Annotated in this window: 48 protein-coding genes and 2 pseudogenes (2 of these 50 running past the window's edge); 13 read left to right on the top strand and 37 right to left on the bottom strand. The window is 72.6% G+C overall.

Annotated features, from left to right (window positions below; all coding sequences use genetic code 11):
* The 4 genes from VT52_RS24000 to VT52_RS23985 form a co-directional block, all read right to left on the bottom strand.
* Positions 1 to 1,462: the 5' portion of a nitroreductase family protein gene (locus VT52_RS24000; RefSeq protein ID WP_046422922.1), read on the bottom strand. Its footprint begins 140 nt before the window's first position; 1,462 of the gene's 1,602 nt are visible here — the first part of the coding sequence; the start codon lies at positions 1,460 to 1,462; the stop codon falls past the left edge of the window.
* A gap of 129 nt (positions 1,463 to 1,591) precedes the next feature.
* Positions 1,592 to 3,517, bottom strand: coding sequence for a TOMM precursor leader peptide-binding protein (locus VT52_RS23995; RefSeq protein ID WP_053055556.1), 1,926 nt, complete (start codon positions 3,515 to 3,517; stop codon positions 1,592 to 1,594).
* Entirely contained in the window at positions 3,507 to 5,804 is a 2,298-nt protein-coding gene (locus tag VT52_RS23990; RefSeq protein ID WP_046422921.1) for a TOMM precursor leader peptide-binding protein, read from the bottom strand. The genes VT52_RS23995 and VT52_RS23990 overlap by 11 nt, the downstream gene beginning before the upstream one ends.
* A gap of 22 nt (positions 5,805 to 5,826) precedes the next feature.
* Complete coding sequence (locus VT52_RS23985; protein WP_053055555.1) at positions 5,827 to 6,882, bottom strand: AfsR/SARP family transcriptional regulator; 1,056 nt, start codon at positions 6,880 to 6,882, stop codon at positions 5,827 to 5,829.
* 372 nt (positions 6,883 to 7,254) lie between these two features.
* On the opposite strand from VT52_RS23985, the gene VT52_RS23980 reads away from it, so the two are divergent.
* A complete protein-coding gene (locus VT52_RS23980; protein ID WP_046422919.1) occupies positions 7,255 to 7,449 on the top strand; it encodes a hypothetical protein in 195 nt (64 codons plus the stop codon).
* A gap of 206 nt (positions 7,450 to 7,655) precedes the next feature.
* Here VT52_RS23980 and VT52_RS23975 read toward each other — a convergent pair whose 3' ends face one another.
* Both VT52_RS23975 and VT52_RS38935 read right to left on the bottom strand, forming a co-directional pair.
* Positions 7,656 to 8,441 carry an SGNH/GDSL hydrolase family protein gene (locus VT52_RS23975; RefSeq protein ID WP_046422917.1) on the bottom strand — a complete coding sequence of 262 codons (786 nt, stop codon included), beginning with the start codon at positions 8,439 to 8,441 and terminating at the stop codon, positions 7,656 to 7,658.
* A 365-nt stretch (positions 8,442 to 8,806) separates the two neighbouring features.
* Positions 8,807 to 9,088 (bottom strand): annotated as a pseudogene (locus tag VT52_RS38935) (hypothetical protein); the annotation flags it as partial.
* Between the two features lie 127 nt (positions 9,089 to 9,215).
* Between VT52_RS38935 and VT52_RS23970 the strand changes: the two are divergent.
* Positions 9,216 to 10,013: a tyrosine-protein phosphatase gene (locus VT52_RS23970; protein ID WP_046422915.1), complete on the top strand. Its 798-nt coding sequence runs from the start codon at positions 9,216 to 9,218 to the stop codon at positions 10,011 to 10,013.
* 48 nt (positions 10,014 to 10,061) lie between these two features.
* Here the strand turns inward: VT52_RS23970 and VT52_RS23965 are convergent, their stop codons facing one another.
* Together VT52_RS23965 and VT52_RS23960 are read right to left on the bottom strand one after the other, a co-directional pair.
* On the bottom strand, positions 10,062 to 10,184 hold the full coding sequence (locus VT52_RS23965) for a DUF6126 family protein (protein WP_046422914.1): 123 nt from the start codon (positions 10,182 to 10,184) through the stop codon (positions 10,062 to 10,064).
* The gene (locus tag VT52_RS23960) at positions 10,181 to 10,807 is read right to left on the bottom strand and encodes a helix-turn-helix domain-containing protein (protein WP_046422912.1); all 627 of its coding nucleotides are present in this window, start codon (positions 10,805 to 10,807) and stop codon (positions 10,181 to 10,183) included. The genes VT52_RS23965 and VT52_RS23960 overlap by 4 nt, the downstream gene beginning before the upstream one ends.
* A gap of 103 nt (positions 10,808 to 10,910) precedes the next feature.
* Here VT52_RS23960 and VT52_RS23955 point away from each other — a divergent pair, with 103 nt between their 5' ends.
* On the top strand, positions 10,911 to 11,201 hold the full coding sequence (locus VT52_RS23955) for a hypothetical protein (protein ID WP_046422910.1): 291 nt from the start codon (positions 10,911 to 10,913) through the stop codon (positions 11,199 to 11,201).
* A gap of 4 nt (positions 11,202 to 11,205) precedes the next feature.
* On the opposite strand, the gene VT52_RS23950 is transcribed toward VT52_RS23955, so the two are convergent.
* The 18 genes and pseudogenes from VT52_RS23950 to VT52_RS23870 all read right to left on the bottom strand — a co-directional run bounded on the left by VT52_RS23950 (position 11,206) and on the right by VT52_RS23870 (position 30,752).
* Positions 11,206 to 12,591 (bottom strand): aspartate aminotransferase family protein, encoded by a 1,386-nt coding sequence (locus VT52_RS23950; RefSeq protein WP_046422908.1) that lies wholly within the window; start codon positions 12,589 to 12,591, stop codon positions 11,206 to 11,208.
* Positions 12,588 to 14,486: a 1-deoxy-D-xylulose-5-phosphate synthase gene (dxs, locus tag VT52_RS23945; protein WP_046422906.1), complete on the bottom strand. Its 1,899-nt coding sequence runs from the start codon at positions 14,484 to 14,486 to the stop codon at positions 12,588 to 12,590. The genes VT52_RS23950 and dxs overlap by 4 nt, the downstream gene beginning before the upstream one ends.
* A 38-nt stretch (positions 14,487 to 14,524) precedes the next feature.
* Positions 14,525 to 14,815: pseudogene (locus VT52_RS23940) on the bottom strand (flavodoxin-dependent (E)-4-hydroxy-3-methylbut-2-enyl-diphosphate synthase); the annotation flags it as partial.
* Positions 14,816 to 14,978: 163 nt separating this feature from the next.
* The gene (hpnH, locus tag VT52_RS23935; RefSeq protein ID WP_046422902.1) at positions 14,979 to 16,001 is read right to left on the bottom strand and encodes an adenosyl-hopene transferase HpnH; all 1,023 of its coding nucleotides are present in this window, start codon (positions 15,999 to 16,001) and stop codon (positions 14,979 to 14,981) included.
* 6 nt (positions 16,002 to 16,007) lie between these two features.
* Positions 16,008 to 16,649, bottom strand: a complete 642-nt coding sequence (locus tag VT52_RS23930) for a phosphorylase family protein (protein ID WP_046422900.1) — start codon at positions 16,647 to 16,649, stop codon at positions 16,008 to 16,010.
* A gap of 1 nt (position 16,650) precedes the next feature.
* Positions 16,651 to 18,714, bottom strand: a complete 2,064-nt coding sequence (gene shc, locus VT52_RS23925) for a squalene--hopene cyclase (protein ID WP_046422899.1) — start codon at positions 18,712 to 18,714, stop codon at positions 16,651 to 16,653.
* 116 nt (positions 18,715 to 18,830) lie between these two features.
* A complete protein-coding gene (locus tag VT52_RS23920) occupies positions 18,831 to 19,958 on the bottom strand; it encodes a polyprenyl synthetase family protein (RefSeq protein ID WP_107481420.1) in 1,128 nt (375 codons plus the stop codon).
* Entirely contained in the window at positions 19,958 to 21,382 is a 1,425-nt protein-coding gene (gene hpnE / locus VT52_RS23915; protein WP_046422896.1) for a hydroxysqualene dehydroxylase HpnE, read from the bottom strand. Before hpnE ends, VT52_RS23920 begins: the two co-directional genes overlap by 1 nt.
* On the bottom strand, positions 21,379 to 21,507 hold the full coding sequence (locus VT52_RS39755) for a DUF6380 family protein (RefSeq protein WP_420856299.1): 129 nt from the start codon (positions 21,505 to 21,507) through the stop codon (positions 21,379 to 21,381). Before VT52_RS39755 ends, hpnE begins: the two co-directional genes overlap by 4 nt.
* Entirely contained in the window at positions 21,507 to 22,469 is a 963-nt protein-coding gene (hpnD, locus tag VT52_RS23910; protein ID WP_046422894.1) for a presqualene diphosphate synthase HpnD, read from the bottom strand. The genes VT52_RS39755 and hpnD overlap by 1 nt, the downstream gene beginning before the upstream one ends.
* Positions 22,466 to 23,362 (bottom strand): squalene synthase HpnC, encoded by an 897-nt coding sequence (gene hpnC, locus VT52_RS23905; RefSeq protein ID WP_046422893.1) that lies wholly within the window; start codon positions 23,360 to 23,362, stop codon positions 22,466 to 22,468. The genes hpnD and hpnC overlap by 4 nt, the downstream gene beginning before the upstream one ends.
* A 361-nt stretch (positions 23,363 to 23,723) precedes the next feature.
* Positions 23,724 to 24,536, bottom strand: coding sequence for an ABC transporter ATP-binding protein (locus VT52_RS23900; RefSeq protein WP_079175222.1), 813 nt, complete (start codon positions 24,534 to 24,536; stop codon positions 23,724 to 23,726).
* Positions 24,529 to 25,458, bottom strand: coding sequence for an ABC transporter permease (locus tag VT52_RS23895; protein WP_046422892.1), 930 nt, complete (start codon positions 25,456 to 25,458; stop codon positions 24,529 to 24,531). Before VT52_RS23895 ends, VT52_RS23900 begins: the two co-directional genes overlap by 8 nt.
* Before the next feature lie 55 nt (positions 25,459 to 25,513).
* On the bottom strand, positions 25,514 to 26,386 hold the full coding sequence (locus VT52_RS23890; protein WP_420856300.1) for a glycosyltransferase family 2 protein: 873 nt from the start codon (positions 26,384 to 26,386) through the stop codon (positions 25,514 to 25,516).
* Between the two features lie 8 nt (positions 26,387 to 26,394).
* Positions 26,395 to 27,174, bottom strand: coding sequence for a CDP-alcohol phosphatidyltransferase family protein (locus VT52_RS23885; RefSeq protein ID WP_079175232.1), 780 nt, complete (start codon positions 27,172 to 27,174; stop codon positions 26,395 to 26,397).
* The gene (locus tag VT52_RS23880; RefSeq protein WP_046422889.1) at positions 27,152 to 28,213 is read right to left on the bottom strand and encodes an iron-containing alcohol dehydrogenase family protein; all 1,062 of its coding nucleotides are present in this window, start codon (positions 28,211 to 28,213) and stop codon (positions 27,152 to 27,154) included. The genes VT52_RS23885 and VT52_RS23880 overlap by 23 nt, the downstream gene beginning before the upstream one ends.
* Entirely contained in the window at positions 28,201 to 28,953 is a 753-nt protein-coding gene (locus VT52_RS23875) for a phosphocholine cytidylyltransferase family protein (protein WP_046422888.1), read from the bottom strand. The genes VT52_RS23880 and VT52_RS23875 overlap by 13 nt, the downstream gene beginning before the upstream one ends.
* Entirely contained in the window at positions 28,950 to 30,752 is a 1,803-nt protein-coding gene (locus VT52_RS23870; protein ID WP_046422887.1) for a DUF5941 domain-containing protein, read from the bottom strand. The genes VT52_RS23875 and VT52_RS23870 overlap by 4 nt, the downstream gene beginning before the upstream one ends.
* 375 nt (positions 30,753 to 31,127) lie before the next feature.
* On the opposite strand from VT52_RS23870, the gene galE reads away from it, so the two are divergent.
* From galE to idi, 3 genes are all read left to right on the top strand, one after another.
* Positions 31,128 to 32,099 (top strand): UDP-glucose 4-epimerase GalE, encoded by a 972-nt coding sequence (galE, locus tag VT52_RS23865; protein WP_046422886.1) that lies wholly within the window; start codon positions 31,128 to 31,130, stop codon positions 32,097 to 32,099.
* Positions 32,100 to 32,233: 134 nt separating this feature from the next.
* Entirely contained in the window at positions 32,234 to 33,175 is a 942-nt protein-coding gene (locus VT52_RS23860) for a cation diffusion facilitator family transporter (protein WP_046422885.1), read from the top strand.
* 240 nt (positions 33,176 to 33,415) lie between these two features.
* Positions 33,416 to 34,009, top strand: coding sequence for an isopentenyl-diphosphate Delta-isomerase (gene idi, locus VT52_RS23855; protein ID WP_046422884.1), 594 nt, complete (start codon positions 33,416 to 33,418; stop codon positions 34,007 to 34,009).
* 30 nt (positions 34,010 to 34,039) lie between these two features.
* On the opposite strand, the gene VT52_RS23850 is transcribed toward idi, so the two are convergent.
* Positions 34,040 to 34,534, bottom strand: coding sequence for an ATP-binding protein (locus tag VT52_RS23850; protein WP_046422882.1), 495 nt, complete (start codon positions 34,532 to 34,534; stop codon positions 34,040 to 34,042).
* A gap of 154 nt (positions 34,535 to 34,688) precedes the next feature.
* On the bottom strand, positions 34,689 to 35,264 hold the full coding sequence (locus VT52_RS23845; protein ID WP_046422880.1) for an HdeD family acid-resistance protein: 576 nt from the start codon (positions 35,262 to 35,264) through the stop codon (positions 34,689 to 34,691).
* A 191-nt stretch (positions 35,265 to 35,455) separates the two neighbouring features.
* Between VT52_RS23845 and VT52_RS23840 the strand changes: the two genes are divergently transcribed.
* The 3 genes from VT52_RS23840 (at position 35,456) to VT52_RS23830 (ending at position 37,322) form a co-directional block, all read left to right on the top strand.
* Entirely contained in the window at positions 35,456 to 36,205 is a 750-nt protein-coding gene (locus tag VT52_RS23840; protein WP_046422879.1) for an enoyl-CoA hydratase/isomerase family protein, read from the top strand.
* A 25-nt stretch (positions 36,206 to 36,230) separates the two neighbouring features.
* A complete protein-coding gene (locus tag VT52_RS23835) occupies positions 36,231 to 36,767 on the top strand; it encodes an AAA family ATPase (RefSeq protein ID WP_046422877.1) in 537 nt (178 codons plus the stop codon).
* A gap of 270 nt (positions 36,768 to 37,037) precedes the next feature.
* The gene (locus VT52_RS23830) at positions 37,038 to 37,322 is read left to right on the top strand and encodes a hypothetical protein (RefSeq protein ID WP_167377733.1); all 285 of its coding nucleotides are present in this window, start codon (positions 37,038 to 37,040) and stop codon (positions 37,320 to 37,322) included.
* A 218-nt stretch (positions 37,323 to 37,540) separates the two neighbouring features.
* On the opposite strand, the gene VT52_RS23825 is transcribed toward VT52_RS23830, so the two are convergent.
* Positions 37,541 to 38,488, bottom strand: a complete 948-nt coding sequence (locus tag VT52_RS23825; RefSeq protein ID WP_079175221.1) for a nucleoside hydrolase — start codon at positions 38,486 to 38,488, stop codon at positions 37,541 to 37,543.
* 487 nt (positions 38,489 to 38,975) lie between these two features.
* Positions 38,976 to 39,848 (bottom strand): alpha/beta fold hydrolase, encoded by an 873-nt coding sequence (locus VT52_RS23820; RefSeq protein WP_167377732.1) that lies wholly within the window; start codon positions 39,846 to 39,848, stop codon positions 38,976 to 38,978.
* Between the two features lie 318 nt (positions 39,849 to 40,166).
* Between VT52_RS23820 and VT52_RS23815 the strand changes: the two genes are divergently transcribed.
* Together VT52_RS23815 and VT52_RS23810 are read left to right on the top strand one after the other, a co-directional pair.
* Entirely contained in the window at positions 40,167 to 42,569 is a 2,403-nt protein-coding gene (locus VT52_RS23815) for a Tex family protein (protein WP_046422871.1), read from the top strand.
* Positions 42,570 to 42,778: 209 nt separating this feature from the next.
* Positions 42,779 to 43,450 carry a hypothetical protein gene (locus tag VT52_RS23810; protein WP_240509858.1) on the top strand — a complete coding sequence of 224 codons (672 nt, stop codon included), beginning with the start codon at positions 42,779 to 42,781 and terminating at the stop codon, positions 43,448 to 43,450.
* A gap of 57 nt (positions 43,451 to 43,507) precedes the next feature.
* Here VT52_RS23810 and VT52_RS23805 read toward each other — a convergent pair whose 3' ends face one another.
* Entirely contained in the window at positions 43,508 to 45,148 is a 1,641-nt protein-coding gene (locus tag VT52_RS23805; protein ID WP_046422869.1) for an ABC-F family ATP-binding cassette domain-containing protein, read from the bottom strand.
* Positions 45,149 to 45,333: 185 nt separating this feature from the next.
* Between VT52_RS23805 and VT52_RS23800 the strand changes: the two genes are divergently transcribed.
* Entirely contained in the window at positions 45,334 to 46,251 is a 918-nt protein-coding gene (locus tag VT52_RS23800; protein WP_046422972.1) for an FAD-dependent oxidoreductase, read from the top strand.
* An 11-nt stretch (positions 46,252 to 46,262) separates the two neighbouring features.
* Here VT52_RS23800 and VT52_RS23795 read toward each other — a convergent pair whose 3' ends face one another.
* On the bottom strand, positions 46,263 to 48,239 hold the full coding sequence (locus VT52_RS23795; RefSeq protein ID WP_046422866.1) for a Xaa-Pro dipeptidyl-peptidase: 1,977 nt from the start codon (positions 48,237 to 48,239) through the stop codon (positions 46,263 to 46,265).
* A gap of 241 nt (positions 48,240 to 48,480) precedes the next feature.
* Here VT52_RS23795 and VT52_RS23790 point away from each other — a divergent pair, with 241 nt between their 5' ends.
* The gene (locus VT52_RS23790) at positions 48,481 to 49,968 is read left to right on the top strand and encodes a M1 family metallopeptidase (protein ID WP_046422864.1); all 1,488 of its coding nucleotides are present in this window, start codon (positions 48,481 to 48,483) and stop codon (positions 49,966 to 49,968) included.
* 49 nt (positions 49,969 to 50,017) lie between these two features.
* On the opposite strand, the gene VT52_RS23785 is transcribed toward VT52_RS23790, so the two are convergent.
* The 5 genes in view from VT52_RS23785 to VT52_RS23765 are tightly spaced (at most 50 nt apart) and all read right to left on the bottom strand, a layout consistent with a single transcriptional unit that may run on beyond the window.
* Complete coding sequence (locus VT52_RS23785; RefSeq protein WP_079175219.1) at positions 50,018 to 51,571, bottom strand: MFS transporter; 1,554 nt, start codon at positions 51,569 to 51,571, stop codon at positions 50,018 to 50,020.
* Positions 51,572 to 51,621: 50 nt separating this feature from the next.
* Entirely contained in the window at positions 51,622 to 51,984 is a 363-nt protein-coding gene (gene nirD / locus VT52_RS23780) for a nitrite reductase small subunit NirD (protein ID WP_046422862.1), read from the bottom strand.
* Positions 51,984 to 54,512, bottom strand: coding sequence for a nitrite reductase large subunit NirB (gene nirB, locus VT52_RS23775; protein ID WP_046422859.1), 2,529 nt, complete (start codon positions 54,510 to 54,512; stop codon positions 51,984 to 51,986). Before nirB ends, nirD begins: the two co-directional genes overlap by 1 nt.
* On the bottom strand, positions 54,512 to 55,729 hold the full coding sequence (locus VT52_RS23770) for an NAD(P)/FAD-dependent oxidoreductase (RefSeq protein WP_079175218.1): 1,218 nt from the start codon (positions 55,727 to 55,729) through the stop codon (positions 54,512 to 54,514). Before VT52_RS23770 ends, nirB begins: the two co-directional genes overlap by 1 nt.
* Positions 55,726 to 57,671: the 3' portion of a molybdopterin oxidoreductase family protein gene (locus VT52_RS23765; RefSeq protein WP_071387635.1), read on the bottom strand. It continues 157 nt past the right edge of the window; only the last 1,946 of its 2,103 coding nucleotides appear in the window; the start codon falls outside the window, past its right edge — the gene reads right to left on this strand; the stop codon is at positions 55,726 to 55,728. Before VT52_RS23765 ends, VT52_RS23770 begins: the two co-directional genes overlap by 4 nt.

Raw genomic sequence — 57,671 nt, 5'->3', positions numbered from 1 at the left:
CACCGCAGCCCGTGCCCGCCGCCGCGGAGGCGGTGTACACGGCCTGCGCGGTGGCGCCGATGACGGCGTTGACCAGCCTGAGGCCCCGGTCGCCGACCGCGTCCAGCACGGCGTGGGTACGGGCCGCGGGCACCAGGACGGCGGCGGCCTGCTCCAGGTTGTAGTTGGCGAGGAAGTAGTTCTCCTGGAGGAAGCCACCGAAGTCGCCGGGCTTCATCAGCACCAGTTCGCCGCTGACGTGGTCGTGTTCGTAGAGGCCGGGCGCGATGTCCCGGACGTGGTTGACGAAGACGTACTGCCGGGTGAGGGGCGCCGCGCCGGGCGTCTCGGCGTCGGTGTCCAGGGTGCCGGCGGCGACGGCCGCGGCCAGCGCGGCGGCCAGCCGGGCCGGATCGAGCGGGGCCGCGGCGCTGAACCGGCCGAAGCTGCTGCGGCGTTCGCGCAGCGCCCGGCGTACGGTCGCGTCGAGCGCGAGTGGGGCGGGCAGCGCGACGCGCTCGCCGGGACCGGACGGTGTGACCAGCGCGCCGTCCAACGCGCCGGGCGCCGGACGGTCGGCGGCACCTTCCAGGGTGGCCGCGTGGATCGCGTGCACGGTCGGGAAGGTCAGCACGCTGCGGGAGCGTTCGTCGGGGACGCGGCGGACCCGGGCGGCGGGCGTGGCCGGGGCGTCCTCCTCCCCCGTGCCCGCCTCGTCCGGCTTCTCCCATCGAAGCGGCACCACCGCGAACACGCCGTCCTCCTCGGGGTCCAGCCCGAGCAGCCGGCCGAGGCGGGGCTCGTCGAACCACAGCGCGGCGCCGATGTGGAGCCCGTGCGCGCGGGCCCACATGCGCCAGGTCTGCAGGAGTGCGCCGATGTCCATCGTGACGACGTGGTAGGAGAAGCTGTTGTACTTGAAGGCGTTCTGCCAGAACGTGACGCCCAGCACCAGGAACTGGTCGGTCCCCGCGGCCTCTTCGGGATCGCCCAGGGCGGCCCGCACCTCGCCGGTGACATCGCCGGCGAGGGTCCTGGCGAACGCGTTTCGCGGGGTGTCGTAGTAGTGGACGCCGGGGGCGAGGGGGCCGCTCGCGCCGCTGATCCAGTGGATGCCTATGGGGTAGAGGCCGCCGCCGGAGGAGGTGCCGCGCGACCAGTTGGCGTGGGTGTGGAACGGCAGGGAGCCGAGGTCGCTGTTGGCCTGGACGGCGAGGCGGCGGCCGGTCAGCCCGTAGGAGTCGCGGAGCATCGCGCCGAGCAGTGGCAGGGTGAAGGCGCCGGTGCCGCGCCGCCCGAACAGGCCCCGGCCGACCGTGGCGTCCGGCGCGCAGCCGCCGTCGGGCAGCGGCAGGACGGGGGCGCCGGGGAAGAACTTGCCCTTGCGGGGGCGGTCGGACCAGTCGGGCACGAAGTCGGCGGGTTCCATGGGGATCCTGCCCCGCCGCATCACCGCGGTCGCGTACTCATGGGCGTATCCCATGGTCACTTCCCTTTCTGCTGTCTGTGGTCGAGGTCTGCCGTCCGGGCCGTGCACGGGGCGGCTGTCCGGGCTGTGCACGGAGTGTGCGGGCGGCGGGGCGACGGGGCCGTGGGCGTTGCGGGGTTCGGGTCAGGGGAAGGGGTGTGGAGCCGGATTGAGGTCGGCGGCCGTCAAGTCGTGCTCGCGCAGGCCCGCTTCGCGCAGCGCGGTGCGCATCCGGGGCATCAGCGGGGCGCGTTGCCGGCTGGTGCCGAAGTCGATCGGGAGCAGGCCGGGTATCAGGACCTTCACGGTGTGCAGACCCGACTCCGCCTGTTCCGGGGAGGTCTGGTCGACCACGACGACGTCGAAGCCGTGCGCGGTGACGGCGGCGACGCACGCCCGCACGTCGGTGCGCAGGTCGGCGGCGGGCGTCAGGGCGCCCGCCCCGGTGGCGAGGGAGGCGAGCGGCACCCGTTCGGCGTCGTCGCGTCCGCGCAGCAGGAAGTCGGTGTGCCGGCCCATCTCGGGCAGCCCGTACAGCAGCGGATGGTCGTGCAGGACCCGGACCTCGCCGAAGTCCCCCGCCATGCGCCGCAGCCGGGGTTCGTCGCGGGCGGTGCGGCGGCGCAGGTTGACCGAGTCGGTGGCGATCTCGCAGAGCCCGCCGGCGAGCGCGGCCTCGGGGTCGAGGGAGGCGCCCGCGCCGAAGCAGAGCAGTCCGGGTCCGCCGTCCACGCGTTCGGCGACGGCGGTCACCACCGGTACCGGGAAAGTGACGCGGGTGTCGAAGAACCGGGCGCGGTAGCCGTACATCGCCAGCCGGTCGACCATGGCGCGGGTCGCGGTCCGGGTGCTGCTCGCCGGGTCGATCTCGGGCAGCCGGAGCCGGCCGAACCAGGCCAGCAGGAAGGCGTCGCGTTCGACGGTCTCCATCAGCCCGTGGTAGACGGCCTCGGTCAGACTGCCCCCGGAGGCACAGCCGTTGGAGCTCTCCTGGACGAAGCGGCGCCGGATGCCGCCGGGCGCGTGGTAGTAGGCGACCACCTCGGGCACGAGGACCGGCCGGTCGTCGCGCAGCGACCAGCCCCACACCCAGTCCACCGGGCGGTCGGGCGCGAAGCGCGGCACCTCGGGGGCGGCGGCGTGGAAGGCGTCGGAGTACAGGCCGGTGACGCGGGGGTCGACGGCGAGGTCCCCGAGGTCGTCGAGGGTCGCGCCGACCACGGTCCGCTTGGCGCGGGCCCGCATGCCGGCGAACCGCTCCAGGCCCTCCAGCACCCCGACGCGGACGCTGCTGCCGTAGGAGCCCGCGTGGCCGCCCCAGTAGCACTCCCGCAGGTAGTCGCCCGAGCGGGTGGTGAAGGCGCCGATCACCGAAGAGGTCGACGCGGAGGCCAGGTCGGGCGCGAAGGAGGGGCCGAGCGCTCCGGTGACGGGGTTGACGAACGCCTCCGGCACCAGGCCGTACGCGGCGAGCGGGCGTGCGCGGAAGTCGTCCGGGTCGTGTTTGGCGGCGGGGTCCAGGGTGATCCTGGCGGCTTCGGCGGTGTCGTCCGCGCGGCTTCCGCAGGACGGGCACTCGCCGTCGGGCACCAGCGCCACCCGGGAGACACACAGAGTCTCCAGGTCCAGCAGCCACACCCATGGGTGCCGGCCGCCCCGGTCCCCGCGGGCGACCGCGGCGACCAGCGTGGCGAGGGCGTCCACGGTGAAGCCTGCCAGCCAGGGCGGGGTCCCGGTGGCCCGGGGCCGGTCGCCCCGTTCCAGCGCGTCCCGCAGATACCCGGCCCGCACCGCCTGCCAGCGGCGCGCGAGGCACCGGGCGCAGCCGGGCACGCCCTCGGCGGGTACGGGGCCGACCACGGCGTGGTGTCCGTACAAACCCACCGGTATCGCGTCCCGGGCGAACTGATCGTCCCCGACGGCGAGTTCGTCCCGGGCGCCGAGCGGGGTCACCGCCGCCGGCGGGGTCCCCGGGCGCCCGGCGAGGGCGGCGGTGAGCGCGGCGCACACCGCGTCCCACGGCCCGGCGGCCGTGGGCGGGGCGGGGTGCGGCGCGGTCTCAGTGGGCACGGCGCGTCCCGCGGGTCAGCACGACACACGACGCGAACAGGGCGCCCGCGGCGAGGTCGGGCGCGGTGACCCGCACCGCGAACGCGTCCCGCCCGGCCGCGGCGAGGCCGTCGAGGACGGCGGACCAGCTGGTCTCCACGGCGGGGGCCGGTACGACGCCGTCGGGGACGAGGGTCGACGCGTCCAGGTCGGCCCACAGCGGGTCTCCGGCGTCGGGCTCGCCCCCGGCGCGGCGCAGTTGCTCGGCGCCGAGCAGATCGCGCAGGGCCTCCAGGACGGCTTCGCGGTACCGCAGCCCGCTGCCGGTGGCCGAGCGCACCTCACCGCCGGCCTCGTCGGTGAACCGGGCGAGCACGACCGGCAGGAGCGGGTGGCCGAGGTCGAGGACTTCGGCCGTGACGCCGAGGTTGCGCGCCGAGCGCAGCAGGAAACGCAGTTCGGGGTCGTCGGCGAGGGTCGCGGGGTCCACGGTGCGCACCGGGTTCGTACGGCGGACCGCGGCGGTCAGCGCGTCGTGGGCCAGCGCGGTGCGCAGGGCGCGGGCGAGCGCGGCCCGGGGGCTGCCCGCGGCGCCGGTGCCGGCGGAGGTCCGTTCGAACAGGCCCGCGTCGTTCCAGCCGCCGAAGGTGCGCAGGGCGCCGGCGGGCACCAGCGCGGTCCTCCCGTCGAGCAGTGAGGTGGCCTCGCCGAAGTGGCCGATCCGGTCGACGGGCACGTCCAGGCCGCTGGAGACGGCGAGTTCGGCGGGGGCCAGGCGGGTCCACTTCCCGGCGGCGGCCTCCAGCGCGGTGGCCGTCAGCACCTGGGGCGGGACGACGTGTTCGACGTACACCTCGGCGGCGCGGAACAGCGCGTTCAGGCGGGCCCCGGCGACATGGTGGACGTCGGCGGCGGACACCTCGCGCGTCCGTCCGGGCGCGAGGCCCAGCCGTACGGTGCCGATCTTGAGAGGAGTCTGTTCCCACTCGTCGTCCGCGTACGCGGTGAAGACGCCGGCCGCCTCGCGGACCAGGACGTCGCGCTCCTCCAGGGCGGTGAGCGCGGCGCGGGCGGCGTCCTCGTCGGCGGCGCCGTCGGCGGGCGTCGCGGCGGCCTCGTCCTCGGGGTGGACGGTGCGCAGGTCGTCGACGCGCTGCGCGCGCTCACCGCCGGGGAGGACGGAGCGGTGCTCACCGTCGGGGAGGGCGGCGCAGTGGGGGCAGCGGGGGTGCGGCAGCAGCGGCTCGGTGAGCACGTCGAGGGAGTCGAGGTCCTGGACCACGAGCTGACCGCGGGTCTCGGCGGGCAGCGCCCCGGTGACCAGGCGGAACACCTCGAAGGCGAGCAGGTTGCCGAGCATCCCGGCGAGCGGGCCGCCGATGAGGGGCGCGGGCGCGCCGAGCGGTGCGCCGGGTGCGACGGACGCCCACAGGTCGGCGCTGTCGGCCGCGTCGGCGCCCGCGCCGAGCCGCAGCGCGGCGCAGCACCAGCAGCCGGTGCGCCCGGCGGTCATCTCGGGGCCGATGACGGCGCGCTCGCCGAAGGTCCACGCGCCGAGCAGCCGGCGACCGGCCGGCACTCCCTCGGTGAGCAGCCGGAGCAGCTGCCGGGAACCGGCGGCGGGAGTCACCAGGACGGTGTCCCAGCCCGCCAGTTCGGCCCAGCCGTACGTGCCGTCCGCGGCCCGCTGGAGGCGGGCGAGCCGGGGGGCGCAGCCCGCCCCGGCGAGGGCCGCGACCTCGGTGTCGATCTCCGCGCTGCCCTCCACCCCGTGCCGTTCGGCCCGCAACTCGCTGTAGGGGGAGTCCTGTTCGGTGATGGCCACGGCGGCGCTGCCGTTGCGCAGCAGGCCGAGCGCGGCCCAGCGGGCCAGGGCGTCGTCACCGAGGACGGCGACCGGGGTGTCGCGGAAGCGCGCGAACCGGCCCCTCGCGTCGTCGGCGTAGTGGTCGAGGTAGTCGAGCTGATGGGCGAAACGCTCGCCGACCTGTGGCCCGAGGGCGTCGTCCGGGGGTGTCGGGCCGGCGTCCCGGGCGAAGCCACGCGCGTAGAGCGCGCGTACGAGTTGGACGACCATGTCGCGCTGCTTGTCCCCCAGCCCCGCGCACAGTTCCTCGACCCGCCGCTCACCGTCGAAGTGCGGCACGATCAGCGTGGCGAAGCGGTACGCGTTGCGGGTACGGAGGTTGAACCCGCCGTGGGCGTTGTGGAAGAGCACACCGTCCGGGGTCCGGGTGTAGAGCACGTCCCGGCGGATGCGGGGCCGCGACTGCGCGATCTCCTCGGGGGAGGCGGGGGCGTGGGGCATGGGCGGGGAGACCTTTCGATGCTCACGGGGAGGGTCGGCCGGCGGCCGGGTCGGACAGGTCCGCCGGCTCGTGCGGTACGGCGGGGGTGCAGGGGAGGCTGGCTCCGGCCGCCTGGACGAAGAGGCGCAGCAGGTCGTGGACGCGGTAGCGGCCGGAGGAGTCCTCCTGGAGGAGTCCGGCGTCCACCAGGGAGCTGAGCACCAGGGCGCCGGGGGCGCCGGCCGATCCCCGTCCGAGTCCCGGGGGCGGCTCGCCGGTCCCGCCGCTCCCGACCGGGAGCGCCGGCGGCAGTCCGCCGGACAGGGGCGCCGCGGCCGGTGCGCCGGGGGCGGTCGTCCCGGTCTGTCCATCGGGTGACTCGCCGCGCAGTACGGCGAGTTGGAGGTCACGCAGTAACGGCCCCGGCTCCACACCGAGTTCCTCGGTGAGGTGGGCGTGGATCCTGCGGTACTCGGCGAGCGCCTCGGCGCGTCGGCCGCAGCGGTACAGCGCTTCGACGAGCAGGGCGGACAGCCCCTCGTGTCCGGGGTGGGCGCGCACGGCCTCGCGGGCTTCGGGGATCAGCTCGCGGTGCCGGCCCAGGCGTAACTCGCCGTCGAACACCCGCTCCACCGCGAGCAGTCGCTCCTCGGCCAGGCGGGGCACGAGGTCCCGGTGGATCTCGTCCGACTGCACGTTCGCCAGCAGGGGCTCGTCCCACAGGCCGAGTGCGGCGCGGGCGAGGCGCAGCGCGGACTCCGGGTCGTCGGCGGCGTAGGAGCGGGCGAGCAGTTCGCGGAAGCGCAGCAGATCGAGGGTGCCGGTGTCGGCGTGCAGCCGGTAGCCGCCGGGCACGGCCTCGATGGCGTGATCGGCGATGCCGTACTTGCCGAAGAGCCGCCGCAGCCGCAGTACGCAGGTGTGCAGCGCCGATCTGCCGCCCGCGGGCGGCCGGTCGCCCCAGACCACGCGCTGGAGCAGCTCGGAGCCGACGACCGCGCCGGGATGGAGCAGCAGGGCGGCGAGGAGCGAGGCGGGGCGGGAGGGTTGGAGTACGACCGTTTCGTGACCGTCGGTGATGGCGAGCAGGCCGAGCACGAGGAACCGGGGTGGACGGGTCCCGGGTGCGGGAGGAGCGCTGTCGGGCGCAGGGGTGCCTGTCTTCACCGTGGCCTTTCAGCGTCGAGGTGGGGGGGCTGGGTCGGGTGCGGTGGGATGCACAACGGCGTTACGTCGGCGCGGCGTTGGGAACACCGCAGACCGCCGGCGTGCCCAAATCCACTACCGAGACGGGAACTTAGATTCGATGATGCGGTGCCGTCCAGTGCCCGGAGGAAAACGTCCGGTGACGCACGAGCGGCTCGAAGGCCGCCGGGGGCCGGGACGTTGGCGATCCGATCGCAAGGGCATACGCTCCGACCAGGTGCGCCGGGCCGCATACCGGGGCACCACGCACCCAGAGGAGGATCCATGCCGTGGTGGGCGCTGATCCCGGTCGTCTCGATGATCACCGGGCCGCTCGCTCTGTACCTCATGACCCGGCGTAAACGCGCCGGGGACAGGGCGGACGAGCGGTACGAGGAGCTCTCGCGGAAGTACACGGCCCTCCTGGAGGAGACCACCTCGGGCGAGCTCCCGAACGGCCGCGACCGCCACCCCGAGTAGCCGGCGCGGGGCGTCATCGATTTCCACGCGGGAACGAGATAACCCGGACCGGCATTCCGAAAGCGAGTTGCGTAACTTCCGCCGCGGCGCGCGGGACGGCGCACGGGCGGCGCGCGGACATTCACGGCGACGAGCGCGCCCCGCGCCGCACCCGGTGAGGTGCGAGGCGGGGCGGCGCACGGTCCGGAGGTGTTCCGCAGCGGCGGTCAGGCCACGGAGGCGATACGCATCCGGATGTCCTGGGGCGACAGGGTGCCCTTCGCGGTGACGTGGTCACCGGAGGACTCGCCGCGCAGCCGGCGGCCGATCCACGGGACCAGGTGCTCGCGGGCCCAGTGCACGTCGTCGCGGCGGACGTCCAGGGTGCCCCGCGGCGGCAGCGGCGGCCACGGCTGCTCGGGGTCGGCCGGGATCTCCAGGCCGAGCGCCTGCCCGGCGCGCAGCGCGACACGGGTGTGCCCCTCGGGCGAGAGGTGCAGCCGGTCGCTGTCCCAGGCGCGGCGGTCCTGCACGGACCTCAGCGACCACAGGTCGAGCACCGGGCAGTCGTACCGGTCGGCGATGGCCCGCACATGCCCGTTGTACGTGGCGATCCTGCCGCGCAGGTGCTTGAGCAGGGGGACGCCCCGGGTGTCGAAGCCGGTGGTCACCAGTACCGTGCCGGCCACCTCGGCGAGCCGCGCCACGGCCGCCTCGAAGCGCTCGGCCACCTCGTCCGGGTCGGTGCCGGGGCGGATGATGTCGTTGCCGCCCGCGCACAGGGAGACCAGGTCCGGGGCGAGTGCGACCGCCTGCGGGACCTGGTCGGCCACGATCTGGTCCAGCAGCTTCCCGCGCACGGCGAGATTGGTGTACTGGAAGTCCCCCTCGGGCCGCCGGTCGGCGAGCAGTACCGCGAACCGGTCGGCCCAGCCCACGAACGCCCCGTCGGGGCCGGGGTCGCCGACGCCCTCGGTGAAGCTGTCCCCCACCGCCACGTACGACCCGATCACTGATCTGCTGTCATTCTTCGAATCGTCTGCCACGTCGGACCATGATTCCTCTCGGGGTGTGACTTACGCGACCGTAGGAAGGGGTTGACGAACGGTGACATGAGCCACTCCGCGAGATTCCCGGTTCCAGGAATACACTCACCGCCAGGGCTGTTGCCGCCCGGACACGCACCCGTCAGGTGCGCCGCAGCCGGACCACCGTCGCGTCCACCGGCCGGGTCGAGGCCCCGCAGCCGCGGCTTCGGCGCGGGTTCGCCGTAGCGCTGCGCCTGGAGCCGGGCGAGGACGGATCTCCTTGTACAGCCGGCCCCATCGGGCGGCCTCGGCCAGTTCCTCCTCGCTCCACCGGCCGAGGTCGCCGCCGAGAAGCGCGGGCCGCCCTCGACCGGGTACTCCTCGCGGCCGTCGAGCGGGGAATCGAAGGGGCGGGGGCCGGGCAGCGGGCGGGCGGCGAGGGCCTCGGCGTCGGCCAGGGTGATCCGCGGCCCCCGGTGCAGATGCGCCGGCTCGTCCCGGGCGGTGGGATGCAGGGCATAGCCGCTGGTGGGGTGCGTCATGGGGTGCGTCAGCAGCCAGGTACGGCCGTCTTTCGCGATGCCCGTCGTCAAGACCTCGCAGTCGCGCCGGAAACGTTCGACGACGCGCATCATGGGCCCGGCGGCCCGCGCTGCCAATGCCTGTGGACAACTCATTGCCCCACGAAACCAATGCCGTATGGTCGACGCAGCGCCCGCCGCGAGTCGTGACGGCGGGAACCGATCGGGAGGAGCCCCCGTGACGCAGCAGGTCCCGTCGACCGAGCCGGAGCTGGCCGGTGTGCGCAATTTCCGCGACGTCGGCGGACTGCCGACCGTGGACGGACGCCGGCTGCGCCAGGGTGTGCTGTTCCGCAGCGGGCACCTGGCGCACGCGACCGCGCAGGACGCTGTCTTCCTCTCCTCCCTGGGCCTGCACACCATCTTCGACTTCCGCAACGCGGCCGACCAGAAGCTGGAGGGCCCGGACGTCGCGCTGCCCGGCGTGCGCAATGTGAACCTGCCGCTGAGCGACCCGGCGGACGGCGCCGAGTTCTGGAAGATGGTCCGCGACGGCGACCTCGACCAGCTGCGCGCGGTGCTGGACGACGGCAAGGGAGCGGCCCGCATGGTGGCCTCGTACCGGTCGACCGTGCGCAACCGCACCGAAGAACACTCCCGGGTGCTGCACGCGATCGCCGAGGACAGCGTGCCGGCGCTGCTGCACTGCGCGGCCGGCAAGGACCGCGCGGGCGTCTCCATAGCCGTCACCCTGCTCGCCGTGGGGGTGGAGCGGGACGCGATCGTGGCCGACTACCTGGAGTCCAACGCCAAGCACCGCCGCTACAAGGTGCAGCGCAGCGGCAGTGCGCAGAGCGCCTACACACCCGAGGTGATGGAGCTGCTCAGCCCGCTCTTCGACGCGCGCGCCGAGTATCTGGCCGCCGCCTTCGAGAGCATCGAGGAGACCTGGGGCGGCGTGGACCGCTATCTGGAGGAGGGACTGCGGCTGGCTCCCGAGACGCGGGAGCGGCTGCGGGCGCGGCTGGTGGACTGACCCGTCGGTCCCGTCCGGTGCGCGCCCGCCCGGTGCGCGGGCGCGGGCTCAGCCCTTGCCGCCGATCGCGAACAGCAGATAGAGGAACGCGGCCAGGAGGTGCCCGAAGGCGATGTAGATGATCAGCCGGACCCACAGGGATCGGGGGAACTTGGTCTCCAGGTCGCTCATGGCAGCTCTCCGTTCAGGTGCCCCAGGCACAGCGCGGCCGTGGGGCTCTGCAGCAGGGTGTGGACGAACAGCAGTTCCACGCCGTCGGGGTCCTCGGCGGCGAGGCGGTGCGGGGTGAGCGAGTCGAAGTGGGCGCTGTCGCCGGGGGCGAGCAGATGCGTGGCGTCGCCGAGGCGCAGCCGCAGCCGTCCCTTGAGGACGTAGAGCCACTCCTCGCCGGGGTGGACGCGCACTATGTCGCCCTGCGCGCCGTACGGCGCGTGCACCCGCAGGGCCTGCATCCCGCGGCCGGGGGCGCCGGCCTGGAAGTAGGTCCAGCCGGCGGCCCGGCTCGGGTCCATGTCGGCGGCCCGGACGATCGCGTCGCGGTCGGCGACCCGCTCACCGAGGAGTTCGGAGACCGTCGTACCGTAGATACGGGCGAGCGCGAGCAGCATCGGCAGCGAGGGCTGCCGCTGCCCGGTCTCCAGCCGGGACAGGTGGGCCGGTGAGAGTCCGGCGTCCCGGGCCGCGGCCTCCAGGGTGAGGCCGGCCCGTCGGCGCAGTGCGCGCAGTTGCGGCGCGACGGCGGGCAGTTCGCCGCCCTGGCCCGCCGCGGGCGAAGCGGCATCTGAGGCGTTCATGCCTCTATTCAGCGCCATTCTTGCCCATAGGGCAATTTTCTTGCCTCTGAGGCAAAAGCGCGGGCTGCTACGATCGCATCCAGCTTTTGAACACGTTCAAAGCATGGGGGTTCGCATGCCCGACCACATCACGCCGAGCCGGAACGACTCGCCGGCCACGCTCCTCGGTCCCACCGCGCTCGTCCTGGGCGCCGTCTCCGCCGTGGGGATCTGCCCGTTGCTCATGCTGTTCCCGCTGACCGAACTCGCGGGTGCGCTCGCCCTCACCTTCGGCCTCGCGGGTGTCCACCACGCCCGGCGGGGACTCGGCAGGATGTGGCCGGCCGCCACCGGAACCGTTCTCGGCGCGGCCGGCTTCCTCTGCCCCTGGATCCTCCTCGTGGGCTCCGCCTGACCGGTCAGCGGTTGGCGACCGCCTGCTTGATCAGGGTCCGGCCGAAGTCCCACATCAGGCCGCCGCCGCTGTGCGCGTCGTCCATGACCGCGGTGAAGCCCCGGACGAACCGGTCCACGTCGGCCTCGTCGAAGACGAGCGGCGGAATCAGCTTGATGACTTCGAGGTGGTCACCGGAGACCTGGGTGAGGATCCGGTGCCGCTGGAGCAGCGGCACGACGACCATCTGGGCGAACAGGCCCTTGCGGGCGGCCTGGAGCATGGCCCAGCGGCTGCGCAGCCTCAGCGAGGACGGCCTGCCGAACTCGATGCCGATCATCAGGCCCCGGCCGCGGACGTCGGACAGCAGCTCGTACTTGTCGATCAGCTCGGTGAGCCGGGACTTCAGCAGGTCGCCCGTGGTCCGCACGCCCGCGACGATCTGCTCGTTCTCCATGACCGACAGCACGGCGAGCCCGCACGCCATCGCCTGGGCGTTGGCGCCGAAGCTCGCCGAGTGGACCAGGACGCGGTCCATGGACGAGTAGACCTTCTTGAAGATCCAGTCCTTGCCGAGGGTCGCGCCGACCGGGACGTACCCGCCGGACAGGGCCTTGGCGACGCACACCAGGTCCGGTTCCACGCCGTCCTCGTGCTGGTAGGCGTAGAAGTCGCCGGTGCGGCCGAGACCGGTCTGCACCTCGTCCGCGATCAGCAGGGCCTTGTGCCTGCGCAACAGCTCCTGCGCGGCGCGCAGATAGCCGGGCGGCGCCTCGTGCACGCCCTTGCCCTGGACCGGCTCCACGATCAGCGCGGCCACGTCGCCCTTCCTCAGCTCCCGTGCCAGGGCGTCGAGATCACCGAGGGGTACGGCGGTGTCGGGCAGCAGCGGGGCGAAGCCGTCGCGGAAGCCTTTCTCCCCGTTGACGGACAGCGAGCCCGTGGTCAGCCCGTGGAAGGCGTGCTCGCAGTACAGGACGCGCGGCCGGCCGGTGGCGTAGCGGGCGAACTTCAGGGCCGTCTCGACCGCCTCGGTGCCGCTGTTGCCGAAGAACACCCGGTCCAGGTGCGGGCTGTGGGCGAGCAGCCGCTCGGCGAGCAGTCCGGGCAGCGGCTGGCAGTCGAACCGGGTGAGGTCGGCGAGGTCCAGGTCGAGGACGTCGTGCAGGGCCTTGCGGACGACCGGGTGATGGCGGCCGAGGCCCATCACCCCGAATCCGGCGAGCATGTCCAGGTGGTCGTTGCCCTCGGCGTCGAAGAAGTGGGCGCCCTCGGCGCGCTCGTAGACCTTGTCGAAGCCGATGGTGTGCAGCATGCGCGGGAGCTGCGGGTTGAGGTACTTCGCATGCAGCTCGTAGCGCTCGGCTCCGCGCTCGGCGAGCAGGGCGCCGAGGTCGAACTCGATGGTCATTCACTCTCCTTGACGGTGCCGTCGACATCCTTGACGGCCAGGCTCGCTGAAATACGTCCGGCGATCTCCACCGGGGTGAGACCGATGTCGGCCAGTACCTCACCGCGCTTGGCGTGCGGCAGGAACTGGTCCGGGATGCCGAACTGCCGTACCGGTACGTCCACTCCGGCGTCCCGGAGGGCCTGGGCGACGGCCGAACCGACGCCGGAGGCGCGGCTGTTGTCCTCCACGACGGCCACCAGCCGGTGCGCCGAGGCCAGTTGCGGCAGGGCCGGATCGACCGGCTTGATCCACCGGGGGTCGACCACCGTGCACCCGGTGCCGCCCTCCGCGAGGAGTTCCGCCGCGCCGAGGCACACCGGCGCCATCACGCCGACGGCGACCAGCAGCACCCTCGCCCGCTCCGCGCGGTGCAGCACGTCCATGCCGCCCACCCGGCCGAGGGCCGGGATGTCCGGGCCCACGTCCTCCTTCGGGAACCGCAGCACGGTCGGCGCGTCGTCCACGGCCACCGCCTCCCGCAACTGGGCGCGCAGCCGGGTCGCGTCGCGCGGGGCGGCGATCCGCAGGCCGGGCACCACCTGGAGCAGCGACATGTCCCACATGCCGTTGTGGGAGGCGCCGTCGGGACCGGTGACGCCCGCCCGGTCGAGGACGAAGGTGACCCCGCAGCGGTGCAGGGCGACATCCATCAGCACCTGGTCGAAGGCACGGTTGAGGAAGGTGGCGTAGAGGGCGACGACCGGGTGCAGTCCGGCGGTGGCGAGCCCGGCGGCCGAGGTGACCGCGTGCTGTTCGGCGATGCCCACGTCCCACACCCGGTCCGGGAAGCGTTCGGCGAAGGCCCCGAGGCCGACCGGGTGCAGCATCGCGGCGGTGAGCGCGACGACGTCCGCGCGCTCCTCGCCGATCCGCACGATCTCCTCGCCGAACACCGAGGTCCAGGACCGTCCGCCGGAGACGGCGAGCGGTGCGCAGGTCGCCGGGTCCATGACACCGATGGCGTGGAAGCGGTCCAACTCGTCGGCGAGCGCGGGCTCGTAGCCGCGGCCCTTCTCGGTCAGGCAGTGCACCAGGACGGGCCCGTGGAAGCCCTTGGCGCGGCGCAGCGCGGACTCGACCGCCCCGATGTCGTGCCCGTCGACCGGGCCGACGTACTTCAGACCCAGGTCCTCGAAGAGCCCCTGGGGTGCGAAGGCGTCCTTGAAGCCCTTCTTGGCGCCGTGCAGGGACTCGTAGAGGGGCGCGCCGACGACAGGGGTCCGGTGCAGGACCTCCTTGCCCCAGGCGAGCACCTTCTCGTAGCCGTCGGTGGTGCGCAGGGTGGCGAGATGGTCGGCGAGCCCGCCGATGGTGGGCGCGTAGGAGCGCGCGTTGTCGTTGACGACGATGATCAGCGGCCGGTCCGGGGCGTCCGCGATGTTGTTCAGCGCCTCCCAGGCCATGCCGCCGGTCAGCGCGCCGTCCCCGACGACGGCGACCACATGGCTCCGCTCCCCCCTCAGCTCGCGCGCCTTGGCGAGGCCGTCGGCCCAGCCGAGCGCGGTGGAGGCGTGGCTGTTCTCGATGACGTCGTGCTCGGACTCCTCACGCGCCGGGTAGCCGGACAGACCGCCCTTGCCGCGCAGCTTGGAGAAGTCCTGACGGCCTGTCAGCAGTTTGTGTACGTAGGACTGATGGCCGGTGTCCCAGAGGATCCGGTCGACCGGCGACTCGAAGACCCGGTGCAGGGCGATGGTCAGCTCCACCACGCCCAGGTTGGGCCCGAGATGACCGCCGGTGCGCGAGACCGCTCGCACCAGGAACTCGCGTATCTCCTCGGCCAGTTCGCCGATTTCCGCTCCGGACAGCCCCTTCAGGTCACGCGGCTGCCGGATCGTCTCCAGAATCGTCACGTCCGTGGCCCCCTCTCGCTCCGTGCAGTTACGTGGACTCACTTGATCCGCTCGGCGAGCCGCTGCGCCTCCTCGATCAGGGTCTCGACGATCCGGGATTCCGGGACGGTCCGCACGACCTGCCCCTTGACGAAGATCTGCCCCTTTCCGTTGCCCGAGGCAACTCCCAGATCGGCCTCACGGGCCTCCCCCGGGCCGTTGGCCACACGGCCCGTCACCGCCACCCGCAACGGCACTTCGAGGCCGTCCAGTCCCGCCGCGACCTCGTCCGCGAGCCGGTAGACGTCCACCCGGGCGCGGCCGCAGGAGGGGCAGGAGACGATCTCCAGCCACCACGATGTCGGACGTACGGGTCGTCGTCATCGACCGGACCGGGACGGGGGCCCCGCCCCCGACCGCCACCGGCCCGACGTGGATCTCCCGCGACCGCCGCCGCGGGGCCGCCTGCCGGGCCGGCACCTCGGGAACGCCCAAGGGTACGGCGGTCATCACCTACTCCCGGTTTCCCGAGACCGTCTCCCGCATGGCCCGCAGCGACTCCTTCAGGGAGCCCATGGTGGCGAGTACGGCGGTGGGCTCGTAGCCGCAGTGCGCCATGCAGTTGGCGCAGCGCGGGTCCTTGCCCCGGCCGTACTTGTCCCAGTCGGTGTCCTCCACCAGCTCCCGGTACGTCGGCACGTACCCGTCGCTCATCAGGTAGCAGGGGCGCTGCCAGCCGAAGAGGGAGTAGTTCGGGATCGCCCACGCGGTGCACGGGAAGTCGACCCTGCCCTCCAGGAAGTCCAGGAAGAGCGGGGAGTGGTTGAGCCGCCACTTCTTGCGGTTGCCGCCCGAGAACGCCTTCTTGAAGAGCTCCCGGGTCTGCTCCACACCGAGGAAGTGCTCCTGGTCCGGGGCCTTCTCGTAGGCGTAGGCGGGCGAGATCATCATCTCGTCCACCTTCAGGTCGTCGTTGAGGAAGTTGAGCACCTCGACGACGGTCTGCGGGGTGTCGGTGTTGAAGAAGGTGGAGTTGGTGGTCACCCGGAAGCCGCGCCGCTTGGCCTCCTTGATGGCCGCCACCGCCTCGTCGAACACGCCTTCCTTGGCCACGGACTCGTCGTGCCGCTCACGCAGCCCGTCGATGTGCACGGCGAAGGCGAAGTAGGGCGAGGGGGTGAACTTCTCCATCTTCTTGCGCAGCAGCATCGCGTTGGTGCACAGGAAGACGTACTTCCTCCTGGCCACCAACTGGCGCACGATCTCGTCGATCTGAGGGTGCATCAGGGGCTCGCCGCCGGCGATGGAGACCATCGGCGCGCCCGATTCGAGCACCGCGCCCACCGCCTGGGCGACCGGCATGCGCTGCTTGAGCACCCCGGCCGGATGCTGGATCTTGCCGCAGCCCTCGCACTTGAGGTTGCACGCGAAGAGCGGTTCGAGCTCGACGATGAGCGGGAACTTGTCCCGCTTGCGGAGCTTCTGTTCGGCCAGGTATGTAGCGACCTTGATGGACTGACGCAACGGCATGGCCATCTGGGCTCACCTCCGGGGGAGCAGCAAAGAACGGTGCCATTCGAAATATGCGGGAAGTACGGAACGGAGAACGCGAAACGCTGATATTCCACCGCGTATCGTGCCGATCCGGACGAGTTCGTGTTCGGGAGCGTCGACGACCACCCGGACGGCGGCGACCGGGCGTTCGCCCGCGGTCACGGCGCTGAGCAGGGTGGCCGCGGACTCCATGTCGACGGCGATCGCGCCGGTCGCGCGCAGGGCGGACCGTTCGGGGCCGCGGACGACATGATCGGAGCCGGTGAGCGGGCCGGTGTGGACCGTGCGGCCGGGCAGCAGCCGCGCGAGTTCCTTCACCAGCAGTTCGGTGCCCGCGCACGGGACGGTCCCGTGCGGGTCCCGGGTCTCCTCGGCGACCACCAGGTCACCGGGGTGCATGCCGGGTGCGAGACCCGCGCAGAAACCGGTGGCCACCACGGCGGCCCCGGTGAGCGCGGGCCGGGCCAGGTACCGGGTGAGGGAGCGCTGCGCCGCCCGCGGCCCCATCCCGGTACGGACGAACGTGACCGGCCCGCCGGCCCCGCCGCGGTCGCCCGAGCGCAGGGCGAGGTGCTCGATGCCGAGCGCGCAGGCGATCAGCAGCGGGGCCGGGGCGGGCTGGACGTTCACATCAGCTCCCCTTGGCCTCGGAGAGCGCCGGCCCGGCGGACTTGGCCTCCACGGGCCGCGGCCGGGGGGTCCGGGCGAGCAGCTGCCGCTCGAAGGGGTCGCCGTGCAGATAGCGGCCGAGCGCGGTGAGCGGGAACACCTGCCGGTACAGGTGGTAGTTGATGGAGAAGTCCCAGGGGAAGCCGGTGCCGGTGAAGTAGGGTTCGTCCCAGCTGCCGTCCTCGCGCTGGGTGGCCGCGAGCCACTGGACGCCCCGCTCGACGGTCTTGGAGTCCTTCTCCCCCGCCGCGAGCAGCGCCATCAGCGCCCACGCGGTCTGCGAGGGGGTGGAGGCGCCCCGGCCGGCCCATTCCCTGGCGTGCCGGTAGGAGCGCAGGTCCTCGCCCCAGCCGCCGTCGTCGTTCTGCACCGACTCCAGCCAGGTCACCGCCCGCCGGATCGCCGGGTGCGAGCCGGGCAGTCCGGCCGCGGTCAGTGCCGGGACCACCGACCCGGTGCCGTAGATGTAGTTGACGCCCCAGCGGCCGAACCACGCGCCGTTCGGCTCCTGTTCGGCCAGCAGCCAGGCGATGCCACGCCGGGTGCGCGGGTCGTGGGAGAGGCCCTCGGCGGCGAGCATCTCCACCACGTGGGCGGTGACGTCCGCGGAGGGCGGGTCGATGACCTCGCCGAAGTCGCAGAACGGCAGCCGGTTGGGGAACGGGCTGGTGTTGTCGACGTCGAAGGCGCCCCACGCGCCGTTCTTCGACTGCATGCCGAGGTTCCAGCGCACCGCGCGCCCGATCGCCCGGTCCGTCCGCTCCGGGTCGTGGTGCCGGATCCGGCGCAGCGCGAGGGAGACCTCGGCGGTGTCGTCGATGTCCGGGTAGTTGTCGTTGTGGAACTCGAACGCCCATCCGCCCGGCGGGAGCTGGGGACGCTTGACCGCCCAGTCGCCGGGCCGGACGATCTCCTCGCCGAGCAACCAGTCGGCGGCCTTGACCAGTTGGGGGTGGTCGGCGGGCAGACCGGCGTCGACCAGCGCGATGGCGGCGAGGCAGGTGTCCCACACCGGGGACTGGCAGGCCTCGATCATCCGGGCACCGTCCTCGCGCCAGACGGCGAACCGGTCCAGGGAGGCCAGCCCCTCGCGCAGCACGGGGTGTTCGAGGTCGTAGCCGAGCAGGTGCAGGGCGATGACCGAGTACACGGCCGGGGGCTGGATGCCGCCCCAGCAGCCGTCGTTCTCCTGCCGCTCGATGATCCAGCGGGCGGCGGCGTTCATCGCGGCCTTGCGCAGCCGGCGCGGGACGACCCTGCGCAGTTGCTGGAGCGCCTTGTCCAGGCGCTGGAAGGCCCCGTCCCACGTGTTCGCCGGCTCAAGAGGCCTGGCCGGGTTCGGGTCCGCCGGGTCGGTGTGCAGTTCGTCCAGCGGAAAGGGGGCGGGGCGCACCGGGCGCTTCGCGGAGACGATGGTGAGCGGCACGATCGTCTGCCGGGCCCAGCACCCGAAGTCGTAGATGTTCAGCGGCATCCAGCCGGGGAACCAGATCAGTTCCGGGGGCATCTCCGGCAGGTCTTCCCATCTCCACCAGCCGAACAGGGCGAGCCAGATGCGGGTGAAGACCCGGGCTGAAGCGATGCCGCCACGCTCGCGGATCCAGGCGGAGGCCCTTGCCATGTGCGGGGCCTCGGGCGCGTCGCCTGCCAGGCGCAGGGCGACGTACGCCTCGATGGTGGTGGACAGCTCGCCGGGGCCGCCCCAGAAGGTGGCCCAGGTGCCGTCCTCGCGCTGCTCGCCGCGGATGAACCTCGCGGCGGCCTGGGTGGTCCTCTCCTCCTGGATCCCCAGGAACTGGCGGAGGAGCAGGTCCTCGGCGTCCATGGTGACGTTGGTCTCCAGGTCGCCCTTCCACCAGCCCTCGGCGTCCTGCCGGGAGAGCAGGAAGTCGGTGGCGCGGCGGGCGGCCCGTGCGGCGGCTTCCGGGACCCCGGCCGTCTCGGGGGTGGTGAGGGTGGTGTCGCTGGCCGCGGCAGCGCGGGACGGCAAGGTGGCCCCGGTGCTTCCGTCGGTCGTCGCTGTCATGGCTTCCCCTTCGTACAGTCGTGCGAGACGTGCTGCTGTGGGTCCGCCGTCGGCCGGTGTGCGTCCTGTCGCGCCACCGGCCGGCGACTACGCGAGGCTTGTTCGACCGATAGTGATCATCTCTTCCGTACGACGACGAAGTCGGCGAGGGCCGTGAAGGCGGCCCGCACCCGGTCCGGCATGGCGACCGCGTCCAGGGCGCTGACGGCGATGGTGTGCTGGCGGCGCGCCTCCTCGGCGGTCCAGTCGCGGCCGCCCGCCTCCTCGATGAGGGCGGCACGGGCCGCGAACTCCTCCTCGGAGAAGTTCTCGAAGTCGCTGCTCTTGGCGTCGGCGGCGAGGATCTCGCCCAGCCGCTCGGAGGCGGGTCCGCCGGCCGCGAGCGCGGCGACCACCGGCAGCGACTTCTTGCGCTGGCGCAGGTCGCTCCAGGTCTGCTTGCCGGTGGCCTCCGGGTCGCCCCAGATGCCGAGCAGGTCGTCCACGGCCTGGAAGGCGAGGCCGAGGTGGTAGCCGTAGCGCTCCAGCGCGTCGGCGGTGGCGTCGTCGGCGCCGCCGAGGACCGCACCGATGGAGGAGGCGCAGGCGAGCAGCGCGCCGGTCTTGTTGCCCTCCATCTCCAGGCACTCCTCGACGCTGACGCGGTCGCGGTGCTCGTAGGAGATGTCCTGGGCCTGACCGTCGATCAGGGCGCGGGTCGCGGTGGTCAGCCGGCGGGTGGCGCGGCCGGCCTCGACCGAACCGAGCTCCAGCAGCACCTCGTTGGCCAGCGCGAACAGGGCGTCGCCGACCAGGATGGCCTGGGCGGGTCCGTGCACCTTCCAGACCGTGTCGCGGTGGCGGCGCTGCTCGTCGCCGTCCATCAGGTCGTCGTGCAGCAGCGAGAAGTTGTGGACCAGTTCGACGGCGACGGCGCCCGGGACGCCGGTCTCCGGCGCGCTGCCGGTGACCTCGGCGGAGAGCACGGCGAGCGCGGGGCGCACGGCCTTGCCGCCGTCCCCGTCGGCCGGGTTGCCGGCGGCGTCGATCCAGCCGAAGTGGTAGGCGGCGACGGTGTCCATGGGAGGAGCGAGGCGGTCGACGGCCGCACGCAGGACCGGCGTGGCCAGGGTCCGTCCGCGCTCCAGCAGCGCGGTGACGTCCACCGCGGTCTCCGTCGAGGCCGGGGGCACAGTGGGCACAGTCTCTCCTCTTGTTGCGGTACCGAAGGTGCGGGGGCCCGCCGCCGGCTGCCGATGAGGCATCAGGCCGCCTCCTCGAAGGCGAAGAGACGGCTCGGGCGGGGCCGGCCCAGGGCGCGGAGCGCGGCGTCGGCCGCGCTCACTCCGCTGCGGACCGCACTCTCCATGGTCGCGGGCCACCCGGTGGCGGTCCACGCTCCGGCCAGGTACAGGCCGGATGCCTTGGTGCGGGCGCCGGGGCGCAGACGCCCGACGCCGGGGGCGGGCGCGAACGTCGCCGTGCGCTCCCGGGTCACGAAGAAGTCCCGGATCACGGCGTCGCGCGTTCCCGGAATGAGTTTCTCCAGCTCCGGGACGTAGCGCTCGCGGAGCCGTGCGACGGGGAGGTCGATGTCGTCCCGCGCGGCCGACTGGGACAGCGCGAGGTACTGGCCCGAGCGCAGTCCGGAGGCGTGGGTGCGGTCGAAGACCCACTGCACGGGGGTGCCGAGGGCGGCGAAGAAGGGCCGCGCGAGCACCTCGCGGTCGTACACCACGTGCACGTTGAGGATGGGGGCGGTGCCGATCTCCAGCAGCCGCTCGGGGGCGTCGACGGCGCCGGGCGGCAGCAGTCCGTGCGCCTCGCGCTGGGGTACGGCGAGGACGACGGCGTCGGTTTCGACACGCTCGCCGGGAACCTCGACGCGCCAGCCGCCGTTCTCCATGGCGGAGACGGAGGTGACGCGTGAACGGACCTCGGTACGCACGCCCGCGGAGTCGAGCGCCCTGCGCGCCAGCCGGTCGTGCAGTTCGCCCAGCGGGACGTGGGCCCAGCCGATGTCGGCCGCTCCCGGGTCGGAGAGCAGACCGGTCTTGAACACCATCGCGGCGAGCCCCAGCGAGGACTCCCCCGCGACCGCGTTGAGGGTGGCGACCCCGACCAGGTCCCACAGGGCCTCGATGGCACGCGCCGACTGGCCGTGGGCGGCCAGCCAGCTGCCGAAGTCCTGGGTGTCCAGGGCCGGATCGGCGAGGTCGAGATCCCTCAGCGCGAGCGCGGCCCGCCCGACGGAGGCGCGCTCGGCGAGCGAGAGGTGCGGGTAGGCGGCCAGGCCGCGCCCCAGATGCAGGGGTACGGGCAGCGGGTCGCGCCGCAGCCGGCCGAGCCGCCGGCCCTCGGGCTTGGCGAGGTCCACGACGGGCACGTCCAGGCGGTCCTGAATCGGTGCCAGCGCCGCGCCGCCGATCCGGTCGAGGAACCAGCGGTAGGCGGTGCAGCAGCGCAGGTACACGTGCTGACCGTTGTCGACGGTCAGTTCGCCGCGCCGGAAGGAGAAGGCGAGGCCGCCCAGCCTGGGCCGCGCTTCGAGCAGGGTGACGCGAACGCCCGCGTCGGCGAGGGCGAGCGCCGCGGTGACGCCGGCGAGGCCGCCGCCGATCACGACGGCGCCGCGTGCCGCGCCCGCGGGGGTGCGCTGTCCCGGTGCGGGGCGTGCGCCGTCGCTCATGGTGCGTCCTTCCGTGCGTGCCGGCCGTGCTGCTTGAACGGTGCACGTACGGTCGTCGCAGTCAGGGACGCCACGCCGTGGCGCGGGGTTGCCCGGCCGAAGTCACCTGGTCCGGTGAGGTCCATCAGACGCGCCTCCCGACGGACCGCCCGGCGCCGTGACGGGTGACCTGCCGGGTGTCGAGGCCGGACAGACCGCGCACCGCGACGTACGCCTTCTCGTGGCCGGGCAGCGAGACCCGGCCGCGCAGCACGGCCTCGGGGTCGCGCGCGATGCGGTCGAGGAGGCGGCGGTAGATGCCGGCCATGGCGGCGACGCAGGCGCCGCTGCGCCGGTCGAGCATGGGCAGCAGCTGGTAGCCCTCGGCGAAGAGGGCGCGGGCGCGGCGGACCTCGTAGTGCACGAGGCCGGCGAAGTCGGAGCCCTCCGGCGGCGTGGGCCGCTCGAACCCGGCGGAGCAGCCGAACTTGGCCAGGTCGTCGGCGGGCAGATAGGTACGGCCGCCCTGGGCGTCCTCGCGGACGTCCCGGAGGATGTTGGTGAGCTGGAGCGCGAGCCCGAGCGTGTCGGCGTACTCGGCGGCGCGCTCGGCGCCGCCGGCGCCCGGTTCGGTGCCGAACACGCCGAGCGAGAGGCGGCCGATGGCACCGGCGACACACCGGCAGTAGACCTTCAGGTCGTCCCAGGTCTCGTAGGTCTCCCCGCGCGTGTCCATCTCGACGCCGTCGATCAGCTCGTCCAGGCCGCCGAGCGGGATCGGGAAGGCCTCGGCGGCGTGCGTGAGGGCGACGGCCACCGGGTCGGTGTCGTCCTCCTCGACGCGGCCCTCCCGGATCCGGGCGAGCAGGGCCCGGGTCTCCTTGAGCCGCGCCACCTTCACGTCGTCGGCCAGATCGCCGTCGCCGATGTCGTCGACACGCCGTGAGAACGCGTACAGCGCCGACATGGCGCGCCGCTTCGGTGTGGGCAGCAGCCTGATGCCGTACGCGAAGTTACGGGCCTGCTGTCCGGTCACCGTCTCGCAGTAGCGGTAGGCGGCGAGCACCGGTGCGGACACGTGCGACGCAGACTCCACGGTCCGGATCACCCCTCTCCTCGCAGAATCACGCCCGCCTCACGCAGCAACTGGACCTTGCCTGGTTTGGGCGGGCCGGGAAGTACGTCGTATTCGGCGGCGGCGATCGCGCGGACCGCCGCCCTTCCCCCCGCCACGAACCCTGCGAGCAGCAGCTTCAACCTGCCGTGGACGCTACCCACCAGGGGGGCGCCTTCATTCAGCAGATCGCGGGCGCGTTGCGCTTCGTATGCAACCAGGGCGCGCATCGGTGCGCCCGCGGTTTTCGCGGACAGATCCGTTTCCGTGACGTGGAAGCGCTTCATGTCCTCGGCCGGAATGTAGATCCGGTCGCGGCCGAAGTCCTCGGCGACGTCCTGGAGGTGTTCCACGATCTGCAGCGCGGTGCAGATCGCGTCGGACAGACGGATCCGCTCGGGGGTCGAGGTGCCGGTGACGGCGAGGACGAGGCGGCCGACGGGGTTGGCGGACAGTTCGCAGTAGGCGAGGAGGTCGTCGTACGTCTCGTACCGGGAGACGAGCTGGTCCTGGCGGTTGGCGGCGATCAGGCCGAGGAACGGCTCGGGGGTGAGCGCCCGGCGCCGTACGACGGGCTGGAGCCGGCGCAGCAGGGGATGGCCCGGGGTGCCGTCGAAGACCCGGCGCAGGTCGGCCTCGAAGGCGTCGAGCAGCAGCAGCCGGTCGCCGGCCTCGGTGGCCGACACGCCGAGCAGTTCGGCGTCGGCTCCGCCGGGGGCGAGGTCGCCGTCTCCGATGTCGTCGACCAGCCGGGCGAAGCCGTAGACCGCCATGAGGTCGTCGCGCCAGGCGCGGGGCAGGAAGAAGGGGGCCACGGGGAAGTTCTCGCTCGCGGCCTTGTCGAGGGTGGCGCGTTCCGGGTCCGGCGCCGTTCTGGTGCCCGTCATCGGGCGACGCCCTGGGCGGCAACGGCACATGCTGCGTTGAGCTGGGGAGTTTCCGTAGCCATTGCCGTCACATCTCCCGTTCTACACTGCCGACCCAATACACACTATTTCGGACACGCCGCCCGGCAATTAGCGGGGCGTGATCCGGCGCGGGATGTCGCGCATTATCGCCCCACTTGCCGCTTTCCGGCACCGGTACAGCTTACGTTGTACAACGCATCGAGGTTCGAGGGGGTGTCCCGCAGATCACAACAACACACCGATCGGCGTCAAGATTCCTGACAGCCTTGGGAGTTGACGGTTCCTTTGCGGACGCGGGGCCCCGCCGGAAGGTCGCCGGCGGGGCCCTGGCCGAAACAGTTCACTTGCCCGTGAACTTCTCGTACTCCTTGAGCACCTCTTCGGTCGGCCCGTCCATGCGCAGCTCGCCGCGCTCCAGCCACAGCACGCGGTTGCAGGTGTCACGGATGGACTTGTTGTTGTGGCTGACCAGAAAGACCGTACCGGCCTCCTTGCGCAGTTCCCGGATGCGTTCCTCGGAGCGCTTCTGGAACTTCCGGTCACCGGTGGCGAGGGCCTCGTCGATCATGAGGACGTCGTGGTCCTTGGCGGCGGCGATCGAGAAACGCAGCCGCGCGGCCATACCGGAGGAGTAGGTGCGCATCGGCAGGGTGATGAAGTCGCCCTTCTCGTTGATCCCCGAGAAGTCGACGATGCCCTGGTAGCGCTCCTTGATCTGCTCGCGCGACATGCCCATGGCGAGACCGCCCAGGATGACGTTGCGCTCGCCGGTCAGGTCGTTCATCAGGGCCGCGTTCACGCCCAGCAGGGAGGGCTGGCCGTCGGTGTACACCCTGCCCTTCTCCGCGGGCAGCAGCCCGGCGATGGCGCGCAGCAGGGTGGACTTGCCGGAGCCGTTGGAGCCGATCAGACCGATGGCCTCGCCGCGGTAGGAGACGAAGGAGACCCCGCGCACGGCGTGCACCTTGCGCACCCCGCGCTCCTCGCCGCGCTTGAGGATCCGGCTGAGGGCGGCCGTCGCGCTGCCCTTGCCGGTCTTGGCGCCGTTGACCCGGTAGACGATGTGCAGATCGTCCGCGATGACCGTCGGGCGGCGCTCACCGGTCTCCGTGGTGCCCTGCTGGGGGTTCTGCTCGGCGTTCTGCTCAGCCACGGCCGTACCGCTCCTCCGCCTTCCAGAAGTACACGAAGCCGCCGGCGAAGACCGCCACGGCCCAGAACACCGCGATCGCCCACACGTGCGGGGGCAGGTTCGAGGCGCCGTAGCCGTCGATCAGCGCGAAACGCATCAGGTCCATGTAGATCGCGGCCGGATTGACCTGGAGCAGCCGCACCGCCCACTCCGGGCGGTCCGTCATCATCGCGCTGATGGAGAACATCACACCGGAGGTGTACATCCAGGTGCGCAGCACGAACGGCATCAGCTGCGCCATGTCCGGCGTCTTGGCGCCCATGCGGGCCACGATCAGCGCGAGGCCGGTGTTGAACAGGAACTGGAGCGCCAGCACCGGCACGATCAGCAGCCAGGACATGCCGGGGTAGCTGCCGAAACCGATCGCCACGATGAACAGCACGATCATCGAGAACAGCAGCTGCTGGAGCTGCTGGAGCGAGAAGGAGACGGGCAGCGAGGCACGCGGGAAGTGCAGGGCGCGCACGAGGCCGAGGTTCCCGGAGATGGCGCGCACGCCCGACATGACCGAACTCTGCGTGAAGGTGAACACGAAGACGCCGGTGACCAGGAACGGGATGTACACGTCAGGGGACAGGCCGCGGCTGGCGTGCAGGATGACACCGAAGATGAAGTAGTACACGGCCGCGTTCAGCAGCGGGGTGGCGACCTGCCACAGCTGGCCGAGCTTGGCCTGGCTGTACTGCGCCGTCAGCTTCGCCTGCGAGAAGGCGAGGATGAAGTGGCGCCGGCTCCACAGCTGACGGACGTACTCCACCAGCGAGGGGCGGGCGCCGCTGACGGCGAGCCCGTACCTGGCGGCCAGCTCGGCCGGCGTCAGCCCCTCGTCGGGCGCCGGTATCGCGCCCACCGCGACACCGGCGTCATGCGTTGTGTGACTCACGAGTAAGAACCCGGACTCTCTCAGTAAGAAGCTTGCTGTTCAGGTAAGAAGCTTCTCAGATGACCGGAGGACGGCCCAGCCGGGTGAGCCGCCAGACCGTGCGCCAGCGCATCGGACGGCGCGGGCCGCAGGACGTGGTCCAGCCTTCCTTGAAGCCGCCGAACCAGGCCGCGAGGGCAGGACGCGAGGGGCGGCGGGCCAGCGTGAGCAGCAGCCAGACGCCCAGGTAGACGGGTACCAGCGGGGCCGGGAGGTTGCGCCGGGCGAGCCAGACACGGTTGCGGGCCACCATGCGGTGGTAGACGGCGTGCCGCGAGGGCGCGGTCGTCGGGTGGAACAGCACCATGTCGGAGCGGTAGTCGATCAGCCAGCCGGCGTTCAGCGCCCGCCAGGCCAGATCGGTCTCCTCATGGGCGTAGAAGAACTCGTCGGGCAGCCCGCCTACCTCGGCGAACACCTTGGTGCGCACCGCGTTGGCGCCGCCCAGGAAGGTGGTCACCCGCGAGGAGCGCATCGGGTCCGAGGCCCGCAGCCGGGGCACGTGGCGGCGCTGGGTCTCGCCGGTCTCGGGATCGGCGATGCGGAAGCTGATGATGCCCAGCTCCGGATCGGCGGCGAACGCCCGGCGGCACAGCTCGGCGGTGTCGTGCCGGGCGAGCAGGCCGTCGTCGTCCAGGAAGAGCAGGATGTCGACGTCCTGGCCGCCGGGGCCGAACGCCTCGATGCCGACGTTGCGGCCGCCCGGGATGCCCAGGTTCTCCGGCAGCTCGACGGTGCGCACGCCCTCGGGGACGTCGGGCACCGGGGAGCCGTTGCCGACGACCACCACCTCGACTCGGTCACCGTCCTGCTCGGCGACCGAGTCGAGCAGGGCCCGCAGTTCCTCGGGCCGGTTGCCCATGGTGATGACGACGGCGCCGACCCGCATGGCCGCGCTCACTTCAGCCTGCTGGAGGCGAGGATGGACACCAGGTGCAGCAGCGTCTGCAGCAGCGCGATGCCGGCGAGGACGGCGGTGCCGAGCCGGGTGAAGAACAGGTCACCGCGGATCTGGTCCGCGATGGCGAGCAGCACGATCAGCAGCGAGGCCTCGATGCCGAGGATGAGCCGGTGGAACTTCAGCGCCGAGGCGGCACGGCGGGCCAGCGCCATCCCGGAGGAGCGCGGCTCGGCGGCGGCCTCCTGCACCGGTGGCTTGCCCGTCTGGTGCCGGGCGACGCCGACCAGGTCGGTCTCCGCCTTGATCAGGATCGCGCCGAGTGCGGCCAGGGTGCCGAGGAAGGCCCACAGCCAGTCGATGCGGCCGGTGCCCCACAGGTCGGCCGCGCGCAGCCCGAGGCCGACCAGCACGGCCGCGTCGGTGAGGTAGGCGCCCACCCGGTCCAGATAGACACCGGCGAGGGAGTACTGCCCCCGCCAGCGGGCGATCTCGCCGTCGACGCAGTCCAGCAGCAGGTACAGCTGGGTGGCGACCACGCCGAGGACCGCGCCCGTGATCCCCGGCACCAGCAGGGCCGGGGCCGCGAGTACACCGCACAGGGTCATCAGGTAGGTGAGCTGGTTGGGCGTGACCCTGGTGTTCACCAGGTAGCGGTCGATACGAAGGGACACCTCACGCATGTAGAGGCGTCCCGCCCAGTGCTCACCGCTGCGCCGGTCCTTCACCCCGGCGGGGTGGACGACCGGACGGAGTTCAGCTACCGATGGCCTTGACATAGTCGGCGTAGATGTCCTTGATCTGGTTCGGCTTGAGGTCGAGGTGTTCGAGGATGGTGTAGCGGCCGGGCCGGGTCTCCGGCGCGAACTCCACGGCGCGGACGAACTCGTCCACGGTGAATCCGATCTCCTCCGGCAGCACCGGAAGCCCGTGCCGGCGCAGCACCTGGGCGGTGTGCCCGGCCTCCTCGTGGGCCCCGCGCAGATACATGGCGAAGGCCGCGCCGAGCCCGCACTGCTCGCCATGGGCGGCGGCGCGCTTCGGGAACAGCAGGTCGAAGGCGTGGTTGATCTCGTGGCAGGAACCGGAGGAGGGCCGGGAGTCACCGGAGATCGACATCGAGATGCCGCTGAGGACCAGTGCCTCGGCGAGCACCTGGAGGAAGCCGTTGTCGCCGATGCCGCCCGGGTGCCGCAGCACCGCCTCGCCCGCCTGGCGGGCCATGGCCGCGGCGAGACCGTCGATCTTCTCGCCGTTGACCCGGTGGGACAGCTCCCAGTCCGCGATCGCGTTGATGTTGGAGATGGCGTCGCCGATACCGGCCCGGACGAAGCGGGCCGGGGCGGCGCGGATCACGTCCAGGTCGATGACGACGGCGATCGGGTTGGGCACGCCGTACGAGCCGCGCCCCGCGTCGTTGTCGAGCGTGGCGACCGGCGAGCACAGGCCGTCGTGCGCGAGGTTCGTGGGCACGGCGACCAGGGGCAGGCCGATACGGGCCGCCGCGAACTTGGCGCAGTCGATGATCTTGCCGCCGCCGAGTCCGACCACCGCGTCGTAGTGGCCGGACTTCATCTCGCCGGCCAGCCGGATGGCGTCGTTCAGGGTGCCGCCGCCCACCTCGTACCAGGAGGCACCGGGCAGCGAGGGGGCGAGGCGCTCGCGCAGCTGGGCGCCGGAGCCGCCGCTGACCGCGACGGCGAGGCGGCCGGACTGGGAGACGCGCTCGTCGGCGAGGACACCGGCCAGGTCGTCCAGGGCACCCGGGCGGATGTCCACGACGACCGGCGAGGGGATCAGCCGGGTCAGTAGCGGCACGCGATCTCCCGCCCCTTGGCCAGGTCGTCGTGGTTGTCGATCTCGACCCAGTCGACGTCGCCGATGGGCGCCACGTCGATGCGGAAGCCACGGTCGACCAGCTCCTGGTAGCCGTGCTCGTAGAACTGCTGCGGGTCGGTCTCCCAGACCGTCTTCAGCGCGTCGCCCAGCGCCTCGGCCGCGTCGCCCTCGATCAGCGTCACGCCGATGTACTCACCGGTCGCCTCGGCCGGGTCCATCAGCTTGGTGATCCTCGTCATGCCCCCGTCCGGGCCGACGACGACCTTCATCTCCTCGTCCGCCAGGGACTTCACGGTGTCCAGCGCGAGGATGATCTTCTTGCCCCCGCCGCGCGCGGCCAGCAGCGTCTCCTCCACCGAGACCGGGTGCACGGTGTCGCCGTTGGCGAGGATCACACCGTCCTTGAGCGCGTCGCGCCCGCACCACAGGGAGTAGGCGTTGTTCCACTCCTCGGCCTTGTCGTTGTCGATCAGGGTGAGCTTGAGGCCGTACTTCTCCTCCAGGGCGGCCTGGCGGGCGTAGACGGCCTCCTTGCGGTAGCCGACGATGACCGCGACCTCGGTCAGCCCGATCCGGGCGAAGTTGCCGAGGGTGAGGTCGAGAACCGTGGGCTCGCCCTCCATGCCCGCGGGCCCCACCGGCACCAGCGCCTTGGGCAGGGTGTCCGTGTAGGGGCGCAGACGCCGTCCGGCGCCGGCCGCCAGCACGAGGCCGATCATGCGGTTTCTCCTTCATCGTGTACGGCGGGTGCCCCTGCGGACACCCAGAACCGGATGCTCTCCGCGAGCACCACCAGGGCGACGACCACGGCGAGCACCGTGAGCGCGGCCGTGAACTGCGCGGCGGTGAGTGCCGCGGCCAGGACGGTGACGAGCAGGGTGCGCCCGTCGTGCCCCCCTATGGAGCGCACCAGCCAGGCCGGCGGCGCTCCGGCGTTGCCGCGGATGCGGTACACCGTGTCGTAGTGATGGTAGGCGACCGCCGCCACCAGCCCGAAAGCCGCGGGAAGCGCCCCGTTCACGCCCGCTTTGACCGCGAGGGCGAGGACGGTGCCGTACTCGGCGGCGCGGAAGAACGGCGGGACCAGCCAGTCGAGGGCGCCCTTGAGCGGGCGGGCGACGGCGAGGGCCGAGGTGAGGACGTAGACCAGGGCGCCGATCACCGGCACCACGGAGCCGTAGCCGCAGAAGGCCGAGCAGGCGACGACCGCGGCGCCGCCGAGCAGGGCGACGACGGGGACGGCGAGGCCGGGCAGACCGCGCCGGGCGACCCGCACGACCGCCTCGGTGAGCGGGCCGGAGTCGGCCAGGTCGGCCAGCGCCCGTGCCGCGCGGTCGGTGCGGTGCGCCTTGCGGGTCAGCGAGCGCAGCACCCGGCCCGCGGTGGTGTACGTGGCGGCGAAGGCGCAGCCGACGAGCAGCGCGTAGAAGGTGATCCGCGGGGTGGTGAAGGCGGTCAGGACCGCGATCATCGCCCACCGTTCGCCGATCGGCAGCACTATCATCCGGCGCACCCAGACCGTCCAGCCGACGCTGTCCAGCTTGTCGGAGAGGGCGGCGGTGGGGCTGGTGTTGGCGGTGGCGTCGTGGTTGGCCTCGTTGAAGGAGAAGTCGACCACGTGCCGGCAGGTCTGCAGGACCATCGCGCCGAGCGCGAGGGCCCATACGTCGTCGTGGCCGCCGCGGGCCGCGCCCAGGGCGAGACCGGCGTAGTAGGCGTATTCCTTGGCCCGGTCGAAGGTGGCGTCGAGCCAGGCGCCGAGGGTGGAGTACTTCAGGGCGTAGCGGGCGAGCTGGCCGTCGGTGCAGTCCAGCACGAAGGAGGCGATCAGCAGCACGCCGGCGGCTATGAAACCGCCGCGGGTGCCGGTGGCCGCGCAGCCGGCCGCGATCAGCGCGGTGAGCAGCGAGGCGGTGGTGACCTGGTTCGGGGTCAGGCCGCGGCGCGCGCACCAGCGGGCGAGGTAGCGCGAGTACGGGCTGACGCAGTAGGTGGTGAAGAAGCCGTCACGGGACTTCACGGCCGACCTCAGGCGTACGGCCTCGTCGTCCACGGCGGCGACGGCCTGCCGCGCCTCGTTGCGGGCCTGCGGGTCGGCGGGCACGACGGCGACGAGGCTGCCCAGCTCGGGGCGGTGCACCTCGCTGCCGTCGGCGTCCAGCTCGGTGACGATCCGGTCGGCCAGGCTGTCGACGGCGACCGCGGTGCCGCCGCCCGAGGAGGTCTCGCGGGCCACGGCGCGGGTCAGCGCCTGCCGGGCGGCAGGCTGGGCGGTGACGGCTCCGGGGACGGCTGCGAGCGGGAAGCGGGGGTCGGTCAGGCCGAGCCGCAGGGCGTGCACATGGCCGACGAATGCGGCGTCGACCACGGCCACGCGGTCACCGGCGGGAGAGGCCGCGAGCAGGGCCTCGGCCGCGGCGGCGCTCTCCGCCATCCGGACGTCGAAGCCGAGGGACCGCAGATCGCTCTCGAGCGACGATCCGGGGACCGGCTGACCGGTGACGATGGCGGTCGGCAACCGAACTCACTCCCTGGGTGCCGGCGCGTCGGCACCGGTCTTCTGCATGATGGGGCGCCCCTTGCCTGCGGCACCCGGTCGGCATGTCGGCAGAGGGTATCGGATGAACCGAAGCCCGTGTTCACCGGCCGTTCACGGACCGGCCCGCGTCCGGGGTCCCGCCCTTTGCCGTGATCATCATGAGCGATCCCGCCCCGCCCCCACAAACCGTGGCCGCAGACCCGGGCATCCGGGACACGCGGGTGGACGAGGGGTACGCGACCGGTCGCCGAGGGCTACCGCCGCCCGCGGTCCCTCGCGGCCGCGGGCAGCCGTGCCGCCGGGCGGCGGGCACCGACCTGATCGGCCGCCCCGCGGAGCATAGGGTGGGGGACCATGACGTGGCTGATCACCGGCGGTGCCGGATACATCGGGGCGCATGTGGCACGCGCCATGACCGGCGCCGGCGAGAAGGTCGTCGTACTGGACGACCTCTCCGCCGCCGTACCCTCGCGCCTCCCCTCCGACGTCCCGCTCGTCACCGGCTCCACCCTCGACGGCCCCCGTCTGCGCGAGGTCTTCACCGAGCACGGCGTCACCGGCGTGGTCCACCTCGCCGCCCGCAAGCAGGTCGCCGAGTCCGTCGCCGAGCCCACCCGGTACTACCGGGAGAACGTCGGCGGCCTCGCCACCCTGCTGGACGCCATGGCCGCGTCGGACGTCCGCCGGCTGCTGTTCTCCTCCTCCGCCGCGGTGTACGGCAACCCGGACGTGGACCTGATCACCGAGGACACCCCCTGCGCCCCGGTCAACCCCTACGGGGAGACCAAACTGGCGGGCGAGTGGCTGGTCCGGGCGGCCGGGCGGGCGTACGGGATCTCCACCGTGTGCCTGCGCTACTTCAACGTGGCGGGCGCCGCCGCGCCGGAGCTCGCGGACACCGGGGTGTTCAACATCGTGCCGATGGTCTTCGACCGGCTCACCCGCGACGAGGCGCCCCGGATCTTCGGCGACGACTACCCGACGCCGGACGGCACCTGCGTACGGGACTACATCCACGTGGCCGACCTCGCCGAGGCCCACCTCGCCGCGGCGCGCCGGCTCGCCGGGGACGCCGCGGCCGGCGATCTGACGCTGAACATCGGCCGCGGCGAGGGCGTCTCGGTCCGGGAGCTGATCACGGTCATCGGCGAGGTCTGCGGCGACCGCCGGGAACCGGTCGTGGAACCCCGCCGGCCCGGCGACGCGCCCCGAGCGGTCGCCTCGGCCGAACGCGCCGCCCGGGAACTGGGCTGGCGCGCCCGCCGCGACGTCCACGAGATGGTCGGCTCGGCCTGGGAGGGCTGGCTGCTGCACCACGGGAAGTAGCCCGCAGCGCCCTGACCAGCGGATCGTTTCCGCAGGTCAGGGCACATGACAACGGTGTTCAGTACCGCGTTGCCCCATACCCCCCGCCCGTAGTTCACTGGGCCTCCGGACGACCACGGAAGGACGGTTCCGCCATGGGGGCTGGGCACGATCACGGGCATGCGCACACCCATGCGCCGCCCACGGGCACGGCCGCGGCCGCCTACCGCGGCAGGCTGCGGATCGCCCTCTGCATCACGCTGACGATCATGGTGGTGGAGATCGCCGGCGGGCTCCTCGCGGACTCGCTCGCGCTGATCGCGGACGCCGCGCACATGGCGACCGACGGGGTGGGCCTCGGCATGGCGCTGCTGGCGATCCACTTCGCCAACCGCCCGGCGAGCGCGAACCGCACCTTCGGCTACGCCCGCGCCGAGATCCTCGCCGCGCTGGCCAACTGCCTGCTGCTGCTCGGCGTCGGCGGCTACGTCCTGTACGAGGCGGTCCAGCGGTTCGTCACCCCCGCGGACACCCACGGCGGTCTGATGATCGTGTTCGGCGCGATCGGCCTGGTCGCGAACTCCATCTCGCTCACCCTGCTGATGCGCGGCCAGCAGGAGAGCCTGAACGTGCGCGGCGCCTTCCTGGAGGTCGCCGCCGACGCGCTGGGCTCGGTCGCGGTGATGATCTCGGCCGCCGTGATCCTCCTCACCGGCTTCAAGGCCGCCGACCCGATCGCCTCGATCGCCATCGGGCTGATGATCGTCCCGAGGACGCTGAAGCTGCTGCGGGAGACGCTGGACGTGCTCCTGGAGGCCGCGCCCAAGAACGTCGACATGGCGGAGGTCCGGGCGCACATCCTGGCGCTGGACGGCGTGGAGGACGTACACGATCTGCACGCCTGGACGATCACCTCGGGCATGCCGGTGATGTCCGCGCACGTGGTGGTCAGCTCGGAGGTGCTCAACGCCATCGGGCACGAGAAGATGCTGCACGAACTCCAGGGCTGCATCGGCACGCACTTCGACGTGGAGCACTGCACCTTCCAGCTGGAGCCCGGCGGACACGCGGAGCACGAGGCGCGGCTCTGCCACTGAGCCGGCGGCGGCCCGCCGGTGCCGGACCACCGGCGCGGACCGGTTCTCCCGGCACGGAATCAGTTCATCCGTTCGATAGCAACCGGACGGTTCCCTCCCGCGACCCGAGGGCACGATGATCTACCGGGTCCCCCTTCCGGCACCGTCGCACGCTCTGACATGCGGGTGTGCCGGGAAGTGCCGGGAGTGCCGGATTCGTACGGCAGACTTGGGGGGCGAAGAACGAGGCGAAGGATAGGTATGCCGATCACACCTGCCACCGAGACGCACAGCTCGACGAACGGCGCCGCTCAGGCGATCCTGCTGGAACTCGTCGACGAGAAGGGCGTGACCATCGGCACCGCCGAGAAGCTCGCGGCCCATCAGGCGCCGGGGCAGCTGCACCGCGCGTTCTCGGTGTTCCTCTTCGACGAGCAGGGCCGGCTGCTGCTCCAGCAGCGGGCGCTCGGCAAGTACCACTCCCCCGGCGTGTGGTCCAACACCTGCTGCGGCCACCCCTACCCCGGTGAGGCGCCGTTCGCGGCCGCCGCCCGGCGGACGTACGAGGAGCTGGGCGTGTCCCCCTCGCTGCTGGCCGAGGCGGGCACCGTGCGCTACAACCACCCGGACCCGGCCTCGGGCCTGGTGGAGCAGGAGTTCAACCACCTGTTCGTCGGACTGGTGCAGACGCCGCCCGCGGCGGACCCGCAGGAAGTCGCCGCGACCGCCTTCGTGACCGCGCAGGAGCTGGCCGAGCGGCATGCCCGGGACCCGTTCTCGGCGTGGTTCATGACGGTGCTGGACGCGGCCCGCCCCGCGGTCCGTGAGCTGACGGGCCCGGCTGCGGGCTGGTGAGGCCCCCTCACCGCGTCCGGTGCGTGAACCTCAGGGGTACGCGGGCTTGAGCGGCAGGGCGGCCCAGATCACCTTGCCGCCGCTCGCGGTGTGTTCCACGTCGACCACCCCGCCCGCCTCCCGGGCCACCTCGCGCACCAGGAGCAGCCCCCGTCCGCCGGTCCGGCCGTGATCGGCCTCCAGCGCCGTCGGGCGGTAGGGGTGGTTGTCCTCCACGGACACCCTCACCCACTCGGCGCCGACCGCGACCTCCACGGCCAGCACGGGCGACAGCAGCGCGGCGTGCCTCACGGCGTTCGTGACCAGCTCGGAGACGATCAGCAGCAGGCCCTGCGCCAGTTCCTCGGAGACCGGCACGCCCTGGCGCAGCAGCAGGTCCCGCACCGCGTGCCGGGCCTGCGGGACCGAGGCGTCCACCGCGGCCGCGGTGAACCGCCAGACACCCTCGTACGGCAGTGGGTGGGGCGTCCGCTCGTCGGCGCCCTCCGCTGGGCGCGGGTCGTCCCCGCGCCCGTGGTTGTCCATCGTCCGGTCGCCACCCTCGCGCTCGATTGTCACCACGCGTCGAGTGTTGGTAACGACCGGCTCGGCATCGGACATCTGATCAGAAGTCGCCGGGTATCGAGCGCCTTTTGACCGACTGCTTATGACAACGTCACGTGTCGGACTGTTCTCATGCCTACCGCTGCTCGCTGACGAGGCCGACGATCCGGCGGCCTCCGTAGCCGGCGGCGATCAGGCCGAGGCCGTCGAAGAGCAGGGCGAGCGAGAAGAAGGCGCCGATGACGTACTGGCTGCTGCTGGGCCAGTGGGCGAGGACCAGGACGCCGAGCAGCAGGTCGAAGACGCCGAGCAGCAGGGTCCAGCCGAACTGGGGGCCGCGTACGACGATGCTGCCGACCATCCGGAAGAGGCCGGCGGACAGGAACAGCAGCGCGGCGAACATGGTGAGCGCGGCGGCGGCCGCGTGCGGCACCCGGATGACGACGACGCCGGCCGCGATGTTCAGCGCGGCCACGATCACCCCGAGCCAGAAGTAGTCGGTGCCCCGGGCCTGGATCGCGTGCAGCAGGCCGACGATCCCGCCGATCAGCAGCAGCCAGCCGAACAGCAGCATCGAGGTGAGCGTGGCGACCCCGGTGTAGACGAGCCCGACGAGTCCGGCGAGGACGAGGATCACACCGAGCACCGCGAGCAGGCCGAACCCCCGGCGCATCGACGTCGCCCTGTCCTTGGACCTTCGCGCCCTGGCCATCGCCACCTCCTCGGGAATCCGCCGATTCCGCCGATTGAGCTGATTGAGCTGATTGAGCCGATTGCCTGATTACGCCGATCACGCGGATTGCACCGAATCACATGAATTATCTTCACAACCGTCCTCTATCCCTTTTTGTCCCCCTCGGAGGCGGTGTCGTAACTCCGGGGCGGGCGGATAGCATCCGGCGCATGGAGCCCCAGCTGTCCCACCAGGTCACCGACTCCGTCGCCACGGTCTCGATCGGCAATCCGGCCAAGCGCAACGCCATGACCGCCGGCATGTGGCGGGCCCTGCCACCGCTGCTGGCTGAACTCGCACGCGATCCCGGGGTACGGGTGCTGGTGCTGACCGGCGAGGGCGAGACCTTCTGCGCGGGCGCGGACATCTCCACACTGCGGGGATCGGCCGGACCCGCGCAGGGGCTCGCGGTGGCGGCGGAGGAGGCGCTGGCCGCCTTCCCGAAGCCCACCGTGGCCGCCGTGCGCGGCTACTGCGTGGGCGGCGGGGTGCAGCTCGCGGCGGCCTGCGACCTCCGACTGGCCGAGGAGGGCGCCCTGTTCGGGGTCACCCCGGCACGGCTCGGCATCGTCTACCCCTCCTCCTCGACCCGGCGGCTGGTGTCGCTGGTGGGCCCGTCGACCGCCAAGTACCTTTTGTTCACGGCCGAGTTGATCGACACCGAGCGCGCGCTGCGCACCGGCCTGGTGGACGAGGTGCTGCCGGAGGGCGAACTCGACAAGCGCCTCGCCGAGTTGACACGGACGCTCGTCTCCCGCTCCGGGCTCACCCAGGCCGCCGCCAAGGAGTTCGCGAACGGCCGCGAGGACCGGGAGGCGCACTGGACGGAGCAGGCCCGCACCGCCGACGACACCGCCGAGGGCGTGGCCGCCTTCCTGGAACGCCGCTCCCCGCGCTTCACCTGGACACCGCCCGCGTGAGGCTCCCCGCCGATAGCCTGCGGGCATGCGGGTGGGTGACGAGCGGACGCGGCTGATCGTGCTGCGCGGCAACAGCGCCTCGGGCAAGTCGTCGGTCGCGGCGGGTGTGCGGGAGCGGTTCGGGCGGGGCCTCGCGCTGGTCGGACAGGACAATCTGCGCCGGAGCGTACTGCGCGAGCGGGACCGGCCGGGGGCGGCGAACATCGGGCTGATCGAGCTGACCGCCCGGTACGCGCTGGACGCCGGCTACCACGTCGTCGTGGAGGGCATCCTGGACTCCGGCCGCTACGGCGCGATGCTCGCCCGGCTGCGCGCCGGCCACCGCGGGCCGACGTACGGCTACTACCTGGACGTGCCCTTCGCCGAGACCCTGGCACGCCATGCGACCAAGCCGATCGCGGACGAGGTCGACGAGGCGCGGCTGCGGGAGTGGTACCGGCCGCGTGACCTGCTGCCCGGCGGGGTGGAGACCGTCATCGGGGCCGACAGCGGACTGGCGGAGACCGTCGAGCGGATCCTCACCGAGACCGGCCTCGCGGAACTTCCGGCGCTCGACCGCTGAGAGACAGGCACCGCGCGCCGGGGGCGTCCGACCGGCGCACGCGCTGTTACTCACTTTCGGGTGAGCGCGAGGGCGCGCGGAGAGGCGAAACCGCAGGAAAAGGGCAAATTCACGACATAAATGGTTGCTACAGGCGACTGTCACAGAAGTCTCTTATATCCGTAATGGGGTCCGCGCGTCTCCCGCGTCGGCCGGGGCGCGGGTCGCAGGGTGTGCACGTGCGGCCGACCGGTCGCCAACGCGCTCCACACCCTTGTGAAGGGGGACCTCGTGTCCGTTCTCGCCTCTGTCCGCAGACTGACCGCCGCCACCGTCCTGGCCGCCGCCGTCGTGGGCGCGGCCGCCCTGCCGGCCGCCGCCGTGGGCCGGCCCGCCGCCCGCCCGCACCGTGCCGTCTCCACCGACCTGCGGCACTTCCCGTACCCCGGCGACCGCTGGGGCCGTGACCACCGGCACGGCTGGGACCACCGCGACGACGGCCGGCGCTACGGCCACCGGCACGGCTGGGACGGCCCCTTCGGCGACCACGACCGCCGCGGGCACCGCTGGCACTGATCCGGTCCACGGGTCGCCGTCGGCATCGGGGCTCGCCGGGGCCGGGCAGGACACCTCCTGCCCGGCCCCGGCGCGTGTTGCGGAGCCCGTACGCGGCCGCGACGGACCGAGAAGGCCGCCCGCCCGCGAATCCTCGACGCGGCGGACGGGCCAGCCGGAGGAGGGCCTGGATGCGGGCCTCTCCCCCTCCACTCAGACCTGATCGGCGGGGTGTGTCCTCAGCGCACCGCTCCGTGAACGGCTGCCAGGACGGCGTGCTGGAATTCCGCCGCGGCCCGTCGACTCGTGAAGCCCGTGCACGCGGTGACGCGTCGGGTGTCGGTGAACTCGGGGGAGAACCAGTCGGTGACGTTGTCGTCGTCGGCCTGGGTGATCGCCGGTGATCCCGTTCTCAGTCGGAAACCGACCTGCCGGCAGACGTGGTCCTCGGGGCGGATCAGGTGCCATACGACGGCCGCGTCGAAGATGGGCTTGGCCGGGAAGCCGGCCGCCGCCAACTCGGCCACAAGAGGCTGTGAAGACCGTCCGAAGAAACGGGCGAGCGGGTCCGGGCTGGTGGCCAGCGCCCGCAACCGGGCGAGCGGGATCGGCGCGAGGGACGACAGCTCGAAGTTGATGGCGGTGAACGGGATCGACGTCTGCTCCAGTACGACCGCCTCCGCGCGTGGGTCCATGATGTAGTTGAAGTCCACCGCCGGATGACCGAACAGTTCCAGGGGTGTCGTCGGTTTGCTGCCGACCAGTGCGACGACCCGTTTGATGTGCCGGGCTTCCGCCGGGTAATTCATGCTGAGGCAGGCCACGTCGGTCAGTGGTCCGATGGCGAGGATCGTCAGTCCCCGGGTTCGGCGCAGTTGTTCGGCCATGAACCGGACGCCGTCGTTGACGCAGGTGTCGGTGAGGTCCGCCCCGCCGGTGGTCTCCTGGGGCCGAACCGGCAGCCAGACGTTCGCTCCCTGGACCACGGGCACCCGGGAACCGAGCGCCTTCGCGGTGGCTCGGGCGGTGACCATCGAGGGCTTGACCATCGAGTTCCCCATGGTCACGACGACGCCCCGAACGTCGAGACGGTGCGCGACGGCAAGGGCGAACGCGTAGGCGTCGTCGATGTCCGGAACCGAGGTGGCGATACCGTTGCGGTTGCCGGTGGTCAGTCCCATGGTCATGTCAGTGGACAGAATGACTGGTTCACGACCGCGATTGGTCCGCTCCGGACTCCCGGAATCGGCCGCGCGGCCATCGTGGCGGAAGCCCCGCTCGCTCCCGCCACGGGGGAGGAAGGCGTTCCCCTTGCCCTGGAGGGAGGGGGCGGCCGTGTTCGGCACCGCGTGCGTGGCGGAGCGTTCGGCCGTCCGAGCCACGCCTGTGCCACCGCACAGCGCCACGGGCGCGAGCAGCCCGACAGCCATCGCGACGGTTCTGCTGACCGCGGTCCAGCGCCGTCTTCTCATCGTTGGTCCTCTCATCTCCGGATCTTCACCGCTACGGCCGACCCGGCCGGCGGCAACGAGGGTCATTCGCCGTACGTCCCGGACCGAGACGGGCCGACGGCGTTGCGATCACGACGGTCCGGCTCCCCGCCCGCTCCCCGCGTGGCCGACTCGGCGGAAAGGGGTCCTTCCCGGGTCCCCGGGCCGGCCGTCCGGCGGCGGGTCATCCGGTGGACGTGTCGAGGAAGGCCCGGACCTCCCGGTTGAACGCGACGGGGTTCTCCCAGAACGCGAAGTGGCTGGCGCGCTCACGGAGAATCCGTACGACGGCCCCGGGAACGGCAGAGGCCACCGAGCGCGCGGCGGCGGCGGGGATCACACTGTCGCTCCCCCCGATGACCAGCGTCGGAACGGTGATCCTCGGCAGGACGTCACGCCAGTCCTGCATGACGTTGTCCAGCAGCAGTCTGCCGGCGTACTCCCGGGGCAGGAGCAGGTTCCGGGCGACGACCCACCGACGGTCCCCCTCATCGGCGGCCGGAGTCCACATGGCGTCCAGGAACTCGACGCTGAGGGCCTCGGCGTCCGAGCCGGGGGCGCGCAGTCCCGCGACGACTTCGGCGATCTGTTCCAGGCCGTACAACGCGCCGAGGCGTTCGGCGAGGCCGTCCGGCCAGTACGGCTGCCGGACCAGGACGGCCGGTTCGTCGAACAGCACCAGACGGGCCAGCCGGTCCCCCTCGAACAGGTCCCAGTAGGACCACGCCAGCGCGCATCCCATGGAGTGGGCCACCCAGACGACCTCGGTGAGGTCCAGGTGGTGAACGAGCTGGTGGATGTCCGTCGTCAGGCGGGCGATCCGGTACCCGTGATCCGGCTTGTCGGATTCACCGTGACCACGGTGGTCGACCGCGACCACATGGTGTGTGCGGGCGAACTCGGCGATCTGGTACCGCCATTGCGCGGCGGTCTGGGACCAGCCGGGAACGAGCAGCATGTCCGGGCCGTCGCCCGCTTCCAGATAGTGCAGCCGTACGCCGTCGTTGGTCGTGGCGAAGCCGCTGCGCACACCGCGCATCTCGTCCTCCTCAGGCACAGCCGCGCCGTCAGGCCGCATATCCCGCCCCAAGGGGGATGTGGCGATGATCATCCGGTTCGTCACTTCCGAAACCCGCGAAACGATCATGTCGAGACGGGTTGTTCCGGGCGATCCGCCACGCCGACCGGTCAGTCCACCGGCGGCATACCCGGCCGAGCCGGACAACCGGTGCCGGCCGGTGACAGGCGTCCCACCCCGGTGGCGACCGTCCCGGCCGGTCGCGGACGCCCCGCCGGAAGGCGCCCTGATCCACGGTTGTCGGCGTCACCTGCCACAATTGCCGCGCAACCTCAGTGGAGAAGGCGGTACGGGATCGTGACGACACCCGGGTCCATCGAAGCAGGATCCATCGAAGGCAGGATCGCCGAGGAGCTCGGCGTACGGGAGCGGCAGGTGAAGGCCGCGGTGGAACTGCTCGACGGCGGTTCGACCGTGCCATTCATCGCCCGCTACCGCAAGGAAGCGACCGAGATGCTCGACGACGCGCAGCTGCGCACGCTCGAGGAGCGGCTGCGCTATCTGCGGGAGCTGGAGGAGCGGCGGACCGCGATCCTGGAGTCGGTGCGGGAGCAGGGCAAGCTCACCGAGGAGCTGGCGGCCCGGATCCGCGGCGCCGAGACCAAGGCACGCCTGGAGGACGTCTACCTCCCGTACAAGCCGAAGCGGCGCACCAAGGCGCAGATCGCGCGCGAGGCGGGCCTGGAGCCGCTGGCCGAGGGCCTGCTGGGCGACCCGACGGTGGAACCGCTGTCGGCGGCCGCCGCGTTCGTGGACGCGGACAAGGGTGTCGCCGACCCGGGGGCCGCCCTGGAGGGCGCGCGGGCGATCCTCACCGAGCGGTTCTCCGAGGACGCCGACCTGATCGGCGAGCTGCGCGAACGCATGTGGGTGCGCGGGCGTCTCGCCGCGAAGGTGCGGGAGGGCAAGGAGGAGGCGGGCGCCAAGTTCGCCGACTACTTCGAGTTCGCCGAGCCGTTCACCGACCTGCCCTCGCACCGCGTCCTCGCGATGCTGCGCGGCGAGAAGGAGGATGTGCTCGACCTCGTCCTGGAGCCCGAGGAGGCGACCGACGGCCCGTCCTCGTACGAGGGGATCGTCGCCCACCGCTTCGGCATCGCCGAGCGCGGCCGCCCGGCAGACAAGTGGCTGACGGACACCGTCCGCTGGGCCTGGCGCACCCGCATCCTGGTGCACCTCGGCATCGACCTGCGGCTGCGGCTGCGCACGGCCGCCGAGGACGAGGCGGTGAACGTGTTCGCGGCGAACCTGCGCGACCTGCTGCTCGCCGCCCCCGCGGGCACCCGGGCCACGCTGGGTCTGGACCCCGGCTTCCGCACCGGGGTGAAGGTCGCCGTGGTCGACGCCACCGGCAAGGTCGTCGCCACGGACGTGATCCACCCGCACGTCCCGGCCAACAGGTGGGACGAGGCGCTCGCCAAGCTGGCCCGGCTCGCGAAGGAGCACGCGGTCGAACTGGTCGCGATCGGCAACGGCACCGCCTCCCGCGAGACCGACAAGCTCGCCGCCGAACTCATCGCCGGGCACCCGGAGCTGAAGCTCACCAAGGTGATGGTCTCGGAGGCCGGCGCCTCGGTGTACTCGGCCTCCGCGTACGCCTCCCAGGAACTGCCCGGCATGGACGTGTCGTTGCGCGGCGCGGTCTCCATCGCCCGGCGGCTCCAGGACCCGCTGGCCGAGCTGGTGAAGATCGACCCGAAGTCCATCGGCGTCGGCCAGTACCAGCACGACCTCTCCGAGGTGAAGCTGTCCCGTTCACTGGACGCGGTGGTCGAGGACTGTGTGAACGGCGTCGGTGTGGACGTCAACACCGCGTCCGTGCCGCTGCTCGCCCGGGTGTCGGGCGTCTCGGCCGGGCTGGCCGAGAACATCGTGGCGCACCGGGACGAGAACGGCCCCTTCACCTCCCGTTCGGAGCTGAAGAAGGTGGCGCGGCTCGGCCCGAAGGCGTACGAGCAGTGCGCGGGCTTCCTGCGCATCCGCGACGGCGCCGACCCGCTGGACGCCTCCAGCGTGCACCCGGAGTCTTACCCGGTGGTGCGGCGCATGGTGAAGACCTCGGGGCAGGAGGTGGCCTCCCTCATCGGCAACACGGGCGTGCTGCGCTCGCTGCGGCCGGCCGACTTCGTGGACGACACCTTCGGTCTGCCGACCGTCTCGGACATCCTGAAGGAGCTGGAGAAGCCGGGCCGCGACCCGCGTCCGGCCTTCAGGACGGCCACCTTCAAGGAGGGCGTGGAGAAGATCTCCGACCTGTCCGCGGGGATGGTCCTGGAGGGCGTGGTGACGAACGTGGCGGCCTTCGGCGCCTTCGTGGACATCGGCGTCCACCAGGACGGACTGGTCCATGTGTCGGCGATGTCCAAGACGTTCGTCAAGGACCCGCGGGACGTGGCGAAGCCGGGTGACATCGTCAAGGTGAAGGTCCTGGAGGTGGACATCCCGCGCAAGCGGATCGGGCTGACCCTGCGCCTGGACGACGAGGCGGCCCCGGCGGACCGGTCCGGCGGCGGCAAGCGCCAGCGCGGCGCCCGCCCGCCCCAGCAGCGGCAGGGCGGCCAGGGGCAGGGGCAGGGGCAGGCCCGGCGCCAGGGCCGCGGCGGCGGTGACCGGGGCGGACGGCAGGCGCCGGCCCCCGCGAACAGCGCCATGGCGGACGCGCTGCGCCGCGCGGGCCTGCTGGACCCCAAGCAGCGCTGACCCACTGGCGGCCGGAGGGGCCGGAGCCCGCGCGGCTCCGGCCCCTCCCCGCGTCTTGCGCACCAGCAGACAACGGCCGAAACAGACTTTTCCCCGTATCGATGGGTTTAGGGCGAGGAAACGAACGAAGCGGGCACAGCGCCCATTCGCTCCCTCCACACTCGCTTCTGTGCACGCGACCGTGCACGCGAAGCGATGGGGAGGACTCTGTGTTCCGCACTACCAAGCAGCGCCTGGCGGCGTGCACGGCCGCCGCGGCCGTCGCCGCCGCGGCGGCCTCGTTCGCCGCTCCGACGGCGGCCACCGGCGCCGCGGCCCGAGGTGAGCTGACGTACGGCAGTGTCATCCTGCTGCAGAACCAGTACGGCGGCGACGGCGGCTACCTCGACACCAACGGTGTCTCCAGCCAGCCGGGTGCCACCTACAACGTGAGCACCAACGAGCGCCCCAACAGCAGGGGGCCGGCCACCTCGGAGTGGCGGGTCGTCTCCGCCACCGGCAAGGCCGACGGCACCCGGGTGGTCAGCGGTGACGTCGTCTACCTGATCAACCAGTACGGCAGCCACCACACCTACCTCGACACCAACGGCGTCTCCGGCGAGTCGGGCGCCAAGTACAAGGTCTCCGCCACCACCACCAGGGACCGGGGTCCCGGTACCGGCAAGTGGCACATCTTCGGCGTGCGGTCCGCGCCGAACGACGGCCACATCCGCGCCGACGACATCGTGCATCTGCTCAACGACTACGGCTCCGCCAACGGTGGCTTCCTCGACACCAACGGCCGCTCCTACCAGGGCGGGGGCGCCAAGTACGGCGTCTCCACCAGCCCCTACAGCGACCGCGGCCCCGGCACCGGTTCCTGGAAGGTGCTGCCCTCCTGACCTGACGCCGCGAGCCGCCGGGCCCCGGGGACGCCGTACCCCCGGGGCCCGGCCCCGTCAGTGCTCGGTCACCTTGCCCGCCGCGACCTCCCAGCGCCTGCTCACCCGGACCGCGTCCAGCATGCGGCGGTCGTGGGTGACCAGCAGGAGGGTGCCGGTGTAGGCGTCCAGGGCGGACTCCAGCTGCTCGATGGCGGGCAGGTCGAGGTGGTTGGTGGGCTCGTCCAGGACGAGCAGGTTGACGCCCCGGCCCTGGAGCAGGGCGAGGGCGGCGCGGGTGCGTTCGCCCGGGGAGAGGGTCGCGGCCGGGCGCAGCACATGGACCGGCTTCAGGCCGAACTTGGCGAGCAGGGTACGGACCTCCACCGGCTCGGTGTCGGGGACGGCCGCGCAGAAGGCGTCCAGCAGCGTCTCGGGACCGTGGAACAGGCCCCGGGCCTGGTCGACCTCGCCGACGAGCACGCCCGAGCCGAGGGCCGCGTGCCCGGCGTCCAGCGGGACCCGGCCGAGCAGGGCGGCCAGCAGGGTCGACTTGCCCGCGCCGTTGGCTCCGGTGACCGCGATCCGGTCGGCCCAGTCGATCTGGAGGCTCACCGGTCCGAAGGCGAAGTCGCCGCGCCGGACCTCGGCGTCCCGCAGCGTCGCCACCACCGCGCCGGAGCGCGGGGCGGACGCGATCTCCATGCGCAGCTCCCACTCCTTGCGCGGCTCCTCGACCACCTCCAGACGCTCGATCATGCGCTGTGTCTGCCGGGCCTTGGCGGCCTGCTTCTCACTGGCCTCGCTGCGGAACTTGCGGCCGATCTTGTCGTTGTCGCCACCCGCCTTGCGGCGGGCGTTCTTGACGCCCTTGTCCATCCAGGACCGCTGCGTCTGCGCCCGGTCCTGGAGGGCGGCCTTCTTGTCGGCGAACTCCTCGTACTCCTCGCGGGCGTGCCGCCGGCCCGTCTCACGCTCCTCCAGATATGCCTCGTAGCCGCCGCCGTAGAGGTTGATCCGCCCCTGGGCCAGGTCGAGTTCGAGGACCTTGGTGACCGTGCGGGTGAGGAACTCGCGGTCGTGGCTGACGACGACGGTGCCGGCGCGCAGCCCGGTGACGAACCGCTCCAGGCGGTCCAGTCCGTCCAGGTCGAGGTCGTTGGTGGGCTCGTCCAGGAGGAAGACGTCGTAGCGGGAGAGCAGCAGGGAGGCGAGTCCGGCGCGGGCCGCCTGGCCGCCGGAGAGAGAGGTCATCGGGCGGCCGAGACCGACGGCGAGGCCGAGGGAGTCGGCCACCTCCGCCGCGCGCTCGTCCAGGTCGGCGCCGCCGAGGCCGAGCCAGCGCTCCAGGCTCACCGCGTAGGCGTCGTCCGCGCCCGGCGCGCCGTCGACCAGCGCCTGGGTGGCCTCGTCCATGAGCCGCTGCGCCTCGGCCACGCCGGTGCGGCGGGCCAGGAACTCCCCCACGGTCTCCCCCGGCCGGCGCTCGGGCTCCTGCGGCAGGTGGCCGACGGTGGCGGTGGGCGGGGACAGGCGCAGTTCGCCCCGCTCGGGCGCGAGCACTCCGGCGAGCATCCGCAGCAGGGTGGACTTGCCCGCGCCGTTGGCGCCGACCAGCCCGATCACGTCGCCGGGCGCCACGACGAGGTCGAGCCCGGAGAAGAGCGAGCGGTCGCCGTGCCCGGCGGCGAGGTTCTTGGCGACGAGGGTGGCAGTCATCAGGACGCCGATCCTAGTGGGCCCGCCGCCCGGCGCTGGTCAGCCCGGATGGCGCCCGTGCCGGCCGGCTGTGAGCATCCCCACGCCGGCCGGTGCGCGCCGGGCTCTGCCGGGGACGGCGGAGCAGGGCCTATGGTCCACACGTGGACAGCGTGGGCGGCGTGCGCCGCGGGACGGGCGGCGAAGTGATCGTGGTCGGCGGCGGGGTCGTCGGGCTCACCACCGCCGTGGTGCTGGCCGAGGCCGGGCGCCGGGTGAGCGTATGGACGCGGGAACCCGCCGAGGAGACCACGTCGGCGGTCGCCGGGGGCCTGTGGTGGCCGTACCGCATCGAACCGGAGCGGCTCGTCGGCGCCTGGGCGCTGGAGAGCCTCGCCGTCTACGGGGAACTGGCGGCGGCCCCCGAGCGGACGGGCGTGCGACTGGTCGACGGCCTCCACCAGGGGGCGCGCCCGGACGAGCTGGGCGACTGGGCGGCCCGGGTGCCGGGGCTGCGCACGGTGCCGGACGGGCTGGCGGCGCGGCTGCCGGTGATCGACATGCCGGCGCATCTGGCGTGGCTGCGGGAGCGGCTGATGCGGGCCGGCGGCGCGGTGGTGCTGCGCGAGGTGGCCGATCTCGCCGAGGTGCCGGCGGAGGTGGTGGTCAACTGCGCGGGGCTCGGGGCGCGTTCGCTGGCCGGGGACGACACGGTACGCCCGGTGCGGGGGCAGTTGGTGCTGGTGGAGAATCCCGGGATCGACACGTACTACACGTCCGTCGACCATTCCTCGCCGGTCGCCGCGTACTTCATCCCGCAGCCGTACGGGCTGATCCTCGGCGGCACGGCGCAGGAGGACGACTGGTCGCTGGAGCCGGACCCGGACACGGCCGCGGAGATCGTCGCCCGGTGCGCGCGGGTGCGGTCGGAGATCGCGGGGGCGCGGGTGCTGGCCCACAAGGTGGGGCTGCGGCCGTACCGGGACGCGGTGCGGCTGGAGCGGGAGGTGCTGCCCGGCGGACGGACGGTGGTGCACTCGTACGGCCACGGCGGTGCCGGGGTGACGGTGGCCTGGGGGTGTGCCCGGGAGGCGGCCGGGCTGGTGCCGGACCCGGCCGCCTGAACCCGCCGCGGTCAGCCCGCCGGAAGGTGGCTGTCCGTACGCGGTGCGCGCAGGCCCTTCGGCGTTCGCGGTGCCGGGGACTCCGCCGTCGTACCGGACGTCGCGCGGGTGAAGGCCCGGACACCGCCCACCAGCGGCAACCGGGCCGAGGTGCCGCCCAGCCGGACCGTCACCGCCGGCTTCGTGGACGGCGGGTCGATGAGGTCGCGGTCCGTGCCCGCGACGATCAGGGCGAGGCGGTGGCCCCTGGGGACGACGTGGTCGGTGGCGGCCAGGGTGAGGGTCATCGTGTAGGACCTGCCCGGGGTGAGGGGGACGCCCTTGGCGAGGGAGGCGTAGTGGCCGAGATCGGCCCAGCCGCGGCTGAAGACGGTGTAGTCGACCTCGGCCGTCTTCGCGGCGGTCTCCAGGTAGCAGGCGCTGTCGCCGGCCGTGCTCGCGCCCCAGCAGGTGCGGTTCTTCAGCGTGGTGATGCCCTCGGCGGCGTCGGAGTAGTCGCGGATGGTGTCCGGGCCGACGTCGACGAGCACGGCGGAGAGACGGGCCGAGGCGGTGGTGGGGGTCGCGGTGACCGTCACCCGTGACATGCCGGACAGCCGCAGGTCATGGGTGAGGGGCGCGGTGAGGAAACCGGTCTTCTCCGGTGTGGACGTGGTCAGCCGGCCCGCCCAGTCGGTCTCGCCGAGCTTCGGGTCGTCGGTGAAGGTCTCGGTGCCGGTGGCGCGGCGCAGGCCGAGCGTGCCGACGCCGGGCTCGGTGCCGGGGGCCGGGTACAGGGTGGTGGCGCGGGTGCCGGCGGGCGGCCAGGTGGCGGAGGTGACCCACTGGCCGGGGTGGCGCTCGACGTCGGCCGTCGGCTCGCGGTCGATGCCGTTGTCGTAGCCGAGGAGTTCGTGGTCGAACCAGCGGTGCAGGGTGTCGACCCAGGCGCCGCGCCGGTAGTCGAAGGGGTCGACATGGCCGGTCTGGGACAGCCACAGCTTGCGCTCGACACCGTTCCTGGCGAGGGCGTCCCACCACTGGCCGAAGTGCTTGGTGCGGACGTTGAGGTCCTGCATGCCCTGCGCCACGAACACGCTGGCGCGCACCTTGGCCGCGTCCTTGACGTAGTCCCGCTCGGTCCACAGCGGGGTCCAGTCGCCGCTGCGCGGGCTGCCGTCGGCGAGTTTCCTCTGCTCGGCGGCGCAGTGGGCCGCGGCCGCGTCGCTCTCGACGTATCCGGCGAGGTCTGCCGGGCCGCCGTCGTAGAGCGGGGCGCCCTGGGCGAAGTAGTAGTCGTACCAGGAGGAGATGGCGCTGATCGGCACGATGGTCCGCAGGCCCTTGACGCCGGTGGCGGCGACGCCGTTGGCGACGGTGCCGTCCCAGCTCTTGCCGATCATGCCGGTTCTGCCGTTGGTCCAGGTGGCCTTGACGGTGTGTGTCCCGGTGCGGCTCGTGTAGGCGGTGGCGCGGCCGTTGAGCCAGTCGATCACGGCCTTCGCGGACTGCACGTCGGAGCGGCCGCCGACGTCGACGCAGCCGTCGGACCGGCCGGTGCCGGCGAGGTCGACGCCGACGAAGGCGTAGCCGCGGGGCACGAAGTAGTTGTCGTAGAACAGCGGCATCCGGACGACGCGGCCGCTCGCGTCGTAGGTCTTGACCTGGTTCTCGTTGCCGCGCCCGCAGCAGGAGTAGTACGGGCTGGCGTCCATGACGACCGGCACCTTGCGGCCCTCGCGGGCCGGTTCGGCGGGGCGGACGATGTCGGCGGCGACGCGGTCGTGCCTGCCGTCGCCGTCCTCGTCGAGGCCGGTGTCCACCCACACGGACTCGCGGACGGCGTGGGCGTAGGAGTAGACGGGGGTGCTCTCCCGGGGCGGAGCGGCCTGGGCGGCGGCCGGGGTGAGGAAGGCGGCCGGCAGGGCGGCGGCGGCCGCCGCCGCGAGCGCTCTCCAGAGGCTGAGGCGCGTGCGCAGGGGCGCTCGGACAGGTGTGCTCTTCGGCATGCGCGGACGATAGTCCCGTCAACTGCCGTACAGAAGAGTGCGTTACGGCAGCCGGGTGGCTCATTGCGGCCGAATGGCGATCGTGTGACAGCGGGGGTCATGGACAGGGCAAGGGGCACAGGGGGTGAATAGGCTCCGGACAGAGATCTCCGGGCGGGGTACTCCGAACGAGTGCTTCGGACAGGGTGCTTCGCACGGGGTCCGGTGAACAGACCCGCAGTCCCGACGACTTGGAGCTGACGTGCACCGCAGAATCATCGCGCCGGGCGCACTGGCGGCGGCCTCCCTCCTGCTGGCGATCCCGGCATCGGCCGCGAGCTACTCCCCCGGCGCGCCGGGCATCGGCGACCCCTACTACCCGTACTACGGCAACGGCGGTTACGACGTCTCGCACTACGGTCTGCGGCTGCGCTACCAGCCGAGGACGGACGAGTTGCGGGGCACCGCGACGATCAGCGCGCGGACCACGCAGGACCTGTCCAGCTTCGACCTGGACTTCCTGCTGGACGTGAGCGAGGTGCGGGTCAACGGCGTCAAGGCGTCATTCACCCACGCCGAGCAGCACGAACTGGTGATCACGCCGAAGAAGCCGCTGGCGAAGGGCACGCCGATCACGGTGATGGTCCGCTACAGCGGGGTGCCGTCGACGAAGAGCGCGTACGGCTTCACCACCTGGCACCGCACACCGGACGGCGCGGTCGCGGCGGACGAGCCCGAGTCGGCGTGGTGGTGGTTCCCGAGTAACGACCACCCGAGCGACAAGGCGACGTACGACGTCTCGGTCACGGTACCCGAGGGCACCCGGGCGATCTCCAACGGCGCGCTGCGCTCGACCTCGACGAAGCGGGGCTGGACCAGCTACTCCTGGCGGCAGGACAGGCCGCAGGCGACGTACCTGGCCACGCTCGCGATCGGCAGGTTCGACATCACCACGAGCCGGTCCGGGCGCGGGGTGCCGGTGATCAACGCGTACAGCGAGGACCTGGGCGCCGATGACGCGGCGGCGCGGGCGAGCGTGGAGCGCACCGGGGAGATCGTCGACTGGCTGAGCAATTATTTCGGGCCGTATCCGTTCGCCACGGCGGGTGGATACATCCCGAACACGACCACCGGGTACGCACTGGAGACCCAGACCCGCGTCTACTACAGCCCCAAGCAGTTCGCGAAGGGCGCCAATCCCTCGGTGGTCGTGCACGAGCTGGCCCACCAGTGGTACGGCGACGACGTGTCGCTGAAGGGCTGGAAGGACATCTGGCTCAACGAGGGCTTCGCGACGTACGCGCAGTGGCTGTGGTCCGAGCACGAGGGCCAGGGCACGACCCGGCAGCTCGCCGGCCAGGTGTACTCCTCGCACCCGGCCGACGACCCGTTCTGGAAGGTCGAGCCCGGCGACCCCGGTCCGGACGACCAGTTCGACGACGCCGTCTACGACCGGGGCGCCGCCGCGATCCAGGCGCTGCGCGAGGCGGTGGGCGACCACGCCTTCTTCCGCATCCTGAAGGGCTGGCCGAAGGCGCACGCCTACGGCAACGCGTCCGTGGCCGACTTCGAGGCGTACGCGGAACGGATCTCCGGCAAACCCCTCGCCGGGCTCTTCGACACCTGGCTGTACCGGCCGGCGAAGCCGACGGCATCGGCGGCGCGCGGGTTCGCGGCCGCCGGTACGTCCGTTCCGCGGCCGAAGTCCTGGAAGAACATCGAGGCCGCGCACGACGGGCACAACCGCTGACCTTTCACACCGGGGCGGCTCGGCCGCCCGGGGGCGATGCCCTCCCGGCTCATCGCGTTCGCGTGGTGGGGCGGGCGGGCGTGGCGGGCGGGACCGCTGTTCGTGGACCGCCGGGCGGTGCGGCCGTACCGCCCGTCGCTCCCTGCGGCTCCGGCAGCCACAGGGTCAGCAGGGCCATGGCCGCCGCGCACACCGCGATGACGAGGAACAGGAGGTGTACGTCGCCGCCGTCGAAGACGAGAACGGAGGTGAAGACGATGCCGCCGACGTTGCCGTAGGCACCCGTCAGGCCGGCGATCTGGCCGCCGGAGCGCCGGTTGACCAGCGGAACCATCGCGTAGACCGCGCCGTTGCCGCCCTGGATGAAGACGGAGGCCAGCGCGACCAGCGCGACGCCCGACCACAGTCCCCAGCCGCCGGTCATCCGGGAGAGTACGAGGAAGACGGCCACGGCGCCGGCGAGCAGGATCCGCAGGGCCGTCCGCCGCCGGGGAAGCGCGTCGGACAGCAGCCCGCCCGCGGGGCGCGTGATCAGGTTGGTGCAGGCGAAGGCGCTGCCCGCGGCGGCCGCGGCCGTGACGCCGAGGCCGAAGGTGTCGGCGAAGTAGGCGGGCAGGAGGGATACCACCGCCAGCTCGGTGCCGAACGTCACGAAGTACGCCAGCGACAGCAGCGCCACCAGCCGGAAGGGGTAGCGCTCGGCGGGCGGATGGGCGTCGGCGAGCGCCGGGCGGTTCACCGAAAGGGTGCGCACCGCCTGCGCCGCGTAGCCGGCCACGAGCACGAGCACGACGGCCGCGAAACCGGATCGGGGGATCACTCCGGCGCCGTACACGCGGAACGCGACGAGACCGAGGGCGGCGATCGGCGGCAGTTGCACCGCGAGCAGCCCGAACACCGCCCCACGGCTGGTGACCTCCAGGGCGCCTTGCCGGCGCGGTCGCTGGTACGCGGAGCCCTCGGGGGTGTCGCGCACGGCGAAGAGATAGACGACGCCGTAGAGCGCGCAGAGCACGCCGACGAGTCCGGTGGCCCAGCGCCAGCCGCCGACATGACCGGCGAGGGCGACGGAGAGGCCGGGCAGCACCAGGGAGGCCGCGGCCGAGCCGAAGTTGCCCCAGCCGCCGTAGAAGCCCTCGGCCGTGCCGATCTCCTCGCGCGAGAACCACTCGGCGACCATCCGGATGCCGACCACGAACCCGGCGCCGACCACGCCGAGCAGCAGTCGGCCGACGACCAGGACCGGGAAGCTCGACGCGGTCGCGAAGAGCGTGTTGGGGAGGACCGAGAAGATCAGGATGGAGGCGAACACCAGACGTGGGCCGAAGCGGTCCAGGAGCATGCCCACACCGATCCGCGCGGGGACGGTGAGCGCCAGGTTGCACAACGAGAGGGTGAGCGACTGTCCCTTGGACAGGTGGAGTTCGGCGCCGATCTGCCGGGCGAACGGCGCCATGTCGAACCAGACGAGGAAGGTGAGGAAGAAGGCCAGCGTGGTCAGGTGCAGGACCCGGTGACGGCCGCGCAGGGACGCCAGCGCACCGAGCCGGCGGAACGCGACGCCGAAGGAGAAGGTGGGAGGGGGCAAAGGGGACGAGGGCATGGTGGCTCCCGCGGGGATGGTGGAGGGCGTTCGCCGTGCGGGGCGAGAGGTCAGCGGGACGCGGACGGGGCCGGCCGCACCGGCCAGACCAGCAGCCTCACCGAGGTGTCGTCGGGGGCGGATTCCTCGTCCAGGCACGCGCCGGTGCGCAGGTCGAACGCCTGTTTGTACATCGGCGAGAAGACCACCGGTACGTCGCCGCGACTGCCGGTGATGCCGCGGGAGATGACGTGGGCGTCGCTGAAGGGGTCGTAGTTCTGGACGGCGTAGAGGCCGCCCCGGCGGTCCCGGAAGAGCGCGACCTGTTCACCGTGCAGGAGTACGGCCACGCCCCGGCCGGGGAGCAGATCGTCGTACCGGCAGACGGTGTGCCACACGCCCTCGTGGGCGAGCTGGATCTCGTCGGCGGGCATCAGGCGCGCACCTCCCGGCGCGGTCCGGCGACGCGGACCGGGCGGATCTGGCCACGCTCGGGGGTGAAGCGCACGGCGGGATCGGGGACGCCGGGTGCGTTGACGAACGAGACGAAGCGGCGCAGCCGTCCGGGGTCGGCGAGGGTGGCGGCCCATTCGTCCTCGTATGCGGCCGTATGGCGGCACATCAGTTCGTCCAGCTCGTCGCAGATGCCGAGGGAGTCGTTCATGATGACGTCCCGCAGATGGTCCAGGCCGCCGTCGAGCCGCGCCACCCAGGGGGCGGTGCGCTCCAGCCGGTCGGCGGTGCGGATGTAGAACATCAGGAAGCGGTCGATGGTGCGGATCAGCGTGGCGCGGTCCAGATCGGCGGCGATCAGGGCGGCGTGCCGCGGGGTCATGCCGCCGTTGCCGCCGACGTAGAGGTTCCAGCCCTCGGCGGTGGCGATCACCCCGAAGTCCTTGCTCCGCGCCTCGGCGCACTCGCGGGCGCAGCCGGAGACGGCCGCCTTGATCTTGTGCGGGGAGCGCAGGCCGCGGTAGCGCAGCTCCAGTTCGACGGCGAGGCCGACGGAGTCCTGCACGCCGTAGCGGCACCAGGTCTCCCCCACGCACGACTTCACGGTGCGCAGCGCCTTGCCGTAGGCGTGGCCCGACTCGAAGCCCGCGTCGACCAGGCGGCGCCAGATACGCGGCAGGTCGTCGACGCGGGCGCCGAACATGTCGATGCGCTGACCGCCGGTGATCTTGGTGTAGAGGCCGAAGTCGCGGGCGATCTCACCGATGGTGATCAGCCCGTCGGGGGTGATCTCGCCGCCGGGGATGCGCGGGACCACCGAATACGAGCCGCCGCGCTGGATGTTGGCGAGGAAGTGGTCGTTGGTGTCCTGGAGCGCGGCCTGTTCGCCGTCGAGGATGTGGCCGTTCGCGAGGCCGGCGAGGATCGAGGCGACCGCCGGCTTGCAGATCTGGCAGCCCTCGCCGCTGCCGTGCTCGTCGATCAGCCGGGAGAAGCCGGTGATCCCCTTGACCCGGATGATCTCGTACAGTTCGGCGCGGGTGTGCGTGAAGTGCTCACACAGACCGCGCGGGGCGGCGACGCCCCGGTCGGCCAGTTCGTCGGCGACGAGGGTGCCGAGCAGCTTCTCGCAACTGCCGCAGCCGGTACCGGCCTTGGTGCACCGCTTCACCTCGGGCACCGAGGTGTTGCCGTCGGCGACCGCCCGGCGGACGGCGGCCTTGCTGACGTTGTGGCAGGAACAGACGATCGCCTCGTCGGGCAGCGGGGCCGGGCCCGCGCCGGCCCGGTCCGGCAGCAGCAGCCGCTCGGGCGGTACGGCGAGCGGGGCACCGGTGAGCAGCGGGCGCAGGGTGGCGTAGTCGTCGGTGTCCCCGACGAGGACGCCGCCGAGGAGCCGGCCGTCGGCGCCGACGACCAGCTTCTTGTAGACCCCGGCACGGCTGTCGGCGTACACCACGTCGAGGGCGCCCTCGGTGGTGCCGTGCGCGTCACCGAAGCTGGCGACGTCGACGCCGAGCAGCTTGAGCTTGGTCGAGGTGTCAGCTCCCTTGAACTCTCCTTCTTCTGCGATAAGTTGCCGGGCGGCGGTCTCGGCCATGGCGTAGCCGGGGGCGACCAGTCCGTAGACCCGGCCGTCGGCGGCCTGGGCGCATTCGCCGATGGCCCAGATGTGCGGGTCGGCGGTGCGGCAGGAGGCGTCCACGACGATGCCGCCGCGGGCGCCGACCGGCAGGCCGCACGCCCGCGCGAGCTGGTCGCGCGGGCGCACGCCGGCGGAGAAGACGACCAGGTCGACATCGAGTTCGGTGCCGTCGGACAGGAGCATGGACCGCACCCGGCCGTCGGGTCCCGCGGAGATCGCCTCCGTGCCGGCGCCGGTATGGACGGTGACGCCCAGCTCCTCGATCTTGCGGCGCAGCAGCAGCCCGCCGGCCTCGTCGACCTGGAGCGCCATCAACCGCGGCGCGAACTCGACGACATGGGTGTGCAGCCCCGACGCGCGCAGCGCGCCGGCCGCTTCCAGGCCGAGCAGCCCGCCACCGACCACCGCGCCGGTGCGCGCCCGAGCCGCCCCCGCCTTGATCGCGGCGAGGTCGTCCAGGGTGCGGTAGACATGGCAGCCGCCGAGGTCGTGGCCGGGCACCGGCGGTACGAAGGGGTAGGAGCCGGTGGCGAGCACGAGGGCGTCGTAGCGAAGGGTGCGCCCGGCCGCCGTGGTGAGCGTCCGGCGCTCGCGGTCGATGGCGGCGGCCGGCTCGCCGAGGCGCAGCTCGATGCCGTGCTCGGCGATGAACTCCGTTGCGCACAGGGACAGTTCGTCTTCCGTCGTGCCGGAGAACCATGAGGTGAGGTGGACCCGATCGTAGGCGGGGCGGGGCTCCTCGGCGAGGACGGTCACCCGCCAGCCGGGGCGGGGTCGTTCGTGGAACGCCTCCAGGAAGCGCTGGCCGACCATGCCGTGGCCGACGAGGACCAGATCGCGCCGGGGTGCGGTCGGGGTGTGCATCAGGCGGCTCCTTCGGTGGTGAGCAGGTGGAGCGGGTCGCCGGGGAGCGCTTCGTCGCGCTCGTAGGCGTGGGTGAGGTCGCCGACCGTCGCGAGGTCGCCGAGGAGGATGCCGCCGACGAGCCGGTCGCCGCGCAGCACGAGCTTCTTGTACGAGCCGTACGGCCCCCGGGTGGCATCGGCGATGCGCAGCACATCGGTGCCGTCCGTCTCGCCGGTCTCGCCGAACGCCGCGTACTCCAGCGGGCCCGCGGTCAGCCGGACCAGCGGCCGCGATCCGCGGTAGACGGTCTTCGGAGCGGTGCCGCAGAGCCGCGCGGCGAGGACGTCGGCCTGGTCCCAGGCGGGACCGGCGAGGCCGTACGTGATGCCGGCGTGCTCGGCGCAGTCGCCGATCGCGAAGACGTGCGGGGCGGAGGCGGCGAGCCGGTCGTCCACCACGACACCGTTGCGCACCGCGATCCCGGCGGCGCGGGCGAGCCCGGTGCGGGGGCGTGCCCCGCAGGCGAGGACCACCAGATCGGCGTCGAGCAGGTAGCCGGTGGCGAGGCGGACGCCGGTGACCCGAGGGTCGCCGTCGAGGGCGCGGGCGCGGTTTCCGGGGTAGGTGTGCACGCCCAGTTCTTCGAGGGCTCCGCGCAGCGCGTCGCCCGCTCCCTCATCGAGGTGGCGTTCGATCAAGTAGGGTCCCTGGTGGACGATCTCGGTGGGCAGGCCGACCGCGGCGAGCGCCCGTGCGGCGCTCACCCCGAGCACCCCGCCACCGATCACCACCGCGCGGGTGGCCCGCGTCGCGTCCTCGGCGAGCCGCGCGCAGTCGGCGAGGCTCCGGAAGGCGTGGACCCCGGCCTTCAGCCCGCCGTCGGCGGTGCGCAGTCCCCGGACCGGCGGCAGCACCGGGTTCGCCCCGGTCGCGAGCACCAGCTCGTCGTAGCCGCTCTCCTCGCCGCCCGCCGGCGTCAGCGTGCGGGACCGGACGTCCACCGCGACGACCTCGCACCCGGTGCGCACGGCGGTCTGCGGCGCGCCGCACGGCAGCCCGACGGCGGCGGCGTCGAGGCGGCCGGTGAGCACATCGGCGAGGAGTGTGCGGTTGTACGGGCGGTGCGGCTCGGCACCGTACAGCGTGACGTCGTCCCCCCGCCCCCGCTCGACGAGTTGCTGCGCCAGACGGGCCGCCGCCATCCCGGCGCCCACGACGGCGATCCGCCCGCTCACCGGTCGTCCCCCGCGCGTTCGACCCTGACCGCGCACACCTTGAACTCCGGCATTCGCGAGACCGGGTCGAGGGCGGGGTGGGTGAGGGAGTTGGCGCGGCCGAGCCCCGGCCAGTGGAAGGGCATGAAGACGGTGTCGGGGCGGATGCCCGCAGTGATGCGCGCCGGTGCGGTGGCGCGGCCCCGGCGGGTGGTCAGGGTGAGCCGGTCGCCGTCCACGACACCGAGCCGCTCGGCGAGGCGGGGGTGCAGCTCCACGAACGGCCCGGGGGCGGCCCGCGCCAGCTCCGGCACCCGCCGGGTCTGGGCGCCGCTCTGGTACTGGGCGAGCACCCGGCCGGTCGTCAGCCACAGCGGATAGTCCGCGTCCGGTTGCTCCGCGGCCGGCCGGTGCGAGACGGCCGCGAACCGGGCCCGTCCGTCCGGTGTGGCGAAGCGGTCGAGGAACGGCCGGGGCGTGCCTGGGTGGTCCTCGGCCGGGCAGGGCCAGAAGACGCCGTCCTCGGCGCGGACCCGCTCGTAGGTGATGCCCGCGTAGTCGGCGGGGCCGCCCGCCGAAGCCGCGCGCAACTCCTCGAATACCTCCCGCGGATCCTCGGAGAATCCGCGCCGCACGCCGAGCCGGGCGGCCAGTTCGCGCAGCACGTACAGGTCGGTGCGCACGCCCTCGGGCGGGGCGAGCGCCGCCTCGCGCAGCAGCACGCGGCCCTCCAGGTTGGTCACCGTGCCGGTCTCCTCCGCCCACTGGGCGACCGGCAGGACGACGTCGGCCAGCTCGGCGGTCTCCGAGAGCACCACATCGCTGACGGCGAGGAAGTCCAGCTCCTTCAGCCGGGCGGTGACATGGGCCGCGTGTGGCGCCGAGACCACCGGGTTGGAGCCCATCAGCAGCAGGGCGCGCACCCCGTCGGGCTGCCCGAGTCCGTCGAGCAACTCGTAGGCCGAGCGGCCGGGTCCGGGCAGGGTGTCCGGGTCGACGCCCCACACGGCGGCGACATGGGCGCGGGCGGCGGGGTCGGTGAGGGACCGGTAGCCGGGCAACTGGTCGGATTTCTGGCCGTGTTCGCGCCCTCCCTGACCGTTGCCCTGCCCGGTGAGGCAGCCGAGGCCGGAACCGGGGCGGCCCGCCTTGCCGGTGGCCAGGCACAGATCGATCCAGGCGGCCACGGTGTCGGTGCCCTTGCTGTGCTGCTCGGCCCCGCGCGCGGTGAGTACGATGCCGGTGCTCGCCCGCGCGAACCGGCCGGCCACCTCGCGCAGCACCGGCACCGGGACGCCGGTCAGCCGCTCGACCCGCTCCGGCCAGTGCGCCATGGCGGCCGCCCTCACCTGCTCGAACCCGGTGGTGCGGGCGGCGATGAACGCCTCGTCGAGCAGCCCGTCGGCGATCACCAGGTGCAACAGGCCCAGCGCGAGGGCCAGATCGGTGCCGGGCACCGGCCGCACATGCAGATCGGCGAGCTCGGCGGTGCGGGTGCGGCGCGGGTCGACGACGATCAGCCGACCGCCGTTCTCCCGGAGCTCGCGCAGATGGCGGACCGCCGGCGGCATCGTCTCGGCCGGGTTGCCGCCGACCAGCAGCACGCACTCGGCACGGGCCACGTCGGCGAGCGGGAACGGCAGTCCGCGGTCCAGACCGAAGGCGGCCTTGAGTGCCGCGGCCGCCGAGGACATGCAGAAACGGCCGTTGTAGTCGATGTTCGCGGTGCGCAGCACCACCCGGGCGAACTTGCCCAGCAGATACGCCTTCTCATTGGTGAGCCCGCCCCCGCCGAACACCCCGACCGCGTCCCGGCCGTGCCGCCGCCCGGCGTCCGCGAGCCCCGCGGCCACCCGGTCGAGCGCCTCTTCCCAGGACGCCTCGCGCAAAGTGCCGGCGTCCCGCACCAGTGGCGCCGTCAGCCGCGCGCCGGGTGCGAGCGGCCCGGCCGCGGTACGCCCCT

Source organism: Streptomyces malaysiense, assembly GCF_000980885.2.
Lineage (GTDB): Bacteria > Actinomycetota > Actinomycetes > Streptomycetales > Streptomycetaceae > Streptomyces > Streptomyces malaysiense.
The sequence above is the reverse complement of the archived record's forward strand: the minus strand, read 5'-3'. Positions and strand labels throughout refer to the sequence as shown.

Coding starts and splice junctions, on each gene's coding strand:
- VT52_RS23840 (WP_046422879.1), top strand. CDS start 35,456: ATGGAGCCCCAGCTGTCCCACCAGGTCACCGACTCCGTCGCCACGGTC.
- VT52_RS23795 (WP_046422866.1), bottom strand. CDS start 48,239: ATGCCGAAGAGCACACCTGTCCGAGCGCCCCTGCGCACGCGCCTCAGC.
- VT52_RS23785 (WP_079175219.1), bottom strand. CDS start 51,571: ATGCCCTCGTCCCCTTTGCCCCCTCCCACCTTCTCCTTCGGCGTCGCG.
- VT52_RS23950 (WP_046422908.1), bottom strand. CDS start 12,591: ATGACCATCGAGTTCGACCTCGGCGCCCTGCTCGCCGAGCGCGGAGCC.
- VT52_RS23990 (WP_046422921.1), bottom strand. CDS start 5,804: ATGCCCCACGCCCCCGCCTCCCCCGAGGAGATCGCGCAGTCGCGGCCC.
- hpnE (WP_046422896.1), bottom strand. CDS start 21,382: ATGAGCGACGGCGCACGCCCCGCACCGGGACAGCGCACCCCCGCGGGC.
- VT52_RS23850 (WP_046422882.1), bottom strand. CDS start 34,534: ATGGACAACCACGGGCGCGGGGACGACCCGCGCCCAGCGGAGGGCGCC.
- nirB (WP_046422859.1), bottom strand. CDS start 54,512: ATGCACACCCCGACCGCACCCCGGCGCGATCTGGTCCTCGTCGGCCAC.
- VT52_RS23960 (WP_046422912.1), bottom strand. CDS start 10,807: ATGAACGCCTCAGATGCCGCTTCGCCCGCGGCGGGCCAGGGCGGCGAA.
- VT52_RS23845 (WP_046422880.1), bottom strand. CDS start 35,264: ATGGCCAGGGCGCGAAGGTCCAAGGACAGGGCGACGTCGATGCGCCGG.
- nirD (WP_046422862.1), bottom strand. CDS start 51,984: ATGCCCGCCGACGAGATCCAGCTCGCCCACGAGGGCGTGTGGCACACC.
- VT52_RS23825 (WP_079175221.1), bottom strand. CDS start 38,488: ATGACCATGGGACTGACCACCGGCAACCGCAACGGTATCGCCACCTCG.
- VT52_RS39755 (WP_420856299.1), bottom strand. CDS start 21,507: ATGGACCTCACCGGACCAGGTGACTTCGGCCGGGCAACCCCGCGCCAC.
- VT52_RS23980 (WP_046422919.1), top strand. CDS start 7,255: ATGCCGTGGTGGGCGCTGATCCCGGTCGTCTCGATGATCACCGGGCCG.
- idi (WP_046422884.1), top strand. CDS start 33,416: ATGCCGATCACACCTGCCACCGAGACGCACAGCTCGACGAACGGCGCC.
- VT52_RS23860 (WP_046422885.1), top strand. CDS start 32,234: ATGGGGGCTGGGCACGATCACGGGCATGCGCACACCCATGCGCCGCCC.
- galE (WP_046422886.1), top strand. CDS start 31,128: ATGACGTGGCTGATCACCGGCGGTGCCGGATACATCGGGGCGCATGTG.
- VT52_RS23835 (WP_046422877.1), top strand. CDS start 36,231: ATGCGGGTGGGTGACGAGCGGACGCGGCTGATCGTGCTGCGCGGCAAC.
- VT52_RS23805 (WP_046422869.1), bottom strand. CDS start 45,148: ATGACTGCCACCCTCGTCGCCAAGAACCTCGCCGCCGGGCACGGCGAC.
- VT52_RS23885 (WP_079175232.1), bottom strand. CDS start 27,174: ATGTCAAGGCCATCGGTAGCTGAACTCCGTCCGGTCGTCCACCCCGCC.
- hpnC (WP_046422893.1), bottom strand. CDS start 23,362: ATGACGGGCACCAGAACGGCGCCGGACCCGGAACGCGCCACCCTCGAC.
- VT52_RS23920 (WP_107481420.1), bottom strand. CDS start 19,958: ATGCCTCATCGGCAGCCGGCGGCGGGCCCCCGCACCTTCGGTACCGCA.
- shc (WP_046422899.1), bottom strand. CDS start 18,714: ATGACAGCGACGACCGACGGAAGCACCGGGGCCACCTTGCCGTCCCGC.
- VT52_RS23955 (WP_046422910.1), top strand. CDS start 10,911: ATGGGGGTTCGCATGCCCGACCACATCACGCCGAGCCGGAACGACTCG.
- VT52_RS23890 (WP_420856300.1), bottom strand. CDS start 26,386: ATGCGGGTCGGCGCCGTCGTCATCACCATGGGCAACCGGCCCGAGGAA.
- hpnH (WP_046422902.1), bottom strand. CDS start 16,001: ATGGCCATGCCGTTGCGTCAGTCCATCAAGGTCGCTACATACCTGGCC.
- VT52_RS23965 (WP_046422914.1), bottom strand. CDS start 10,184: ATGAGCGACCTGGAGACCAAGTTCCCCCGATCCCTGTGGGTCCGGCTG.
- VT52_RS23875 (WP_046422888.1), bottom strand. CDS start 28,953: ATGATCGGCCTCGTGCTGGCGGCCGGCGCCGGACGGCGTCTGCGCCCC.